The organism is Amycolatopsis sp. M39 (genome assembly GCF_001651785.1).
GTDB classification, from domain to species: Bacteria; Actinomycetota; Actinomycetes; order Mycobacteriales; family Pseudonocardiaceae; genus Amycolatopsis; species Amycolatopsis rubida.
In genome coordinates, this window is record NZ_LWSF01000006.1 from 107891 (window position 1) to 162705 (window position 54815).

The window sequence follows — 54815 nt, forward strand, 5'->3', positions numbered from 1 at the left end:
CGCGGCGACGCTCGGGCTGGTGAACCACGTGGTCCCGGACGGCGACGTGCTGACCGAGGCGCTGGCGCTGGCGGAGAGGATCGCCGCGAACGCGCCGTTGGCGGTGCAGGCCAGCAAACGCGTCGCACTGGGCATTGTGGACGGTGCGATCGCGGACGACGACAGCGACTGGGACAACACTCGCGAGAACGCCGTCGGGGTCATGACGAGCGAGGACGTCCGCGAGGGGACGATGGCGTTCGTCGAGAAGCGCGCGCCGGTCTGGCAGGCGAAGTAAGCGTTCTGTACTCGGGAAAACGCGCTCTGTTCGCATCGGGCAGCGCCGCCCCGCCGGCGCCGGGATCGTGGCAGACTCGGTGAATGCGCGGGTGGGGGGCGACGCCGTGGACGCGGGCGCCGAAAACAGGGTGGCGGCAACCAGCGGTCGTCGTAGCGGCAATCGCCGCGGCGGTGCTCGTCGCGTTGCCCGCCGCGGCAGTGGCGTTGTTTCTGTCCTCGGCCGGGAACGCGACGCTGCACGAGCAGATGAACCGGGCGTGCCAGTGGGCGGTCGGCGCGGAGTGGACCGGCGGCTTGCCGATGTCCCAGCCCTATCCGGGCGCCACCGGACCGACCGGGAAGGCACTGGACGACGCCCGGCTCGCGGTCGCCCGCGACGCGGCTCGCGAGGTGCCGCGGCTGTCCGGCGTGGCCTCGACGCTCTTCAGCTCCGCCAAGGTCAACCCGGTCCGGCCGGGTTCGCCGAATCCGGAACAGTCCGCGATGTGGCTGGTGGCCCAGGACGATTTCGCCGCGCACCTGCACGTCGTGGAGGGCGGCAAGGGCCAGGGGATCTGGGTGTCGAGCCAGTTCGCGAAGGCGCGCGGGCTGCACGCGGGCGACCAGGTGGCGATCCAGGGCGGCTGGTCCCCGAACGGCGGCCTGCCGCCGGACGCCCCGGTCAAGACCATGCCGGTGGCCGCGGTGTACCGGGACCTGCGCGAGCTGCCCGACCAGCCGTTCTGGTGCCATCTGCAGTCGCTGTACCGGCCGAATCCGCTGAGCGAGGCTCCGGTCTTCCCGGTCGGGTTCGTGTCGCGGGACGCTCTGTTCGGGCTGACCCCGCCGGATTCGGGCGTCGGCAGCTTCCTCGCGGCCTCGGTCGACCAGAACGGGCTGACCACGGAGAACGCGCCCGGCACCGTCGCCGGGCTGGAACGGGTGCGAGAGCGCACCGAGAACACTCCCGAGTTGTTCGCGCAGCGCGGCCGGATGCAGTTCACGTCGTCGCTGGGCGGCATCGCGGATCGTGCGGACCAGGTCGGATCCTCGCTCGCCGCGACGGTCGTGCCGATCGGCGTCGCCGGATCGCTGACCGGGCTGGTCATTTCGGCGACGGTCGGGTCGTTCTGGGCCGAACGCCGCCGGGCCGAGCTGGCGGTGCTGTCCGCGCGCGGGGCGGGGCCGGGCGCGCTGGCCGGGAAAGCGCTGCTGGAGCTGGGTTCTATCGCGCTGCTCGGCACTGTCGGCGGCTGGTTCGCCGCGCGCGGGCTGGTGAGCGCGCTGGGGCCGAGCCCGCTGGTGACGCCGTCCGCGGTCGGCTACTCGATCGGCGGCGCGGCGGTCGCGTTCCTGGCGACGCTGGCCGGGATCGCCGGTTCGGTCGTGCTTCGCACGCGGGCGATGTTCGACGCGCGCACGTCGCGGATCCGGCATCTGCCGTGGGAAATCCTCCCGCTGGTCGCCGCGGTGGTCTGCTACTTCGCGCTCGGCGACGGCACGCAGACCGGGCTCGGCCAGGCGGGATCGGTCGCGCGGATCCCGCCGCGGCTGATCGTCGTGCCGTTGCTGCTGGTGCTGGGGCTGGCGATGCTGGTGACCCGGGTCGTGCGGCTGACCTTGCCACGGGCGCCCGCGGTGCGGCGAGAACGGGCAGTGGCGTTCCTGGCCTGGCGACGGCTGGCTTCGGCGCCCGCCGCGGCGGCCGTGCTGGTCGGAGCCACCGCGGTACCGGTGGCGCTGTCGATCTTCGCTACCACAGTCACCGGTTCCGTCCAGCGCACGCTCGATGACGAGGGACAGCTCGTGGTCGGCTCGGACGTCGTGGTGCATTTGACCGGTCCCGCCGAGATCCCGCCCGGCCTGACCGGGCACGCCGCGCTGGTCGACCGTTACGACTCGGCATACCNCGGCATACCTGGGCAGCAAGACGGTGAACGTGCTGGGCGTCGACCCGGCGACGTTCGGCTCAGCCGCGTTCTGGGACAGCCACTTCAGCGGGCCGGCCCTGCCCGAGCTGCTGGACCAGCTGTCCGGCGACACCCCGGCCGGCATCCTCGCCGGGGTCCCGGACGCCCCCGGGCAGGCGACGCTGAGCATCGGGGGCAAGGACCTGCCGCTGCGGGTCGTCACGGTGGCGCAGCTGCCCGGCAAGAGTGCGGGATTCCCGGAATTGCTGCTGCGCAAGGACCTTCTGGCCAAGTTCGCCGGAGAGAGCGTGCATCGCGAGCTGTGGGCGCGCGGCGACCCGGCGCACGTGCTGCCGGAACTGGGCAAAGCCGGGGTGCCGGCCGGGACGGTCAGCCGCGCTGCCGACGTCACCGCGCACGGCGTCTATGGCGGAGTCACTTACACCTTCGCGTTCCTGACCGCAGTGTCGGCTCTGGTCGGGGTGGTCGTCCTAGTCGGACTGTTGCTGTACCTCAACGCCAGGGCTCGTGCTCGGCGCGGAGCATATGTCCTCTTGCGACGGATGGGCATCACCTCGGGCGCGCATTGGCGAGCGCTCGCCTACGAGGTCGGCGGGCTGCTGGCGGCCGGATTCGCTTTGGGCGTCGGGTTCGCGGCCGTCGCGGTCTCGGTGACCTACGAGGGCTACGACCTCGATCCGGCGACGCCGCCGGGCACCGTGATCCCGGTGCCGTGGGGCCCGGGCGGGCAATTGCTGCTCGCGGCGGTGGTCGTCGCGCTTGCCGTTACTTATGCGGCCCAACGCGCGGCTGCGCGGGCACTGCCTTCGGAGGTGTTGCGTGACACTGCCTGATGCTGTCCGGGGTGCCGGATTGACGCACGGCTATCGCACCGCCGGTCGCTCGCTGACCGCTTTGCACGAGGTGACGATCGCCGCCGCACACGGCCGGATCACCGCGCTGGTGGGCCCCTCCGGGTCCGGCAAATCGACTCTGCTGCGTCTGCTGGCTTGCCTGGAACGACCGGACGAGGGCCGCGTCGAGGTCGGCGGCACGGACGTCACCGCGTTGTCCGCGCGGGCGCGCCGGGCGGTGCGGCGACGGCGGATCGGTTACGTATTCCAGAATCCCGTCGACAACCTGCTGGATTACCTTACCGTGCAAGAACATCTGGAGCTGGCCGCGAAGATGCGCGGCACCGGCCTTTCGCTCTCCTTGCTGGAGCGGCTGGGGCTGGATCACCGCCGCGGCCATCGCCCGCGCCAGCTTTCCGGCGGTGAACAGCAACGAACCGCACTCGCCTTCGCCGCGGCCGGCGACCCGGACGCGGTGCTGGCGGACGAACCGACCGCCCAACTGGACCGTTCCTCGGCTCGGCTGGTCGCGGAGGCATTCCGTGNCAGGGCAGACCGTCGTGGTCGCGACCCACGACCCGGTGCTGGCCGAAGCGGCGGACGACGTGGTGGAACTCGTGGACGGGAGAGTCCGGTGACTGCGCTGCTCAGCGTGTCCGACGTAAGCCGTTCCCACGGCGGGATGCCGGTGCTGCGGCACACGAGCCTCGATCTGGCGGCGGGCGAACTGGTCGCACTGACCGGCCCGTCGGGCTCGGGCAAAAGCACTTTGCTGATGATCGCGGGTGGCTGGGACAAGCCCGACAGCGGGACCGTCACCGCGCATCCGCCGATGCCGGACGCGGCGGTTTCGGAACAGCCGTGGCACGCGCTGGCTTTCGTGCCGCAGTCGATCGCGCTGTTCGAGGAGTTGACGGTCGCGGACAACCTCGCGTTCGCCGCGCGGACCGCGGCGGAGCCGCCGGATCGGTCGAAGCTGCTGGAAACCCTGGACCTGGCGAAACTGGCGGATCGCTTGCCGAGCGAGGTCTCGCGCGGGGAACAGCAACGGGGTGCCGTGGCGCGTGCTTTGGCGGCGGGTCCGCTGGTGCTGCTGGCGGATGAGCCGACGTCGCATCAGGACCGCGCGCACGCGGAGATGGTGCTGACGGCGCTGCGCCAGGCAGCGGATCGCGGGACGGCGGTGCTGGTCGCGTCCCACGATCCGCTGCTGGCCGGGCACGCGGACCGCGTGGTGACTGTCGGCGAGTAACCGGGCCCGCCAGGTCCTGGCACCGGTTCACGGACCTGGAGAGCCGGGCTGAGCCCAGTCAGTCCACTTTGGAGGGATGCCGGGCCAGCGGGGTCACCTGGAGGTCCAGGTACGGGAACAGCGGCAGCTTCGACAGGATCTGGTGCAGCTCGTCGTGGTCGGCGACGTCCAGCACCGAGTAGTTCGCGTACTCCCCGGCGATCCGCCAGATGTGCGGCCATTTCCCGCTGCGCTGCAACTGCTGGCTGTACTCCTTCTCGCGCGCGATGAGGGCGTCGCGGACCGCCGGGTCCAGGTCGGGGGGAAGGCGGACGTCCATCCGCACGTGGTAAAGCATGAGTCTCCTGCCGGATCAGAGGGCCGGGTCGAGGACGAAGTCGTACTCGATGGTCTCGCCGTTGTCCGCCGGGCGCGGGTCGAGCAGCAGTTCCGGCTTCACCGCGGACGCGATGTCGTCGTCGTTGTGCTCGTCGCCCGGGAAGTAGAGCTGCGCGGTGAGCAGTTCGTGCCCCGGCGCGGACACCTTGACGTGCAGGTGCGCCGGACGCCAGGCGTGCCAGCCTGCCGCCGCGATCAGTTTGCCGCAGGCTCCGTCGGTCGGGATCTGGTACGGCGCGGGCCGCACGGTGCGGATTTCGAAGCGGCCTTCGTCGTCGGTGGTGAAGGTGCCGCGCAGGTTCCACTCCGGGATGTCCGGCGCGAACTGCGAGTACAGTCCGTCCGCGTCCGCGTGCCACAGTTCGACCTTCGCGCCGGCCAGTGCCGCGCCGGTGGTCGAGGTGACCTGTCCGGTCCAGGTGAGCGGCGTGCCCGGCTCGTTCTCCCGCGACGGGACCGAACCGCGCGCGCCCTGCTCGGGTGCGTCCGGCACGTAGTAGGGGCCCTCGATGGTGCCCTTGTTGCCCTTGCGGTGCCCGGTGGCGACGTCCTCGACGACGTGCTCGACCCAGACATCGAGAAACAGCGGCCATTCGCCGTCCTCGCCGACGCTGATCAGCCACGATTTGAGCGCGTTGTACTCCTCGTAGGTGACCTTGTGCTTGCGGATGGTCGCGTGCACGGCCTCCAGGACCTCGCGGGCGAGCAGGCTGACCCGTTCCTTCGGGGTGCCCGCGACGCCGGCGAACTTGTCGCTCTTGAACCGTTCGGTGGCGTTGGCTCCGGACGCGGCGGCGGTGGGGGAATGCGTGGCAGTCATGAATCCTCCTTGATCCATCGGGGTTTCCGGCTCAGCGGTCCTGCCGGTAGTGCCGGAGCTTGCCGGGGTCGAGCGCGGCGCCGAGGCCGGCGCCGGGGCGGATGACCAGTTCGCCGTCCGCGATGCGCAGCGGTTCGGCGAGCAGGTCGTCGGTCATGTCGAGGAAGTTGGACAGTTCGCCGGGGCGGCGCGACGTCAGTTCGTACGCCGATCCGAACGCGACAGTGCACAGTGAACCGATCTGGCCGTCGATCTGGTTGCCCATCACCACTTCCAGCCCGAGGCCCTCCGCGAGGTGGTGCGTGCGCTGCGAGCGCGTGAAGCCGGTGCGGGCGGTTTTGATGCTGATCGCGGTGGCCGACCCGCCGAGGATCTCGCGGGTCACGTCGGCCGGGGTCACCGCGGATTCGTCGGCGATGAACGGAATGTCCAACCGGGACACCAGCCAGCGGCGGCCGAGCACGTCGTCGGCGGGGCACAGTTCCTCGGCGAACAGCAGGTCGAGGCCGGCCATTTCCCGCATCGCGCGGGCGGATTCCGCGGCCGTCCAGCCCCGGTTGCCGTCCACGTACAGGTCGACCTCGGCGCCGAACCGTTCCCGCATCGCGCGAACCACCGCGGTGTCGAGGGAAACCGGACGGCGCCCGACCTTCACCTTGAACGTCGTGATGCCGTAGCTGTCGCGAATCCGTTCCGCCTCGGCGACCATCGCGGCGGGCTCGTCGAAGCCGAGCATGTGCGAAACCTTCATGCGGTCGGTGTAGCCGCCGAGCAGTTCGGTGACCGAGACGTCGAGGCTTTGCCCCAGGGCGTCCCAGATCGCCATGTCCAAAGCGGACTTCGCGGCCGGGTTCCCGACCGTGCGGGAGAGCCGCGCGTGCACCGTCTCGCGTTCCAGCAGGCTCAGGCCCACTACCTGCGGGGCGAACACGGTCTCCAGCACCGCCACGATCCCGGCTTGCGTCTCGCCGTAGGTGAACGGCCGCGGCGGTGCCTCGGCAACGCCGACCACGCCGTCGTCGGTGTGCACGCGGACCAGCACGTGCTCGGCCGTGTGCACCTCGCCGGAAGCGAAACGCAGCGGTTTGCGGTAGGGGATGGCGAACGGGATCGCCTCCACCCGGGTGATCTTCATCGTGTCCTCCCTGACACGGGCACTGCGACGGGGAACAGCTCGCCGAGCGCGTCGAGCACGGCCGGGACCAGTGCCGAGGCCCGGTCGCGGTGCCAGGCGAGCGCGAGCTGGACGGTGGCCGCCCCGGCGAGGTCGCGGAACACGACCCCGGCCAGCGGCAGCGCCCGCGCGGACGCGGGGACGACGCCGACGCCGAGACCGCCGGCGACGAGCGCGAGCAGCACCGCGGTGCCGGCCGCTTCGTGCTCGCGTTGCGGGGTGAATCCGGCGTCGCGGCAGCTGCGCAGCACCGCTTCGTTGACGACGGAGTAGCTGGCCGGATAGGTGACGAAGGCTTCGGCGCGCAGATCGGTCATCGCCACCACCGGTTCCACCGCGAGCCGGTGGTCGGCCGGGACGGCGAGCACGAGCGGCTCGGTCTCGATGACGTGCAGGTCGAGGTCGCCGCCGGTGACCGGTGGACGCAGCACGCCGATGTCGAGAGTGCCGTCGCGCAGCTGCCGGCACTGCTCGCCGGTGAGCAGGTCGGCGTGCACTTCGAGTTCGACCTCGGGCAGCCGGTGCTGCAGCGTGCGGGCGACCTGCGGCAGATGCGACAGCGCGGCGGTGCCGGTGAAGCCGATCCGCGCGAGCCCGCGGCGGCCGTCGGCGATGCGCCGGGCCCCGCGCGCGCCCGCCTCGACGGCGTCCAGGATCCGCTGGGCCTCGGCGAGGAAGAACCGGCCGGCCGGGGTGACCTGTACCTGCCGCGTCGTGCGGCTGAGCAGGGCGACGCCCAGTTCGTCCTCCAGCTGCCGGATCGCGTGCGAAAGCGCGGGCTGGGCGAGGTGCAGGCGTTCGGCGGCACGGCCGAAGTGGCAGGTCTCGGCGACGGCGGAGAAGTACCGCAGGTGGCGCAGTTCCATCGGGCTGCCTCCTCACCGGCTCCTCGTCCCGCTCACCGTAAGTTCCGGCATTGAGTGAAGACAAGGAGCGTTTTGCGTGCGATTGATAAACGACATCGATAAATCACACCCTAGGCCAGGACTGGGTCTCGCCCTGGGGCGGCCGCCGCCGCGGACTGGCACAGTGCGGGAAACGCCCTGCTGGGGAGCCGATCAGTGCAGATCGCCGGCCCGTTGGAGGAGTCATGACCGAGACGCTGGACCACGCCGCTTCCGTAGTCGCGGACGCGGTGGTGGAGGACCCGGGAGGCAGGCGTCTACCGCACGAACCGCCGGATCTTCACCGACGAGGAGATCTTCGAAGTCGAGATGAAGCACCTCTTCGAGGGCAACTGGATCTACTTCGCGCACGAAAGCCAGCTGCCGAACCCCGGCGACTTCTTCACCACCACGATCGGCCGCCAGCCGGTCGTCCTCACCCGCGACAAGGCAGGCGAACTGCATTGCCTGACCAACGCCTGCGCGCGCCGCGGCGCGATGATCTGCCGGCGCAACCGGACCACGCTGACCTGCCCGTTCCACGGCCGGACCTTCCGCAACGACGGCAAGCTGCTCAAGGTCAAGGACCCGGACGGCGCGGGCTACCCGGAATCGTTCGACACCGAAGCCCGATTGTGCTGACGGGCGGCTTCGTATCGGGGTGCGGGCGAGGGGCTGGGTGCCTCGATGGTGGGGTGCGTCGGTTGCGGTGGGTGTGCGGGGGTGTGTGCGGGTTCTCGTGCGCGGAGCGTGCTGGGGGCGGGTGGCAGCGGGGGTGCGGGTAGCGCCCCAAGGTGGCATTACGGCGGCTGCGGCTGGGAGGACCGGTCGCGGGTCGTGAGGGGAACCCTGAGGGAATCTGGTTCCGTGAGGGTTCCCCTCACGTACCGGTCAGGTGCGGATGGCGAAGGTCCAGCGGGCGTGGGCGCCTGGGCCGGCGGTGAGGGTCGAGTGGCCGAGTTGTTCGACGTGTCTCGTTCCGGTGGGGCGGTTGAGGGCCAGGTCGAGCTGTCGGAGGCCGGCTTGGTCTGCGGGGACGGTGTCGAAGCGGATGGTGGTCATGCCGTCGAAGGCGAGAGCGCCGGTGGGGAGCTGGCGTACGGTCATTCCTCCGGCACGCAGCAGGGGCAGGGTGTTGCCCAGGTCGCGTGCGGTGACGCCCAGGCGGATGCCGGTGACGTCGCGCATCTGGTGGTTGCGGTAGTCGTCCGGCAGGTAGCGGTTGCGGCTGATGTCGCCGGGGTAGCGCGCGGGGCCGGTGTTGCCGCGCGGGTCGGCGAAGTACTCCGCGCGGTATTCCATGCCCCAGGCGCCGAAGGTGTCGTACTGGTCGGTGGTGAAGACTCCGTTGAACCACGGGATCGGCTTGCCGTCGCCGAAGTCGCGGGTTTGCAGGAATTCCAACGGGTTCGCGATGCCCGCGTCGTGCAGGTGCCGGACCACTGTGGACAGTTGGCCGGTGCGTTCGGCCGAGACTCCCAGGCCCGCCGAACCGAGGTCGCCGTCCTTGCCGGGCAGGTCGCCGACACCGAAGAGTTCCACGTAGGTTTCCCGGCCCATCAGGTAGCGGCCGGTCCATTTTTCGCCGCCCGCGCCGGTCGTGGTGCGGACTTGGAAGTTCGCGAAGTCCTTGAGATAGGCCGAATGCTCGATGGCGTCGGCGGTCTCGCGGTCAAGGACGCCGTAGCCGTGGTTGACGTGCAGCAGGGCCGGTTCGCCCGCTTCCGCGGCGCCGGTGCCGGTCGCGGCCAGGGTCAGGAGAACGGTCAGGAGCTGGAGGATCGTCCGGGTTCTTCGAGGTTTGGACATGGCCGGGGAGGGTAAGGCGGCCGCGGCCGGCCGGTGGCGTTTTCCCGGAATTCGACCGCAACGGCCTACTGGGAATGTCTTTCTCGTTGTCCGGTCAAGTGGAAATTAGGTCACTTGGAGCAGTGACAGTGCATCACATTTAGTAACAGAATCAGGTCCTCGTGCCACCTGATCGGGTGGCACTTCGCGAGGGCATCCGAAAGGACCTGTCAATGACCACTCACCACTGGGGACCCACCGGGAGGGCGCGCCGCCTGACCGGAGCGGTGCTCGCCGCGGCTGCCGCCCTGCTCGTGGCGACCGCGCCGAACGCCGGGGCCGCACCTGCCGCGGCCTGGAGCACCTCGGCCGAGACTCCGGACAACCATCAGATGGGCGCTTCCATCCGGGCGCACGAAGGAGGCGGCGCGTCGGTCGCGCCTGCGTCGGCCGAGGCGACCACGTCGGGCATCGACGTGAGCAGCTACCAGGGGGCGGTCGACTGGAAGTCCTACTGGAACCAGGGCAAACGGTTCGCCTACGTGAAGGCGACCGAGGGCACCGGCTACCAGAACCCGGACTTCACCCAGCAGTACAACGGCTCGTACAACGTCGGCATGATCCGCGGTGCCTACCACTACGGCCGTCCGGACATCTCCGGCGGCGCGGCGCAGGCCGACTACTTCGTCGCGCACGGCGGCGGCTGGTCGAAGGACGGCAAGACCCTGCCCGGCACGCTCGACATCGAATGGGGGCCCAGCTCCGCCTGCTACGGGCTGAGCCAGTCCGCGATGGTGTCGTGGATCAAGGCGTTCAGCGACGAGTACCACAAGAAGACCTCGCGCTGGCCGGTGATCTACACGGCGAACAGCTGGTGGACCCAGTGCACCGGCAACAAGGGCGACTTCAGCTCGACCAACCCGCTGTGGGTGGCGGCGTACGCGTCGTCGCCGGGCGCGCTGCCCTACCACTGGGGGTTCTACACCTTCTGGCAGTACACCTCGACGCCGCTCGACCAGGACTACTTCAGCGCGGGCATCGACCGGCTGAAGGTGCTGGCGACCGGCTGAGCCGGACCTGTCCGGGAGTCCGGTCCGGCCGGGCTCCCGGACGGGGCCGTGCCCAGGCGAGGACCGCCAGCCCGGCCAGCGTGCCCGGCAGTCCGGTCGCTACTTTGGCCGCGACCAGCCAGGCGTTCGCCGGGTCGAGGCTGAGCAGGCCGGTCACCGCCGCCCGGACGAGGAAGCCCGCGGCGAGGAGCGCGGTCGCGACCGCGAACCGGCGGCGGGCGGCGCGCTCGGTCCCGCCGCGGCCGACCGCCGCCCAGCCGATCCCCACGAGCGGCCGCCGGATGACGACCGACCCGGTCAGCACCAGCGCGGCCAGCAGGTACCAGACGAGGTCGGGCAGGAAAAGCCCGCCGCCGGATCCGGTCTGCCAAGCGATGAACCCGGCGATGCCGACGCCGATCAGCCCGCCGAAGGCCGGCCCCTTCGGATCTCCGCGCCGGATCCGGACCGCCGCGAGCACGGCGGCGAGGGCGGCCGCGGCGCCGACCGCGACTCCGGTGCCGGCGACGGCGTTGAGCGGCGCGAGGACCGCCGAGGGGATCGCGGACAGCACGATCCCGCCCGGCGTGTCGATCCGCGGCTTGCCGCGCTGCGGTCTCGCCGCGGGATTCGCTTTGCCGCCAAGGAAACGCCGCTTCATCTCAGCGCTCCCGTCACTGACCGCGCCGCCCGGTCCGGGGCGTCGCCGTACCCGATCGCCAGCCGCACCAGCAGATCCGCCAGCGCCGCCCGCCCCGCGGCCTCCGGCAGCGCGCCGCTGAGCACCATCGTCGCCAGCCCGTGCTGCGTGCTCCACACCTGGGCCGCGCACATTTCCGTCTGCTCGGCGGGCACGCCGGCAAACCGGCCGGACCCCACCGCCCGGTCGAGGATCTTCCGCAGCAGCAGGAAGCACGCCTCGCCCGCGCGGTCTTCGTCCAGCGGACGGTCGACGAACATCGCCCGGTACAGGTGCGGTTCGGCCATCCCGAACCGGAAAAACGCCGCCGCCGCTCCGGCGAGGGCGGCCACCGGGTCCTCGGCGGGCGGGTCCATGGTCTCTTCGAGCCTGCGGAAGCCCTCCAGCCGCACCTCCCGGCGCAACTGTTCGACACTGCCGAAGTAGGTGTAGACCGCTGTCGTCGACACGCCCAGCTCCCGGGCCAGCCGCCGAGTCGACAAGGCTGGACCGCCTTCCTCGGCCAGCACCTGGGCGGCTGTCGCCAGAAGGCTTTCGCGAAGCGCGGCGTCGCGCTGTCTCGGGCTCACGCCCACGATAGTAAAACGACGTTGCGTAACACCGCAATACTAAAATCCCTCCAGTACCTCCACGACCGCGCCGACGATCCGCCGGGTCTGCGGCTGGCACGCCGCCCACGTCGTCAGCGGGACGCTCGGCTCGACCAGCTCGCTCCAGGCCCACTCGGGCAGCATCCGGTTCGCGCTGGGCCTGCTGAGCAGCACCGCGTCCGCCTCGACCGCCTCCGCGCAGGCCAGCGCGTTCTCGTTGAACCGCGCGAGGCGCCAGTTCGGCGACACTCCGAGCCCGTGCGCCGCGGCGAGCATCTGGTCGTGCCCGGCCGGGACCTGCGCCCGCGAGTGCGCCAGCACCCGGACGTCGTCGAGATCCCGCAACCGGCACCGCGCGCGCCCGAAAAGCTCGTGACCAGGCCGGATCGCGACGCCGAACGGATGCTCGAACAACAGCCGCCCGTGCAGTGTCGACGGCGGGTTCTGGTGGACCAGCCCGATGTCGATCCGCCCTTCGCTGAGCATCCGCAGCTGCTCGGTGCTGCTGGCGTCCAAAAACGACAGTGCGGCGTCCGGCACCTGACGGCGGATCTCCGCCAGCGCCGCGAGCACCCAGTCCTGCGGAATCCCCGGCGGCAGCGCGATCTCGACCTGCTCCTTGACCGGAGCCGCGGACCGCGTGACCTCCCGCGTCGCGTCCGCGAGCCGCAGCAGCTGCCGCGCGTGCTCGTGCAATGCCCGGCCGGCGACCGTCGCCTGCACGCCCGTCGGCACCCGGTCGAACAACGGCGTCCCGAGTTCGCGTTCGAGCACGCGGATCTGCCGGGTCAGCGCGGGTTGCGACATCATCAGCGACCCGGCCGCCCGGCTGATCGACCCCTCGGTGAACACGGCGACGAAGTACCGCAGCTGACGCAGTTCCATACCCTGGGGTTATACCTCCTTCGTTTGCGCCGCGGCGGCCGCGGGCGGACGCTGGGCGGCGACGGCAGCCCCCGACCCCGGAAGGAGCCGCTGCCCCGATGAGCAAACGCCAAGTCCAGGTCCGCCGGGTCTACGACGCGCCGGAATCCACCGACGGCTCACGGGTCCTGGTCGACCGGCTGTGGCCGCGCGGGCTGAGCAAAGAGCGTGCGCGTCTGGACGACTGGCTGAAGCAGATCTCCCCGTCGACGGAACTGCGCGAGTGGTACTCGCACGACCCGGACCGCTACGCCGGATTCGCCGAACGCTACCGCGCGGAGCTGGAAGAACCGGAACGCGCGGAAGCGCTGGACCACTTGCGTGCGCTAGCCGGCCGGGGGCCGCTGACCCTGTTGACCGCGACCAAACGCAGCGACATCAGCGAAGCGGCGGTACTGGCCGACCTGCTCGGCTAGAGTTCAGGAACTGCCGACCGAGATGCCCGTTGCGTTCGGCATACCGGCTGCCCCGTTCGTGCGACGCGGTCAGCGCCGGGCGCAGCTCGTGGCCTCCGTGGGCCGGCCGGCACTCGACCGTCGGCACCCGGCTGTAACGGTGCGGGCTTTCCTTGGGCCGCCCGGATCACCGGCTTCCACTTCCCGCCCGTGCCGTCGAGCACCTCCGGTGCCGCCCCGGCCCCGGTGAGCTGGTTCGGTCCGGGAACCGCTCCGGCGGTGCCGTGGCGGAGACGTCCGCGAACCGGGCAGTACGAGCACGCATCAGTTGGTGCTCTTTCTGGCTGGGATTCCGGGGCCGAGACCGCCTTCGCGGGGTCCGGCAAACACTGCCCGCCACGTCGCGTTGCCGCCCGGCGGTGCGGTAGGCAATGCCCGGCGAACGTGTTCAGCCGGGCAGCCGGTACTTCGCGCGCCAGCCGGTGATCCGGCCTTCCGCCGCGATCGCGGCGACGAATCGTTCGTACCCGTGCTGCGCTTCGACGCGGCGGCAGGCGTGGCTCGCCGACGCGATCGTCCCGCTGCCCGCGTGCCGGAACCGCCGCCGGTCGCTCCCGTGGTCGTGGGTCAGGTCCCCGCGCGGGATGTTCGCGCACAGTCACTGGATCGCCGCGGCGCGTTCTTCGCCGTCGCGGTAGTCGACGGCGCCCAGCTCCAGCGACGCGTTTCGTGCCGGGGAGCCACCACTTCGTCGCGTTCCCCGGGCCGCCGATCAGCTGGAACCAGGGAGTCCGACGCGGACTTCGAGCGCTTTTCCGGTGTGGCAATTCCAGTCCGGCGCGGAGGGCCGTCCGGTGAACAGCGGGTGGCCGCGGGCATTCCACAGTAGACCGTCGGCCCGTGGTCACGCTGGAAATTCTCTTCGCCCCTCCTGACAATGACATCGTCCGTTCCCGCGCGGATGTTTCGCCTGTTCCGGGGTTCGGGGCGAGTTCGGCTGTTCGCCGCAGCCGCGGTTCGGGCGTTCGGCGGCACCCTCGGCGGGGTAGTTGGGGCACGCTCGGTGTCCCTCGGGGCGGGATAATCCCGTTCCGAAACGGTATTTCGCGTCGCAGGCAAGGGGGAGGTGGTCGCCGTTGCGTCTACTGTGGACGACCTGGTCCGTCCGTTTCGGATATGGTTGGCGGAATGGCTGATCTGACGCTCACCGGCCTGCGGGTCGTGGTCGAGGTGGCCCGGACCGGGTCGTTCAGTGCTGCCGCGCATCGGCTCGGCTACACGCAATCAGCGGTGTCGCGGCAGATCGCGGCGAGCGAACGCGCTACTGGAACCGCGTTGTTCGAACGGCATGCCCGCGGAATCCGCCCTACGACAGCAGGAGAAGTACTGATCCGGCACGCCGGTCGGGTGCTGGACAGTGTGAGTGCGGCCGGAAAAGAGCTCGCCGGACTGCGCGACCGGCTCGCCGGGCGGATCTCGGTCGGCGCATTCCCCGCCGCGTCGGCGGTTTTGCTGCCGCGCGCGGTTTCCCGGCTGCTGCGCGCACATCCGGGCGTGGAGGTGCACCTCGCCGAGTCCGCGACCCTGGCGCAACTGCAGTCCCTGCGCCGCGGCAGGCTCGACGTCTCGGTGGCCGTCACCGGCGACGGCTTGCCGGAATACGACTTCGAGGGCTTGCGGCGCACCGAATTGCGCAGTGGAATCCCGTACGGAGTGGCGGTCGCGGAATCGCATCCGTTCGCCGGGCGCAGCTGGGTCGAACCGGACGAACTGGCCGAACAGCAGTGGATCGTCGGCGCGGGCAGCTCGCCGGAATTCGGGACGTGGCCGGGAATCGCCGGGCCGTCGATCGCGTTCGCGGTGCGCGCGTGGCCGACGCGGTTGGGCCTGGTCGCGGCGGGTTTGGGAGTTTCGCTGGTGCCCGGGTTCGCGGCGGATTCGCTGCCTGCCGATGTGCGGTGGATCCCCGTGCGCGACGAGTGCGGCGGGGTGCGACGCGCGCTGTGGGCGGTGACGGGGGAGCGGCCGGATCCGGCGGCGGTGGCGATGGTGCGGGCGCTGGAGCAAGAGGCCGGGTCGGTCGGCCGGGGTTGCTAGGTCCGGATTTCGTTGGCGTGCTGCGGTTTCTGCGGATGTGGTGTTCGTGAGTGGCCGGATTCGTTGTCAGGAAAGCGCTGTGGTTCGAGCCCGGCGACGTGCGGCCCGTGGCCGCGGAGAAATGTGGAAAACGGGACCGATTCGCGGGAATCAGCAAAAACCTGGAACGGGAACCTCGGCCGGCGACGGCAAATGCTGTTCCCGGCGAGCGGGAGCTTCGCAACGATGGGCTGGCTCGGGCGCAGCCGTGCGCTGCGTGGCGGGCACGGACGCGCCAGCGGTGCCGGTTTGTTCCACGCGGGTCTCGGTCAAGCTGTCCGGGCCAGGATCTCGAAGACCGCGACCCGGTCGGCGGCGGAGGCGAAGGCGTCGGGATCGGGGCCGCTGACGATGCCGGCCTGGGCGAACATCGGCGCTCCTCTGGGGACCTCCTCCGGATAGGCGCGCATGACCTGCTCCTTCAGCGCGCTGTCGGTGACCTCGGCGAGCGTCACGGGATCGCGGCGGCGTCCCCGGGAGAGATGGCCGTGTCCGGCGGCCCGGACGTTGCGGGCCCAGTCGGAATACCACGTACCGGCGGCCGCTGACCGTCAGCGGCGAGACCGGGGTGGAGCGCGGCTTGCCGGTGCGCTGTCCCGGCACCGTGAGCACGCAGCCCGGCCCCATCGCGAACCCGAAGCGCGACAGGACGCCGATTGCGCGGTTGGCGGTGCGGAACCAGCGCGGCAGGGGCTTGACGTCTGGCATGGCGGGAATCCCTTCGAATGCTGGATCGGCGGCAGGGTCTGCGGGCCCGGGCAACGACGTCGGGCCCGCAGGCCGCACGTGCGGGTCAGGGGGCCACGGTCAGCGGTTCTCCGGGGCTGATGACCGTGACCGGGACGTCGGGGACGAGACGGCGGGCGGCCTCGACGAAACGAGCGGGGTCCTTGTCGCTCTTGAGGAACAGCCGGTCGCCGATCCTGCCGCCGGTGAAGGCGTAATGCTGCGGCACCGCCAGTTTCGGGCGGAGGACGGCGGTGAGTTCGGCCGCCTCCTCGGCGTTCATGACGACCTGCTTGTTGCCCGCCATCCGGATGTGCAGGCCGTTGACGGGAAGCAGCGCCACGTCCAGCGGGCCGTACCGGTCGGTCAGGGTGCGCAGTTCCGGGATGAGCAGCGTGTCCGCGGCGAAGTAGACGCTACGCCCGCCGCCGCTGAGCACATACGTCACCTCGTAGCAGCCGTGCTTGCCCGGCGCTGCGGAGACGGTCAGGTCGCGCACCCGCGCGGACTGCCACGGCTCCAGCGCGCGGACGTTGGTGAATCCCGCCTTGCGGACCAATTCGACCACGGGTGCCGCGACGAGGAAGGGCACGTCCTTGTCGCGGTAGCGGCGGAACGCGTCGAGGTCGCAGTGATCGTAGTGCTCGTGGCTGATCACGACCGCGTCCAGGCGCGGCAGGGTCTCCGGCTGGAAGGCGATCGGCTCGCCCGGGCAGTAGAAGAGCTTCTGGCTGAACCAGGGGTCGGTGAGCACGGTCAGGTCGCCGAACCGGATGAGGTGGCAACTGTGGGTGACCCGGGTGATGACGAGCGGTTCGGTCATGACTGTTTCCTCGTGGCGCGGACTGGGGGCATCGGACCGGTCGGGCTCACCGGTTGCCCGCGTGAGCGGGGCGGGCTCCGCCAAGGGGAGTGCGCTGCGGGGAGACGACCCGGCGACTGATTCGCCAGCCGCCGTCGTGGCGTCGCAGGCTGTCCAGGTGCGTCACGCTGGCGAATGTCCCGTCCGCCAGGACGACGAGGCCCTTGGAACGCGCGGTCGCCCGGTCGTCTTCCTCGCTGGTGATGACGAGGTTCGTCAGGTGATGGGCGATGGGGTTGTCCGCGCCGAGCCGCACGGCGGCGCTCCTGACTGCCTCGTTCCCCTCGAAAGTTCCCGCTTCGAGGGCGCTCATGTCGTAGACGACGTCCGGCGTGAAGATCTCCCCGAGCCGGTCCAGGTGGCCTTCGTCGAACAAGTGCCCGTGCGAGGACAGGGTCTCGCTGATCGCCTGGCGGTCTTTCGCGTGCAGCTCGTGCGGCACGGTGGTTCTCCGTTCATGTTGGTACTCAGTACCAAACTGTACTCAGTTCCCGCTGGAACGGCAAACCGGTATGGGTATGCTGGTCGCCATGACCTCGCCTCGTCCCCTCGTGGAGCGCAAGCGACGCCAGGCGCGAGCGCGCATCATCGAGGCCGCCCAGGAGTTGTTCCACGAGCGGGGCTTCGACGGCGTCTCGGTGGGCGACATCGCCGAGCGCGCCGAAGTCGGCCGCACCACTTTCTTCCGCCACTTCGTCGACAAGCAGGAGGTCGTTTTCGCCAAAGAGCAGGAACTGCTTGAGGCAATCGACGCGACCGCCCAGGCAGACGGCATCCCGGCCGCACGGAACGCGACCGAGGCCGTCGAACAACTCCGCCCGGTCCTGCTCGCGGTCTGTTCCCAGGCCGCCGCCGACCCAGCGGGATACACGCGCCACTTCCAGCTCGTCGAGCAGCACCCGGAACTACGCGCCCGCGACGCCGTGAAGATGCAGCAGTTCGCCGACAAGCTGGGCGATCTGCTCATCGATCGCGGATCCGACGAGGCCATCGCCCGCTTTGCCGCGCAGATCGCCATCGCCTGTTACCAGGCCGTCAAACGCCTGGGCAACGACCCTCGCACCCTGGTGGAGGAGATCCGAGCCGCCTTCGGGCGGGTACTCGCACTGGGGACCGGCGCCACCGAGCCCCAAGCCGAGTAGGCGTCACGGCCGTTCCCGCGTCGCCAACGACACCGCGTTCGGGTCGGCGGCAGGCGTCTGGGTCAGCGACGACCGCAAGACGAACTGGGCACAACCGCGTGGATCGGCGCCGGCAACCGGATCGCTGACCGTTCCACCCACGCCTGGGCAGCGTCCGAAGCCGCGCTGACGCAGCGGTCATAACCCGGAACCTCGTCCGGACTTCCTTCGACGCCGAAATCGCCGCGGGAGAAAATCCTCGGCCGGTCGTCGGCGCCGGGGGTCCGCCGGACAGTTCTGCGTCAACGTGCTGGCCGAACCGCAAGCTGACCTCTGCGGCCGCTTCGGATCCCGCCGCGGGCGTCGCCTCGAAGCACTGGATTGGCAGCTTTCCCGCTGGGAAACGCCGGAATTGCCCGGCGTATTGCTCCGCGTGCACGCCGAGATCGAGACCGTGCACCACGCGGGCGACCACCCGGTCGTACCTGTGGGCGGGTGTCGTCGGCGTTGCCGGAGTGGCGATCATCCTGGCGATGCAGCACGGGCGCAAACCCGCGCAGGGCGGGCTGGCCGAGGAAAGCGACGCGGCCGCCCGAGTGACGGTCGCGCAGGCCTGAGAACGGCCATACTGCGTCGCGTGGATCAAGCGGTGTGGACTGAAGACGGTATCCGGCTTTGGGCGGCGAAGACGGGCGACGGCGAACCGGTCGTCTTCTGTCACGGCGGCCCAGGGTTGTGGGACATGATGGCGGACGTCGCGGCTGACCTCTCGGCAGTCGCGACGGTCTGTCGCTGGGACCAGCGAGGATGCGGCCGATCGCAGCGGCAGGGACCGTACTCGGTGGAACGGACAGTGGCCGATCTCGACGCGGTCCGGGCCCATTTCGGCTGGGACCGCGTCGCGCTGCTGGGCCACTCGTGGGGCGCGCAGCTGGCGTTGCGCTACACACTGGCGCATCCGGACCGCGTGGCGAAGCTGGTTTATGTCTCCGGCACCGGAATCGACGACGACTCGACCTGGCACGCGGGGTACGAGCGCAACCTGCGGAACGCACTGGGAACCCGCCTGACGCGATGGGAGTCGCTGGCAGCCAAGGAACGTACCGCCGAGGAAGACCAGGAGTACTGTGTCCTGCAATGGTCAGCGGACTTCGCCGAGCGCGCGCTTCAGCACGCCGAAGCCATGGCTGACCCGTGGTTCGGCGTGAATTTCGCGTGCAACGCCGCGCTGAACCGCGAGCACTCGCCAGACCTGCGCGCCGGCTGCGAGAGGCTCGATGTCCCGGCTCTGATCGTGGACGGAACAGCGGACATCCGGCCGCGCTCAGCGGTGGATTCGCTGGAACAGGCGTTGCCGGTGGTGTCGCGCGTGCGACTGTCAGCCGGTCATCTGCCGTGGGTGGAGGATCCGGCCGGCTTCCACTCCGCGGTCAGCAGGTTCTTGGCAGGGCCGTGAAGGGCTGCTGCCTACCGGGCGGGGAGCAGCTTTCGTGTCGCCTCGTGCGCGGCCAGTGCCAGTTCCGCGCGCGGGAACCCGCTTCGCTTTTCCGCGGTGGGGAGGTTTCCGCCCGCGACCCACACCGGGCCGTCCGCGAGGCGCGCCAGACGTCCTCCGGTTCGGCCACGTTCAGTCCGGGCAGGTCGAACGCCAGTCCGGCCCGCTCCATCGCCGGAGTCCGGGTGACGCCCAGCACCAGTTCGAGCACGTCCATGCCGCGGTCCCGCATCTCCAGCCACAGCCCCTCGGCGAGCACCCGGCCGAACGCTTTCACCGCGGAATACACGCTGATCTCCGCCTGTCCGAGATACCCGGCCAGCGAGCCCACCAGCACGATCCCGCCCCGGCCGCGTGCAGCCATCAGCGCGCCGAAGTGGTGCGTCAACGCGAGATGCGCGGTGATGTTCGGATCGAGGACTCCGCGTACCCGCGACAGATCTCCGGTCACGAACTCGTGTCCATAGCTGTTCGCGCCGGCATTGAAGATCAGCAGCCCGTCAGTCACTTCCCGGATCGCCGAGAGCACCTACGGATCGAGAAGATCTGCTTGCACAGTAAGAACTTCGACGCCAAGCGCTTGCACCGCGGCCGCCGTCTTCGCCAACGGCTCAGGTTTGCGCGCGATCAGCACCAGATTGATCCCGGCCTCGGCGAGCCGAGCCGCCCGCGACGACCGCCCACGAGCTGTACTTCTCGTTCATATTCATTCGCCGGCCACCGCAATTCCCCCGTCCGCGACCGCCCGGTCGATCGAATCCCGCAACGCATGACAGCCGCCGAACAAGTCCTCCGCGCAGGCCGATCGTTCGACGCATCGCGCGGAAGCCGCAGTGTCCCACTGAATGCTCGTCTGATGCCAGCTGCTCTTGCGCACCGTCAGCCAAGCCTCGCAGGTTCCGCATCGGACCGGCTGCATCGGCTCGTCCAGCAGCCGGTTGTCGGCACGGACCGTCATCAGACGCGCTCGCCGGTCCGGCGGCCGAGGTTCTCCTCGACCTCTTCGCACCACGCGGCATTCGGCTTCGCGGTGTCCAATTCGAACTCGAACCGCTCGGTCATCTCCGGCGTGACGTCCGCGACGTCCACATGGAACTGTTCGTACCTGCGCCGCAGCTGGTAGACCGGACCGTCCTCCTCGCACAGCAGCGGGTTCCCGATCCGGATGAAATCACCCATCTTGCGCGCGGTTTCCTCGCCCTCCGCGCCGGAGAGCTGGTCCGCGCGCTTCACGACGATCCCGTACTGCAGCTTGAACGAATTCGCCGTGACGGGGTAGTGGCAGATGATGAGGACTGCGTCGATGTCCATGCCCTCGTAGTGATACGTCAGCTCGTCGATCATGAAGGACGCCCGTAGCAGGCGGCGACGTGCCCCTCGAAGATGTTCTTGAAATACGTGGGGAAAGCGAAGCGGACGGAGAAGAAGTGCGCCATGTCCACGACGTTGTCGACGACCTCGCGGCAGTTCGTGTCGACGTGCGTTTCGTACCAGGTCCAGCCGGCGCGCGTGGCGCCCTCGATGCGCGGGACGACGACGTCGGCGGGCGGCGGACTGCCCTCCGGGTCGTTCCAGGCGAACAGCATCTTGTCCTGCACCATCGTCGTCCACGCGGCGGTGCGCGCCCGCAGCGGAACCCGGCGGCTGTAGGGGATCTGCTTGCACCGGCCGTCGCCGCCCCAGTGCCCTGCGACAGATCGCCGCCCATGTGCCTGCAGTACGCGTCGAGCACGTTGAGCTGACCGTCCTCGCCGGCGAACACCACGAGCTTCGGCCCGAACGCGGTGATCGGATGCGGCCTGCCGTCGGCGAAGCTCTCGGCCAGCCCGAGACAGTGCCACCCGCGCCGGCCTCGATCAGCGGACCTCGTCCGGTGCCGGCTCCACGGTGGTCATCGTCGGATCTCCTTTCAGCGCCTCGCTTCCGCGAGGTCGAACGTAGAACGGCGGGCAGTCCCGGGGCCGGTGGCATCCCGATGGCTGGGAGTCCTTTGCGGATGGTTAGTTCCAGCCGGGTGCGACCGGACCATCGGGTACAGCTCCTGGGTGACCTGTCGCGCGGCGACCACGACGAGCGGTGCGACGCGCTCCAGTGCGGTGTGCGCGTCGCCGACCAGAGAGATCGCCGCCTCGGGTCCTTCCGGGCCCCGGATGGCGGCGGCGACGCAGGAGATGCCGGAAAAGCATTCGCCGCGTTCGAAGGCGAGGCCGTTGCGGTCGCGGATCCGGCCGAGTTCGCGGTGCAGCGTCACCGGGTCGCGGATCGTCCGGCTGGTCTGGCGGACGAGCGTCGGCATGACCCGGTCCTCGACCTGTTCGGCGGGCAGCCACGCGAGCATCGCCTTGCCGAGCGCGGTGCACTGCGCGGGCGCGCGGCCGCCGACGCGCGACGGGACGATCGCGGCGAACCGCCCGCCGACCTTGTCGAGATACCGGACGTCGGCGCCGTCGAGGATCGCCAGGTGCGCGACCATCCCGGTGCGCAACCGCAGTTCGTGCAGCACGGCCGCGGTCGCCTCGCGCAGTTCGAGATGGTTGCCGCCGGTGCCGCCGAGGTTCAGCGCCCGTGCGCCGAGCGCGTAGCCGAACGACGAATGCGACAGCCATTGCAGGCGCACGAGCTGGTCGAGGATGCGGTGCGCGGTCGAACGGGGGAGATGGGTCGTGCGCGCGACCTGTTCGAGAGTGAGCCGGGTGCTCGGCGCGTCGAAGGCGTCGAGGATCAGCGTCATCCGCTCGACCATCGACGGCGCCACGGTGCGGTTCTGCGTGCCGTCCGTGCCGAGGGAGCCCGTTTCGATCGCGGCAACCGTCATGCTGTGCTCCTCGCGAACGAATTGAAATCATTTCTAGTTTTGACGGTAACACGGCGGCCGCCCGAACCGTCAACACGCGGCGGGTCACGACTGCGGCACGGCCCCGATCAACGGGAGAGCCCGCTCGCGCCGGCGCGGCGGCCGGTAGGCATGGCGGTATGGACATCGGCCTCGCGAGCCCCGTGGTGACCCGGCTGCCGGGGGATCCGAAGGCCTGGGAGGGCGCCGCAGGCATCGAAGACCTGGCACGGATCGCCTCGGCTTCCGTCACCTGACCTGCAGCGAGCACGTCGCGGTGCCGGTCGAAGCTGCGGCGCGGTGTACTGGGATCCGTTCGCGACGTTCGGTTTCCTCGCCGCGTGCACCAGCCGGATCCGGTTGGTCACGCAGGTGCTCGTGCTGGGGTATCACCACCCGCTGGAGATCGCGAAGCGCTACGGGACGCTCGACGCGGTCAGCGGCGGACGGCTCGTGCTCGGCCCGGGCGCCGGATCGCTGCGGGAGGAGTTCGACCTGCTGGGCGCGCCGCGACCGCGGAATGGGAGATCCGGGACGCGTTCGGCGAGGTAGTGCCGGACGGCAGCGCGGGGGAGATCTGCGTCCGCAGCCCGTTCACGATGCTTGGCTACGGGGAAGACCCCGAAGCCACGGCTGCCGCTGTCGACGCCGAGCGGTGGCTGCACACCGGGGTTCTCTCGGAGGGACAGCTCCGGCTCGCCGCACGGCGTTCGGATTTGATCTTGCACGGCGGGGAGAACGTCTATCCGGCCGAGGTGGAGAACGTGCTGGCGGAACATCCGGCGGTGCGGGAGTGCATTGTGCTCGGCGTGCCGCAGGCCGACCTGGGGCAGGAAGTGGCCGCGGCGGTGCTCTCGGCAGCGGTCGAGGTGGCGGAACTGCGGGCCTTCGCGGCCGCGCGGCTGGCGTGCTTCGAGGTCCCGACGCGACGGCGGATCAGGCCGGATCCGTTGCCGCGCAACGTGACTGGCAAGGTCGTGCGGAACCAGACGCCGCGGCCCTGATCCCGTTGACCGGGAGCGCGCTCGCGTGCTCCGCTGGAAGGCTCGGGGCAGCCGGGACCGCACCGTATCCGGACCGGAGAAAGGGAAGCGCCATGACCCATCCCGCTCTTGCCGCAGTCGAACAGAGTGCGGAAGAGATCGCCGCCCTCGGACCGGAGAACGAGCGGCTCGGCAGGCTCGCCGACGAAGCGGCCAAGGTGCTCCGGGAAACCGGCGCGGTCACAATGCCGCAACCCGCCGATTACGGAGGCGCATCCGCGTGCATTCGCGGAAACGGTGATGCGGCTGGCTTCGCTCGACGGCTCGACGGGCTGGGTCGCCGGGATCGTCGGCGTGCATCCGTGGGAAATGGCGCTCTGCGACCGTCGCGTGCAGGAAGAAATCTGGGGTGCGGACAACGACACCTGGATCGCCTCGCCGTACGCGCCGATGGGCGTGCTGAAGCCGGTCGACGGCGGGTATGCCGTCACCGGACGGTGGCAGTTCTCGTCCGGCACCGATCACTGCGACTGGATCTTCCTCGGCGACGCGGACGGCAATGTCGTGCAGCCGCCCCGGAATTACCCCGTGCTCCTGCCGCGCGCGGTCGACGAAATCGTCGAGGACACCTGGGTTGTCGTCGTCAAGGACGCGTTCGTCCCGGACTACCGCGCGGTCCCGTTCACGACGATTTTCCCGCTCGGCATCACGTCCGCGGTGATCGGTATCGCGGAAGGCGCGTTGGCCGCGCACCTGGCCTGTCAACGCACACGCGTGCACATCACCGGCACCCGGGTGAAGGACGACCCGTACGTGCTGTATGCGATCAGTGCCGCCGCGGAAGAGATCAAAGCTTCCCGAACTGCCCTGCTGGACAACGTTTCCCGATTCTACGACAAGGCCGCCGCGGGCTCGGCTCGCCGACCGGGCCGCGTCGCGCCGCACGCAGGTCGCCGCGGCGTGGCGGGACGAGGTGGTCGCCCGCAGCGGCGGCAACGGCCTGCGGATGGACAACCCGGCTCCAGCGGTTCTGGCGCGACGGCCACAGGGGCCTGGCGCACGCGATCCACGTGCCCGCTTCGGTGTTCCACGCGTCCGCGCCGACCGACCTCGACGTCGAGCCTCCGCCCGGCCCGATGCTCTCCATGAGCTGGCCTTTCCCACCCCCGCGAGGAGTTTCGCCATGACCGAGATCCGAGGGCTTGGATACCTCCGGGTCCAGAGCCGGGACCTGCCGCGCTGGCGCGAGCTGACCGTGGAGGCGCTCGGCTTCGCCGAAACGTCCGGTCCGGTCGCCGACGGCCTGTACCGGCGGCGTTCGCGCAGGCTGCGGGGTCACGACGCCTTCTCCCACACCGACACGTGCTGCGCACTCTCGTGCGTGAACGGCTCGCCCGCCCAGTTTTCCCACCGCGACCGCAACCGCAATCCCGCCAGCCGCGCCATCAAATCCAGCTCGGCAGGCCACACATACCGGAACGGAATCGCCCGGAACTCGCCGCGCCCGTCGGCCACTCGCGCGTGGTACGAACTCATCGACTGCGTCGAGACGTCGTACAGATCGAACCCCCACTGCGTCGCGCTGAGAGCGAACGGCACGACAGTCTGCCCCGGCGGCAGCTTCCGCAGCTGCGGCACCCCGACCTCGATCACGAAGCATCCGCCCGGCTTGAGATGCGCCGCGGCATTGCGGAAACAGGCCACCTGCGCGTCCTGAGAGGTCAGGTTGCCGATGGTGTTGTACACCAGGTAGGCCACCGAAAAACTCCCGGCGACCCGGGTCGTCGCGAAGTCGCCGATCGTCACGTCGACGGCTTCGCCGCCCGGTTTCGCGCGCAACCGCGCGGCCATCGCGGGCGACAGATCGATTCCGCACACCGGCACCCCTCGCGCGGCAAGCGGCAACGCGATCCGGCCGGTGCCGATGCCCAGTTCCAGCGCGCGACCACCGCCGGCAAGCCCGGCCAGGACGTCGACCACCGGATTCACCGCTTCCGGCGTGCACATTTCGGCTGAAGATTCGTCGTACCGCGCAGCGACACTTTCCCCGAAGTAGTCCTCCACGCCAGCGACGGTAACCGGCACTGGCGTGGAACGCAGGTCATTTTCCGGCCCGTGCCACCAGATCGTCGACCGCCCGGGCGGCGAAAGCCATCGCCGTGCCCAACGGAATTCCCGGCCCCGGGTACCAACCGCCGGTCATGGACGCCGCCGAATTGCCGACCGCGTAAAGACCTTCCACCGCCGAACCGTCCTCGCGCAGCACCCGCGCGTCCGGATCGGTCACCAACCCGCCCTTCGTGCCCAGGTCCGACAACACCAGCCGGGCAGCGCGGAACGGCGGGCGATCCACCGGCACCAGCACCGGATTCGCGAAATGCCGCGCGTATTCGTCGTCGCCACGGCCGAAATCCGCGTCGTGCCCGGCCTCGGCGAACGCGTTGAACCGGGCAACCGTCCCGGGCAACTCCGGAGCGTCGATCAGCTTCGCCAGCTCCGCGAGCGTGTCCGCCTCCACCCAGGTGCCAGCCGCCAGATGGTCGTCCGGCCGTCCGCCCGGCACCGCGATCGCGGGCAGCCGGCCGCCCTCGCGGTTGTCGAACACGATGTGCGACGGGACCCGCCGCGCCGGATCCGCTGCCATCACGCGGCCCATCTGGTCATACGGCAGCGATTCGTTCGCATACCGCCGCCCGTCGCGGTCCACGACGAGTCCGCCGCGGAAGCCGAGCGTGAACGACGCGCCGCCGTCCGGCATCGCGATTCCCGGGCACCACCAGCCCTCGTCCATCAGATCGACGGCCGCGCCGAGTGCGATCGCCGCCGCCAGGACCTGGCCGCGGTTCGTTTCCGCGGGCGCCATCGACCACGCCGCCGAGCCCGGCACTCCGGAGTGGTTCCGCAGGTCCGCGTTCCGCTCGAACCCGCCCGCGCCGACGAGCACGCCATAGGTCGCCCCGATCCGCCGCGGGCCGACGCCGACGACCCGGCCGTTCTCGGCCACCAGCTCGCCGACCGGAGTTCCGGTGAAGACGGTTCCGTTGCCGGTCGCGTCGAGGGCCAGCAACAGCCGCCCGATCAGCGCGCGGCCGCCGTCCAGCGGGGCGTCCCGGTGCCCGCGGCCGGCGCGGTCGCGATCGACCGGCGGACGCACCAGCTCGGCTCGTTCGCCCAGCTCGGACAGCGGCAGGCCGACCGGCACGAACGAGCGTCCGCCGGGGACCCGGCCCGGCCGGTCGAAGTAGTCCGGGAACGCCCGCCACTCGAACTCGAGCGCCGGATCCGCCTCCAGCGCCGCGACCAGCTCCGGCGCCTTCGCCAGGAACGCCTCCTGCCGGCCGGTCCGGTCCTCGCCGAGCAGCGCGCGCAGGTACTCGCGCGCGGCGGCGGTGGAGTCCGGGACGCCGAAGCGCTCCTGGACCTGCGTGCCGGGCAGCCAGCAGGCGGCCCCGGAGTACGCGGAAGTCCCGCCGAGCCGGTCCGCGCCCTCGACCACCGCGGTGCGCAACCCGGCCCGGGCAGCGAGGTACGCGCCGGTCAGCGCACCCGCGCCGGATCCGGCTACCACCACGTCGAACTGGTCGTCGAAAGCCATGAGTCCTCCAAGTCGCCGCGACCCGGCGAGCCAACCGCATCCGCGGCGCGCCGGGGCACGGCCGTCCCACTCACCGGTAGCGGCGGCGCCCGGCGGGAGGAGCGTGGGAGAGAATGGCCTGATCACGAGCGGAGGAGTCGCGGTGCCGAGAGTCGCCGAAAACCGGGCGCCGGCCACGCCGAGTTCGCCCGCGCAGCAGGAGCGCTACCGCCGGATCCTGCGAGCGGCCGCGGACCACGGCGCCGAGCACGGCCTCGACCGGATCCAGATGCTCGACGTCGCCCGCGACGCCGGCGTCGCCATCGCCACGCTCTACCGGTACTTCCCGTCCAAGACGATCCTGTTCACCGCGCTGCTGCACAGCCAGATCGAGCAGCTGGACCGCAACAGCGTCCCGGTCGAACCCGGCCAGGAACCGGCCGAGGCGGTCGCGCGCGTGCTGGTCGAGGCCGCCCGCCGGCTGCTGGAACGGCCGCGGCTCGCGCAGGCGATGCTGCAGTCGAACAACGCGACCGTCGCGGGGGAGTCGCCCACCATGGCCGCGGCGGTCGAGTTCGCCGATCTGATCCTGCGCGTCGCCGGGGTGGCCGAGGCCGGCGAGCACGACCGACGTCTGGTCCGGCTGATCGAGCAGACCTGGTACGGCGTGCTGACCTCCCAGCTGAACGGGCACATCACCGCCGAGGAAGCGGAGGCGGACACGGTGCTGGCGTGCCGGTTGCTGCTGGCCGAGCTGGGCCGTCCGGCTCGCTGACCGGTTCTCCCGGTGACCGGGATCGACCCGCCGTGCGCGCGCGGAGTCCTCGTAGCGTCGGGGCCGTTCCCCGAACCCCGCCTCAGGAGGCCGTCATGCCGCGCACCGTCGTCGTCACCGGAGCGAGTTCGGGGATCGGGGCGGCGCTCAGCGGTCTCCTCGCCGAACGCGGCGATCAAGTCCTCGGCGTGGACCTCGCGGGCAGCGACGTGGACGCGGACCTCTCGACCCCGCGCGGCCGCGCCGCTGCCGCCGAGGAGGTCGGCAAGCGCACCGGGCACGTCGACGCGGTGGTCGCCTGCGCCGGAACGGCGAACCCCGGCGAAGCCATGGTGACGGTGAACTACTTCGGCAGCACCGAGTTCGTCGAAGCCCTGCAGCCGCTGCTCGCGAAATCCGAGGGGCCGCGGGTGGTCCTGGTCGGCTCGATCTCCGGCACCCAGCCGAACGACCCCGCGGTGGTCGAGGGCTGCCTGCGCGGCGACGAGCAAGCCGCGTTGACCGCCGCCCGCGAGGCGATCGCGGACAACCGCGCGCTCCAGCTGTATCCGTCCTCGAAGTCCGCGATCGCGCAATGGGCGCGCCGGACGTCCGTTTCGGCAGGCTGGGCCGACGCGGGCATCGCGGTCAACGTGGTCGCGCCCGGCGTGGTCCGGACGCCGATGACCGACGAGCTTTTCGCCGACCCGAAGATGAAGGCCGTGATGGACAAAGCGGTCCCGATGCCGCTGCACGGTTACGCGGCCGCGGAGGATGTCGCGCGCGTGCTGGCGTACTTCGCCGACGCCGCGACCACGCACATCACCGGCCAGGTCGTCTACGTCGACGGCGGCGCCGAGGCGACGCTGCGCCCGGCGGCGCACTACTGATGACGACTTACGCCGAAAACGTCCCGTTGTCGCCCGTCCCGAACGACGACGGCATCGACGCTGCCGTCGCGGCGGCCCGCCGGGTGGTCAGCGCGCTCCTGCACGCGGGTGCGGACAGCGCCGCACCGATGACCGACCTCGCCCGCGACCTCGACCGGATCGCCGGCCAGCTCGAAGAACACGCGCCGGCGCGGCAGGAACGGTTCGTCGGAATGTGGGCCGGGCGACCGCGCCACGATCCCGTCACCGGTCCGGAAAACGCGCTCGCGCCGCCGCTGCACCTGCACGGTCTGCCGGACGGCTCGGTCGCCGGCACGGTGACACTCGGCCTGCCCTATCAGGGTCCGCCGGGCTGCGTGCACGGCGGGATTTCCGCGCTGCTGCTGGATCACGCGCTCGGCGTCGCCAACAGCTGGGGACCGGGGCCGGACGGGATGACCGGCACGCTCAGCGTCCGCTACCACCGGACGACTCCGCTGTTCGAAGAGCTGACGATCCGCGCGCGGCAGCAATCCAGCGAGGGCCGCCGGATCCGCACGACCGGCGAAATTCTCGCCGACGGGCAGGTCTGCGTTTCCGCGGACGGCATTTTCGTGGCGAAACACGTCGCACGACCGGTTGCCCCGGACGAAGGAGGCCGATGAACACGCTCGCGGGCCGGGTGGCCCTGGTGACCGGTGCCGGGCAAGGCGTCGGGCAAGGAATCGCGCTGGCGCTGGCGGGGGAGGGAGCGTCGGTCGCGGTCCTCGGGCGCACGCGCGGCAAGCTGGACGAGACCTGCCGCCTCCTGCGTGAGCGGGGAGCTTCCGCGGAGCCGTTCGAGTGCGATGTCGCGGATACCGCGTCGATTCCCGGCGTCGTCGACGAGGTTGTTTCGCGGTTCGGCCGGCTGGACATTCTGGTCAACAATGCCTACTCCGGTGCTTTCGGGCCGTTGCTGGAAATGAGCGACGAGGATTTCGCGCGCGGTTTCGAGACCGGTCCGTTCGCGGCGTTCGCGTTCATGAAAGCCGCCCACCCGCATATGAAGGCGACCGGTGACGGTTCGATCGTCAACCTGGTCACCTCGGCGATGGTGCGCTGGGATCCCACCACCTACGGTGCTTACGCCGCGGCGAAACAAGCCTTGCGCTCGCTGTCGCGCACCGCCGCCGTGGAGTGGGCGCGCGACGGGATCCGGGTCAATGCGATCGCGCCGCACGCGTTGTCGCCCGGGTTGAAGTGGTGGACCGAGCACAATCCCGAAGAGGCCGCTGAATTCGTCGCGACCATTCCGATGGGCCGGATCGGGGAATGCGAGGAGGACATCGGCCGCGCGGTCGTCGCGCTGGTCGGCTCCGATCTGCGCTACCTGACCGGAGCCACCGTGCCGCTGGACGGCGGCCAAGCCTTCTTCGGCTGAGCCTTCCGCGGAGACATCGCCGTGTCCACCCTTTCAGCCCTCGACACCGCGGCCGCCGTCCGCCGCGGCGACCTGTTCGCCCGGGAAGCCGCCGAACAAGCGATCGCCCGCATCGAGGAGGCGGATCCGCGGCTCAACGCCGTCGCCGGCCGCCGCTTCGAGGCAGCCCTGGCGGAAATCGACGCCGGTCTGCCGGACGGCCCGCGCACCGGAGTCCTGTTCCTGGTCAAGGGCCTCGGCACTCAAGGCAGCCGGTTGTTCTCTTCTGTAGTGTCCACTGTGGACAGCGAACTGGTCCGCCGCCGCAAACGCGCCGGCCTGGTCATCCTCGGCGCCACCAACACCCCGGAATTCGGCCTCAACGCCAGCACCGAACCGCAGCTGCACGACCTGTCCCGCTCACCCGGCGGCTCCAGCGGCGGTTCCGCGGCCGCCGTCGCCGCGGGCCTGGTCCGCGCCCGCGCGCGCGACCGACGGCGGCGGCTCGATCCGGATCCCGCCGGCGGTGTGCGGTTTGGCCGGCCTGAAGCCGAGCCGCGGCCGCACCACCGGCGCCCCCGACTCCGGCACCCTCGCCGCCCCGGTCCCCGTCGCCCATGCGGTCACCACGACAATCCGTGACAGCGCGGCCCTGCTGGACGCGATCGCCGGACCACTCCCGGGTGAAGCCTTCGCGGCCCCGAATCCGCCCGGCACTTTCCTCGACGCGACCCGCCGCACCCCCGGTCGTCTCCGCATCGGCCTCGCCACCCAAGCCCGAACCGGCGTCGACCCGCATCCGGCATGCCTGGCCGCCGTGCAGCAGACGGCGAAACTGTGCGAGGAACTCGGCTATTACGTCGAGGAAACCGTGGCCCCGTTCGATTTCCCGGACGTCCGCACGACCGGCGGGGTGCTGATGGGCGCGGACCTGGTGGTGATCGTCGAAGATCAACTGGCGGCGCTGGGCCGCGAACTTCAGCCGGGCGACGTCGAGCCGTTCACTGCTCGACCACTACCGCGGCTTGACCGCCAACCAGCGCCATCGCGCACCGCGCCGGGCACAGGAGATCGGGTGGGAGGCCGGGCAGGTCTTCGCCCGGTGCAGTCGCGGCGGATCTGGGGCAGCAGGAGGGGGCGCTGTTGTCGTTGGCGGCACAGCTGGAAGGGGCGGCCGCGAACCGGGATCAGCACTCACGACACTCCACGCATTGGCCACGCGGCGGCGCGACCAGTCCCGTCGGCGAGGGGCCTCGTGAGTGTTTGTGCCGGTCAGAACCGGGATCGCCGCTCACGAGCCCCGGCCCGCCTCCCGGTCACCGGGATCGCCGGAGCGGCCCGCCTCCTCCCCTTCCTACCGTGGCACCGTGACTTCCACGACCGGCATCCCGCCCGATCCGCTGGCCCCCGCCCGGCTCGGGCCGGTGCAGTTGCGCAATCGCGTTGTCAAGGCGGCGACCTACGAGGGGCTCGGCCATCACGGCCGGGTCACCCGGGATCTGGTCGATTTCCACGTCGGCTACGCGAAGGGCGGCGTCGGGATGACGACGGTCGCCTACTGCGCGGTCGCCAAGGAAGGGCGCACCGACCGGCATCAGATCTGTTGGACCGACGAAGCCCTCCCCGGGCTGCGCGTGCTCACCGACGCCGTGCACGCCGAGGGCGCGGCGATCTCGGCGCAGATCGGGCACGGCGGGCCGGTCGCGAATCCGAAGGGCAACGGGCTGCCCGCGCTCGCGCCGAGCCGGTACTTCCGCAAGACGACGCTCAGCTTCGCCCAGAAAATCGACCACGCCGGCATCGAACGCGTCAAACGTGCCCACGCCGGCGCGGCCCTGCGCGCCATCGAGTGCGGCTTCGACGCGATCGAGGTCCACTTAGGACACAACTATCTGATCAGCTCCTTCCTGAGCCCGAAACTCAACCATCGCACCGACGAATACGGCGGTTCGCTGGAAAACCGCGCCCGGCTCGCGCGCGACACGATGCGCGCGGTGCGTGACGCGGTCGGCGACCGGATCGCGGTGATCGTGAAAATGAACCTGGACGACGGCGTGCCCGGCGGCTTCTGGCTCGACGAGGCGATCCCGGTGACGCGCTGGCTCGAAGCCGACGGCACCTGCGACGCGCTGGAGATGACCGCCGGTTCGTCGCTGCTCAACCCGATGTACCTGTTCAAGGGGGACGCGCCGGTCCGCGAGTTCGCGGCGGTGCTGCCGCAGCCGCTGAAGCTGGCTGTGCGGGCGGTGGGGAAGCACTTCATTCGCGAATATCCGTACCGGGACGCTTTTCTGTTAGAGGACGCGCGGCAGATCCGGGCCGCGGTGAAGCTGCCGATGGTGCTGCTCGGCGGGATCACCGGCCGCGCGTCGATGGAGGTGGCGATGCGGGAGGGGTTCCAGTACGTCGCGATGGGCCGGGCTTTGCTGCGCGAGCCGGATCTGGTGAACCGCGTCGCGGCTGAGCCGGAGACGCCGTCGTTGTGCGTCCACTGCAACAAATGCATGCCGACCAACTTCACCGGGACCCGGTGCGTGCTGGTGGACCGGACAACGACTCGGGGTGCGCAGTGGGGCCAGCCCGCGGGTTACGTGGGCTGACCGCGGCGAACTCGGTGCGGTCAGCGGTTCTGCGGCAGATCCGACAGGTCCAGTACGAACCGGTACCGGACGTCGTTGCGCGCCAAGCGGTCCAGGGCTTCGTTGACGCGTGCGGACGGCAGGAGTTCGATGTCGGCGGTGATGCCGTGCCGGGCGCAGAACTCCAGCATGGCGGCTGTCGCGGGACGCCCGCCACTGCCCGCGGAGCTGAGTTTCTTGCGTCCGATCAGCAGGTCGGTGGCCTGCACGGTCACTGCCCCGAGGTGTCCGACGAGGCTCAGGGTTCCGTCGAGAGCGACGAGCTTCAGGTAGGGGGCGACGTCGTGCGGGACGGCAATGGTGTCGATGACGACGTCGAACCGGTCCCGAGCCGCGGCCATCTGGCGTTGGTCGGCGGAGACGATCAGATCGTGGCCGCCGAGCCGCCGGGTGTCGCCGGCTTTGCCTGCCGATCGGCTGACGACCGTGGTCTCGGCTCCGAGCGCGACGGCGAGTTTGACCGCGAGGTGCCCGAGACCGCCGAGCCCGGCCACGGCGACGCGGGCGCCGGGTCCGACGCCGAGGGCTCGCAGCGGTTCCCAGACGGTGATTCCCGCGCACATTAGGGGAGCGGCGGCCGCGGGGTCGAGCCCGGCGGGGAGCGGGTAGGCGAACTCGTCGCGGACGACGTACTCGCGAGAGAACGCTCCCAGCGTGCTGGTTCCGTCGTGCCGATCGGTGCCGCCGTAGGTCAGGGTCGGGAACTCGTGACAGAAGTTTTCCTGTCCTGCCTGGCACATCGCGCATTCGCCGCACGAGTCGACGATGTTGCCGACAGCGACCTGGTCGCCGAGGGCGAATCGGGTGACCTCGCGCCCGAGGCCGGTCACCACGCCGGTGAACTCGTGGCCTGGCACCAAAGGCGCGTCGCCGGTGTGGGTGCGGACGGCGTGGAGGTCGGTATGGCAGACGCCGCAGTAATCCACGCGAACGGCGATGTCGTCGGCCCGCAGTTCCCGGCGTAGCAGGGAGGTCCGCCGTAACGCGGCTCCGGCGCGGCCGGCCTGCCAGCTCAGCGTGCTCCGCATGCTCGCTCCTTAACAAACAGACTGTTCGGTCTATTGCCACCGTAGCGGCGGCTCGCCGATTCGGCAAACAGACTGGTCTGTTGTTATCGTGCCCGGCATGGCCGACAAGCCCCTGACCTCGCGCGGCACCGCCACCAGGCAGCGCATCCTGGACGTCGCGACCCAGGAGTTCGCCGAGCACGGGATCGCCGGGGCGCGAGTCGAACGCATCGTGGCCGCCGCCCGCACCAACAAGGCGCAGCTCTACGGTTACTTCGGCAGCAAGGAAGGGCTGTTCGACGCGGTTTTCTCCGCTTCGCTGGAGCGGATCATGACCGTCGTGCCGATCGACGCCGCCGATCTCGCCGGCTGGGCCGTCCGCCTCTACGACGAGTATCTCCGTCGCCCCGACCTCATCCGGTTGGCGACCTGGGAGCGTCTGGAACGGCGCCCGGCCGGGCATCTCGTCGACGACAGCAACCGGCTCGACGACGCCAAACTGCGGGCCATCGCCGACGCGCAAGCCGCGGGTGTCGTCCGGGACGGGGAGCCGTTCGACCTGATGGCCATGGTCATCGCGATGTCGATGGCCTGGTCGCCGGTCAGCAACGTCTACGCCGCCAGCGACCAGGAGGCTCTGGAACTGCACGAGCAACGCCGGAACCTGCTCCGTGACAGCGTTCAGCGCGTCATCGCACCCAGCCGAGGACAGGGCTCGTGAGCCGCTCCCGAGCCGCCCGGCTCAGGTCTCTCGCGGAAAGTTCGTGAACCCCTTCCGGTCGGTCCGCAAGTGCCACCCCGAAGCCGCGAGCGTTCCGCCGTCGACCGGGATCGTGTGGCCGGTGACGTACGAGGCCGCATCAGTCGTCAGGAACTCGATCACCTTCGCGTACTCGTCCACGTGCCCGAACCGGCCCAGCGGCACCCACGTCTCGATCGCCGACGGGTCGTTGTCGCGCAGCATCGCAGCGGCAGGAGTCTGCTGGCTGTCCGCGAGATCCGGCGCGATCGCGTTCACCCGGACGCCATGCCGCCCCACATCGACGGCCAGGCTCTTCGTGAACGCTGAAACCCCGGCGTTGTAAGCGGAATACACGGCATGCCCAGGGATGCCGCGAAACGCTTCCACTGTCGAATTGTTCACGATGACACCGGCTCCGTGCGAGATCATGTGCGGCAGCACTCGGTGGGTGACCTTGAAGACGTGCAGCAGGTTCAGTTCATGCAACCGCGCCCACTGTTCCGGCGTGCTGTGCAGGAAATCCCGGGATGCGGGCCGGAAATCGCCGACATTGTTGACCAGGAAGTCGATCCGGCCGTCGCCCAGGTGCAGCGCGGCAGCGGTGACGGCCTCGACCACCTCGTCGGTCACGATGTCGCCGATGACCGTTTCGCACACGCCACCGGCCGCCTCGATCTCGGCGCGCGCGGCGGCAGCGGCGGTGGCATCGATGTCGTTCAGCACGACCAGGTCCCCGCGCGCGGCGAGGCGGCGGCTGGTCGCCCCGCCGATCCCCAGTGCACCCCCGGTGACGATGCTGACCCGCCGGATTGCTTCCTGTGGCATGGAAAACCTCCTCGTCCTCAACCTAGCATTTGTTTGGTAGGCTGAGCGCTCCCGGCGAGAAGGAGCAGCATGCCTGTCAGCTTCGACCTCACCGATCGCGTCGTCCTCGTCACCGGCGGAGCGCGCGGAGTCGGCGACGGCATCGTGGCGACGTTCCTCGAAGCAGGCGCCGAGGTCGAGATCTGCGGGCGCACCGAACCCGGGAAGCTGCGCGAGATTGACGGCCGCAAGCCGCGATTCACGAAGGTTGACGTGCGGGAGCCGGAGCAGGTCCAGAAGTGGCTGGCGGGGATCGGCGAGCGGCACGGGCGGCTCGACGTCGTGATCAACAACGCCGGCGGCGCACCGTTCGCGCAGTTCGCCGAGGCGTCGCCGCGGTTTCATCGCAAGATCAACGATCTCAACTTCCTGGCCGCCGCGTACGTGCTCCACGCGGCGCATCCGATCCTGCGCGAGACGCCTGGAGCGTCGGCGGTGAACGTCACGTCGATCTCGGCACGACGGCCCAGTCCGGGTACCGCGGTGTACGGCGCGGCGAAGGCGGCCCTGGAAAGCCTCACGACCAGCTTGGCGGTCGAGTGGGCGCCGCGGGTGCGAGTCAACGCGGTCAGTTGCGGTTTGGTCGAGACGCCGGGTTCCGAGGACCACTACGGCGATCCGGCGCAGCGCGACGCGGTCGCCCGGACGATCCCGCGTGGACAGTTCGCGTCGCCGGCCGAGGTCGGACAAGCCTGTTTGCTGCTCGCTTCACCGCTCGCGAGCCATGTCAGCGGAGCGGTGCTCAATGTGGACGGAGGAGGCGAATGGCCCGCTTTCCTCCAGCACACCCCGAACGGCTGAGGAGGACCTTGCTGTGCCCGAAGCCGTGATCGTCTCCGCCGCCCGCTCGCCGATCGGGCGGGCGTACCAGGGCTCGCTCAAGGACCTGCGGCCGGACGACCTCGCCGCGCAGATGGTCGAAGCCGCGCTGGCGGCGGTTCCGGATGTCGCCCGGATCGACGACCTGATGCTCGGCTGCGCGCAACCGGCCGGGGAGCAGGCGTACAACCTGGGCCGGATGGTCGCGCTGCGGCTCGGTCTCGACGCGGTGCCCGGCACGACTGTGCACCGGTACTGCGCGTCTTCGCTGCAAACCACGCGGATGGCGGTGCACGCTGTCCGCGCGGGCGAGGGCGAGGTGTTCGTCTCGGCGGGTGTCGAGTGCGTTTCGCGGTTCTCCCAAGGCAAAGCCGACGGCATGCCAGACACGAAGAACCCGTTGTACGCCGACGCGATGGCTGTGACCGAGAAGCGCGCGGGCGGTGGTCTGCAATGGACGGATCCACGGAAAGACGGTGCGCTGCCGGATGTCTACATCGCGATGGGCGAAACTGCGGAGAACGTCGCTGACCATTGTGGAGTGTCCCGAAAAGACCAGGACGCGTTCGCCGTGCGCAGCCAGAACCTCGCCGAAGCGGCGGGGGAGTTCTGGCAGAAGGACATCACCCCGGTGACCTTGCCGGACGGTACGGTGGTGTTCGCAGACGACGGTCCGCGGGCGGGTGTGACGCTCGCGAAGGTATCTCAGCTCAAGCCGGTGTTCCGTCCGGACGGGACGGTCACCGCGGCGAACTGCTGCCCGCTCAACGACGGTGCGGCCGCGCTCGTGGTGATGAGCGACGTCCGGGCGCGCGAGCTGGGCATCCAGCCGCTGGCGCGGATCGTCGCCACCGGGGTGTCCGCGTTGAGTCCGGAGATCATGGGCCTCGGGCCGGTTGAAGCGAGCCAGCAGGCGCTGGGCCGGGCCGGACTGTCGGTCAAGGACATCGACCTGGTCGAGATGAACGAAGCCTTCGCCGCGCAGGTGCTGCCGTGCGTCGGCCAGCTGGGCCTGGACCTCGGCCGCGTCAACGTGCACGGCGGGGCGATCGCGCTGGGCCACCCGTTCGGTTCGACCGGCGCGCGGATGGCGACGACGCTGCTGCACGGCCTCCAGGCGAAAGACGCGACCTTCGGCCTGGAGACGATGTGCGCGGCGGGCGGCCAGGGCATGGCGATGGTGCTGGAGCGGCTCGTCTGACCGCGGGACGGTTCGGCGCGCACCGAACCGTCCCGCCGACAGGATGCGGTCATGGATTCCGTCGTGATCGACCCGCCGGTGCTCTACCCCGGCACCCCCGTCGTGTTGCTGTCCAGCGCGAACGCCGACGGGACGACCAACCTGGCCCCGATGTCGTCGGCCTGGGTGCTCGGCCGCACCGCCGTGCTCGGCTTCGGCAGCACCGGCCACACCTTCGCCAACCTGCGCGACCGGCCGGACTGCGTGCTGAACTACCCGAGCGCCGAGCTGTGGCCCGCCGTCGAGCGCTTGGCCGGGCTGACCGGCGCTCCCGTCGTCCCGGCGCACAAGGCCGGCCAGTTCCGCACCGAACGGGACAAATTCGGCACCGCCCGCCTGACCCCGATCCCGGCCGACCTCGTCGCGGTCGACCGGGTCGCGGAATGCCCGCTCCAAGTCGAATGCCGGGTGACCGCCGCGCGCCATCCCGGCGATCCCGCTGTCGGCATCGTCGAGGCCGAGGTGCTCCGGGTGCACGTCCATCTCGCGCTCGCCGAACCGGACCTCAGGCACATTCGCGTCGCCGCGTGGGAGCCGTTGTTCTATCTCTTCCGGCATTACGTGGGCCGGGGGCCTGAGCTTGGCCGGACTTTCCGGGCCACTACAGCCGAGTCCGCTCCGGGTCCGTGACGGCACGGCCGGCCAGGAACTGACCCGAGAGCGGGCTTCTGCCTGCGCGCCGGAAAAAGGAGGCGGCCGCCCTGGTCACCCGCCCAGCTCCCGTTTCACGATCTTCCCGCTGGCGTTCCGCGGCAACTCGGCGATCGCCACGAACTCGCGCGGCACCTTGAAGTTCGCCAGCCGCTCCCGGCAGTACTCGCGCAGCGCCTCCGGATCCAGCTCGACCCCCGACCACAGGGTCACGTAAGCGCGGCCGACCGAACCCATCCGTTCGTCGTCCACGCCGATCACCGCGGCCTCCACGACGTCCGGGTGGGTGCTCAGCACGTTCTCCACCTCGGCCGGGTACACGTTGAACCCGCCGACGGTGAACATGTCCTTGAGCCGTCCGGTGATCTTGACGCAGCCGTGCTCGTCCAGCTGTCCGACGTCGCCGGTGTGCAGCCAGCCGCCGGCGTCGATCGCGGCCGCGGTCGCGTCCGGGTCGTCGAAGTAGCCGAGCATCACGAACTCGCCCCGGATGAGGATTTCGCCGTCCGCGTCGACCGGCACGTCCTTGCCCTCGCCGTCGACCGCCCGGATTTCCAGGCCGGGCACCGCCGGGCCGGTCGTGTGCGCGACGTGGCGAGGGTCCTCGTTCGGCCGCGACTGGGTCGCCACCACGCATTCGGTGAGCCCGTACGCCTGCGCGACCTGCTCGAAGCCGAGGATTTCCAGCATGTCCGAGAACAGGTTCTCCGGCACCGAAGCCGCGCCGGCGATCGCGAAGCGCAGCGACGACAGGTCGAACTCGGTGCGGCGCGGGTGGTTGATCAGCGTGGTGAAGACGGTCGGCGCGCCGGGCAGCACCGAGATGCCTGCTCGCTGGACCAGTTCCATCAACGCCACCGGGTCGAACGTCAGCACCGGATAGATCGTCGTGCCCGCGGTGATCGCCGCGACGACCCCGGCTTTGTACCCGAAGGAGTGGAAGAACGGGTTGACGATCGCGTACTTGTCGGCGGGGGTGAGCGACGCGCCCTTCGCCCAGACGTCCGCCACGCCGATCGTCTGGGCGTGCGTGCTCATCACGCCCTTGGGGACGCCGGTGGTGCCCGAGGTGTACAAAATGTCCGCCACCGTAGAGGGCGTCACCACGGATTCGTCGACGGCGGGCACCGATTCCGCCCCGGCGAGGAATTCGTTCCACGGCAGCGCGACGCCCTCCGATCCGAGGTCGATCACGGTGTGCAGCCGCGGAAGTCCGGGTACCGCACCGGAGCCACCCGGACCGGAAGCGGCCTCGGTCAGCATCCGGAGATAGTCGTTCCCGAGAAATCCGTTGCACAGCACCAGCACCGAAGCGCCGGACCGCTCCAGCACCACCCGGGCTTCCTCGCCGCGGTACCGGGTGTTGATCGGCACCAGCGCCGCGCCGAGGCACTGCGCGCCCAGGAACGTCAGGATGAACTCGACCCGGTTCGGCGACCACACCGCGACCCGGTCGCCGGAGCGGACGCCGACCGCGGCCAGCGCCCGGGAAACCGCCCGCACCCGCTCCCGCAAACCGGTCCAGGACAGCCGTGTCGTACCGTCGGCCACGGCCGGGGCGTCGCCGTGGCGGCGGGCGGCTTCGTCGAGCAGGGCGGGCATCGTGCGAGGCGTCGGCACGCGGGTCTCCTCACTGAACAAGTGCTTGTTCGGTAGCATAGGGGAAAGCAGCGGGCAGAAAGGGATCCATGCGATGACTCCGCGAACCGGCCGGGCCCCGGCGAAAAACGGCGGCACCCGGCGCGGCGAGCTGCTGGGCATCGCCGCTCAGCTGTTCGCGACCCGGGGCTACTCCCAGACCACCGTCCGCGACATCGCCGACGAGGCGGGCATCCTTTCGGGGAGCCTGTACCACCATTTCGCGTCCAAAGAAGACATGCTCCGCGAGATCCTCAAGGAGTTCATGGACGACCTGCTGGCCGCGTTCGCCGGGATCGCCGGGAAGGACGGCACGCCGCGCGAGCAGTTCGACGCACTGGTGTACACCGCCTTCGCGACGATTCACGAGCGGCCGTTCGCGGTGGCGCTGTACCAGAACGAATCGGCCGTCGTCGGCAGCCTCGCCGATTTCGGCTTCGTCGGGAAGACATCGCTGAAGATCGAAAAACTCTGGCTCGGCGTGCTCCAGGCGGGCCGGGAGACCGGCGAGTTCCGCGACGACCTGGAGGTGAGCCTGGTGTACCGGTTCATCCGGGACACGGTCTGGTCGTCGGTCCGCTGGTACAACCCGCGCGGAAAGCTCCGCCACGACGTCGTGGCGGAGCAGTACCTCGCGATGCTGTACGGCGGTTTGCTCGCCGGCTGAGCGGTTCAGGACCGCGACTCCCTGACCTCCCGGTCCCGGGCGTTCTCCGGGTCGAGCACGGTGCGGATCAGGTCCAGTTCGTGCTCGTCCGGCACCCGGGACACGCCCGCGCCGCTGAAGTCCAGCTCGAAGCCGGTGTTCGCGCGCACCTCGTCCGCGGTGACGCCCGGGTGCAGCGAGCGCACCTTCAGCCGTCCGTCCTCGTCGTAGCCGAGCACGGCCAGGTCGGTCACCACGACGCCGAGGTCGTGGAACCGCAACGCCGTCGACGAGTGCGCGCGGGCCCGGTCGTTGCCGACGCCGGACACCACGTCCACCCGGTCCACGAACACCCGGCTCGAATGCCGGCTCACCCAGTAGTCGGTGCGGTGGTTGACCGTGTTGCCCGGCGCGCCGCGCATGCCGATGAGCTGGCGTTTCGGCTTTCGCCAGTCGCCGATCAGCGAGATGTTCTGGTTGCCGAACCGGTCGATCTGGCTCGCGCCCATCATCGAATGCCGCCGCCCGGTGTTGAGGATGTCGAAGATCCGCCCGAACGGGGCCCAGCCCTCGACCGTCCCGCCGGCCGCCGCGGTCTTGCCCAGCGGCGGCGGGTCGGCCATGAAGTGGCATTCTCCGTCGGACAGCACCAGTTCGGGGGAGTGGGTGAGCCGGGCCAGCCGCGCGCTGACCGCCGGGACCGTGCCGACCGCGTGGGCCAGCACCTCGCCGGAGCCGCGCCAAGCGTCCGAGCAGGCGGCGATGCAGACCTCGGCGCGGGTCGCGGGGGCACTCATGCGGTCTCCTTCTCGGTCGCGCGGTGGAAGGCGCGCACTGCTTCGTGGTAGCTGGCCTCGTCGCCGGCCAGGAAGGTCTCGCGGAAGCGCTGCCACGATTCCTCGTCCTGCGCGGACTGCGCGTAATGCCGCTGGAACGCCTCGTCGCGGCCGTAATCCGGGTCGCACGAGGTGAAGTGCGCGCCGTTCGGGGCCTCGATCACACCGTTCACGAACATCCTGCTGATCAGCAGCGACGTCGACCGCTCGGCGGCGGTGAGGTCCTCGGTGTCCACGATCTTCTCGACGCTCAGCAGCGTTTTGCCCGACGCCATCGCGAACAGGTCGTCGAAGTAGGGGTCCGGGCCGAGGAACTGGCCGTTGCCGAGGGTGTCGCTGCGGTTGAGGTGCAGCAGCGAGACGTCCGGGCGCACCGCGGGCACCGCGACATAGACGTCGTCGTCATAGGGCGACGCGACCGTCTTCAGCTCCGGGTTCATCAGCAGCACGTCGCTTTCCAGCCCGGCCCGCGTCGGCAGGAACGACAGCCGGTTGGCGCCCGCCCGGAGCGCGGCGACGAACATGCCCTCGTCGTACTCGGTCGTCTCGACCCGGCCGCCCTCGCGCGCGGCGCGGAAATGCGGGTCGAGCGGGATCGTGTCGAGCGAGACGAACCCGTAGATCACCCGGCGCACCTTGCCCGCCGCGCACAGCAGCCCGACCTCGGGCCCGCCGAAGGTGACCAGGGTGAGGTCTTCGACGTCGCTGCGCAGCAGTTCGCGCACCATCGCCATCGGCTTGCGCCGCGACCCCCATCCGCCGATCCCGACGGTCATCCCGGACCGGACGTACTCGGTGACGCCGTCCAGGGTCATGGACTTGCCGCCCATTCGTTCCTCCATTGTCGTTCCGCTCAGGCGGGCAGTCGCACCAGTTCGACGCGGACCCGGTCCGGATCGAGCACGTACACCGCGCGGCAGCCCGCCATCGGATGGCTCGTGACGATCGGCTCCGAGATCGCGGCGACCCCNGGCGACCCCGCGTCCGCGCAGCCGCTCCAGCGTCGCGTCCAGATCGGCGACGGTGATCGCGACGTGCGCGGCGCCCGCCCGCCCGTGGTCCGGGTCGATCCGCGTCGGCGACCCGTTTTCGTACTGCAGCAGCTCGACCACCGTGTCGCCGTCGTCGGCCGACACGAAGCTCTGGCGCACGATCACGCCGGGATATCCGGTGACTTCGCCGATCCGCGGGCCGCTGCGCTCGAACGGGCCTTCGACGTCGCCGCCGAGCAGATCGCGGTAGAACTCCGTCGACGCGGTGAGGTCGTGCACGGTGATTCCGACGTGGTGGATCATAGCCGCGCCCGGTGTTCGCGGGCGTCGCCGAAAAGGTGCGCCAGCGCGTGCGCGCGTTTGAAGTACAGCTGGGCGTCGTGTTCCCAGGTGATCGCGATTCCGCCGTGCAGCTGGACGGTTTCGGCCGCGACGGCGGTGAACGCCTCGCTGCACCACGATTTCGCGCAGGCCGCCTGCTGGACGAGGTTGTCGCCGTTGCTGGCCGCGAAACCGGCTGCCCAGGAGATCGAGCGCGCGGTTTCGACCTGCACCAGCATGTCCGCGACCCGGTGTTTCAACGCCTGGAACGAACCGAGCGGCCTGCCGAACTGCTCGCGTTCCTTCAGGTGCGCGACGGTCCGGTCCAAACAGGACTGCGCGCCGCCGACTTGCAGCGCGGTGCAAGCGATCGCGGCGACGGCGTGCAGCCGGGGGAGGGTTTCGGTGAAGTCGGCGGCGAGCAGCGTCGCCGGGGTGTCGCGGAATTCGACCTTGGCGAACCTCAGCGTCTGGTCGACCGCCGGGGTCGCTTCAGGCGTCGCGGAGGCTTGGAACAGCGCGGGGCGTCCGTCGGCCATCGCGACCACCAGCAGGTGCGACGCTTGCGCGCCGTCCAGCACCAGGGTCGCGGTGCCGTTCAGGGTTCCGGCTGAGGCGGCCACGTCCGAACCGTCGGTTCGATGCCGTCCGGCGCGATCCGCCCACGCGAGCGCGACGACCTCGCCCCCCGCGATCCCGGGGAGCAACTCCGGCGCGTCCGCGGCCAGTAATGCTTGTGCGGCGAGCACTCCCGACCCCAGCAGCGGTGACGGGGTCAGGCTCGCGCCCAGTTCCTCCAGCACGACATGTGTCTCGAACAGGCTGAACCCGGCCCCGCCGTACTCCTCGGGGATGGCCAGTGCCGCGACGCCGATCTGCTCGCACAACGCGGACCACAGTTCGGTGTCGTACCCGGACGGCGAGCCGATCGCCGCCCGCAGATCGGTCTTCGCGGCCCGCCGGGTGACCAGCCCGCGGACGGCGGCGGCGAGTTCCCGCTGCTCGTCGGTCAGCGCGAAGTGCATCAGCGGCCCCTCATCAGGCTCTCCAGCACCCGCGCGCGGTGCACGGCAGGGGTGCCCCAGCAGCCCACAAGCGCCCGGACGCGCAACAGCCACAGGCTCAGGTCGCATTCGAGCGTGTAGCCGATCGCGCCGTGCAACTGCAATCCGGTGCGCGCGGCGAGCTGAGCCGCGTCCGATGTGGCCACCTTCGCGGCCGAGATGGCGCGGGCGCTGGGTTCGCGCGCGGCGCCGAGCAGTAGCGGACGGGCGAAGTCGAGCGCTACCCGGACGTCTGCGGCGGCGTGCTTGAGTGCTTGGTATTCGCCGATCACGCGGCCGAACTGGCGTCGCTGGCCAAGGTAGGCGACGGTGTCGGCCAGCATCCGTTCGCCGCAGCCCAGCAGCTCCGCGGCGCAGGCGAGGCTGGCGAGATCGAGCGCTTTTTGCCGTTTTTCCGGGGAAAGCGGCTGAACCTCGGCACCGGCGGTCACCTCGAACAGGCGCCGGGAAGGATCGACCGACCGCAGCGTGCGGCCGATTTCCGCCCGGGCCAGGGAATCGCCGACCACGAAGACGTCCGTCGCGACATCAGCATCCAGCGCGTACGGAGTGTCCGGCGCGCTCGCGAAGGTCACGACCGCGTCCCCGGAAGCCAGCGCGGACAACAGCGAAGCGTCGGTGAGCAGCGCAGGCGCGGCGGCGATCGACTCGATCACCGGACCCGGCACGCCGTAGTATCCGAGCCGTCCGAATGCGACTATGAGATCGACCGGAGTCCCGCCGACGCCGCCGTGTTCCTCGGGCACGCCGAGCGCGGCGACGCCCAGTTCGGCGAGCTGTTTCCACAGCAGCAGCCCGGGTTCCGGCCGGCTGGCCGCCCAGGACCGGTTGACGCCGGGGACGTCGGCCGCGCCCAGCAGGGCGTCCAGCGCCCCGGCGAACGCGCGCTGTTCGGCGGACAGCCGGAACTTCATGCTCGTGCCTTCCCGCGGTCGCCGCGGGGGAGGCCGAGCAGCCGTTCCGCGACGATGTTGCGCTGGATTTCGTTGGTGCCGGCGTAGATCGGGCCGCCGAGGGCGAACAGGTAGTCCTCGCTCCAGCGCCCGCGCAGTTCCTGGCCCGCGCCGAGCAGGTCCAGCGCGGTTTCCTGGATGCCGAGGTCGAGCCCGGTCCAGAAGAGCTTGTTGACACTGCCCGCCGCGCCGACGTCGCCGCCGCCGCGCACGTGGTCGACGGTGTCCCAGGTGTAGAGCCGGTAGGCCTCGGCCTTGATCCAGGCGTCGGCCACGCGGTCGCGCAGGTGCGGTGCTTCCGCTCCGCGCTCGGCCCAGAGGTCCAGCAGCCGGCCCGTCGCCGCGAGGAACCGGCCCGGCGAACGCAGCGACAGGCCGCGTTCGTTGCCCGCCGTGCTCATCGCGACGCGCCAGCCGTCGCCGACCCCGCCGAGGACATCCCGGTCAGGCACGAAGACGTCGTCGAAGAAGATCTCGGCGAATCCGCAGTCGCCGTCGAGCTGGGCGATCGGCCGGACGGTGACGCCGTGCGAATCGAGCGGGAACAGGAAGTAGGTGAGGCCGCGGTGCCGTTCGGCGTCCGGATCGGAGCGGAACAGGCCGAACCCCCAGTCCGCGAACGGGGCACGGGAGCTCCAGATCTTCTGACCGCTCAGGATCCAGCCGCCGCGCTCGTCGTCGCGGACGGCGGTGCTGCGGATCCCGGCGAGGTCGCTGCCCGCCTCCGGCTCGGACCAGGCCTGCGCCCAGATCCGGGTGCCGGCGGCGGTGCGCGGAAGGTGCCGCCGGCGCTGGTCGCCGGTGCCGTGCTCGAAGATGATCGGGGCCAGCAGCGAGATGCCGTTCTGCGCGATCCGGGTCGGGGCACCGGCGAGGTAGTACTCCTCCTCGAACAGCACCCACTCGGTCAGTGTCGCGTCCCGGCCGCCGTATTCGGCGGGCCAGGCGACCACGGACCACCGGCCCTCGGCGAGTTTCGCTTCCCACTCGCGGTGCGCGCGGGCACCGTCCTCGGTGTCCATCGACGGCAGCGGGCCGGGGCTGTTCTCCGCCAGCCAGGCACGGGCCTCCGCTCGGAACTCCTCTTCCGCGGCGGTGAATTCCGGGCTCATGACTCTCCCGCGGCCTGCTTGCTGGCCTTCGCCATGGAACGCGCGTCGAGCCCGGCGAGCGAGTCGGTGTCCAGTTCGGCGTTGTGCGCGTGCGCGGCGTGGTGCAGGCCGAACACCGAGTCCATTCCGGACCGCATGCCCATCAGGTCTTCAGCCTGGTTGACGGCCTTCTTCGTGAGCGCGAGGCCCAGCTGCGGCATCTGCGCGATCCGCTCGGCGATGGCGAACGTCGCCTCTTCGAGCTCGGCGCGCGGCACGACGTGGTTGACCATGCCGAGCGCCTGCGCGCGGCCGGCCCCGAACCGGTCTCCGGTGTAGAGGAACTCCTTCGCCGCACGCGGGTTCATCACCCACGGATGCGCGAAGTACTCGACGCCCGGGATGCCCATCCGCACCACCGGGTCGGAGAAGAACGCGTCGTCGGAGGCCACGACGAAGTCGCACGACCACGCGAGCATGAGGCCGCCCGCGATGCACGCGCCCTGCACCATCGCGATCACCGGCTTGGGGATCTCCCGCCACCGGCGGCACATGCCGAGGTAGACCTCCGACTCGCGGGCGAACCGCGCATCGACGCCCGCCCGGTCGGTGTGGTCCCACCAGATGACCGCTTTGCGCTCGAAGCTCTGGTCGATGTCGCGGCCCGGAGTGCCGATGTCGTGCCCCGCGCAGAAGTGCTTGCCGTTGCCCGCCAGCACGATCGCCTTGACGTCCGGATCGTCCACCGCCTTGGCGAACGCGGCGTCCAGCGCGTAGGTCATCTTCGAGTTCTGGGCGTTGCGGTACTGCGGCCGGTTCAGCGTGACGACCGCGACCGGACCGCGCACCTCGTACGTCACGACCTGCTCGTCGGTGCTTTCTTCGGTTCCGCTCAACGCGCATCACTCCTTCTCGGTTCGGCGGCGATGCTACCAAACAAGTGCTTGGTTTGGTAGCGTGGCCGGACCGGCACCGGCGGACCAGGAGGACGGGTGGATCTTCGCTACACCCCCGAGGACGAGCAGTTCCGCGCCGGCGTGCGCGAGTGGCTCGGCGACCACCTCGCGGGCGAGTTCGCCGCGCTGAAGGGCCTCGGCGGATCCGGGCGCGAGCACGAGGCGCCGCGGGAGCGGCAGGCGTGGAACCAGCATCTGGCCGCGCACGGCTGGACGTGCCTCGGCTGGCCGGTCGAGTACGGCGGGCGCGGGCTGAGCCTGCTGCGGCAGGTGATCTTCCACGAGGAGTACGCGCGGTCGAACGCGCCGGCGCGGGTGAATCACCTCGGCGAAGAACTGCTCGGGCCCACCTTGATCGCGCACGGCACGGATGAGCAGCGGCGACGGTTCCTGCCGGGCATTGCCGGCGTCACCGAGCTGTGGTGCCAGGGCTATTCGGAGCCTGGCGCCGGGTCGGATCTGGCCGGGGTGCGGACGCGGGCCCGGCCGGCGGGCGGCGAGTGGGTGATCGACGGGCAGAAGATCTGGACGTCGCTCGCTCAGCACGCGCAGTGGTGTTTCGCGGTGGTGCGGACCGAGCCGGGGTCTCGGCGGCACGCGGGGCTGTCTTATCTGCTGGTGCCGATGGATCAGCCCGGGGTCGAGGTGCGGCCGATCCGGCAGCTGACCGGGACCAGCGAGTTCAACGAGGTCTTCTTCGACGGGGCGCGGACCGAGGAGTCGCTGGTCGTGGGCGAGCCCGGGGACGGGTGGCGGGTCGCGATGGCGACGCTCGGGTTCGAGCGCGGGGTGTCGACGATCGGGCAGCAGGTCGGGTTTGCCCGGGAGCTGGCCGGCGTTGTCGCTGCTGCGCGAGCGAACGGGCGTTATGACGATCCGGTGGTGCGGGATCGGCTGGCGCGGGCTGCTGTCGGCCTCGAAGTGCTGCGAGTGCACGCGTTGCGGACGTTGAGTGCGTACGAGGCCGGGTCGCAGGGGCCGGAGGCTTCGGTCTCGAAGCTGTTGTGGGCCCGGTGGCATCGGGAGCTGGGGGAGCTGGCGATGGAGGTCCGCGGGGGTTCGGCGTTGACTGCCGCCGGCTCTTATGACCTTGATGCGCAGCAGACGCTCTTCTTGTTCAGCCGGGCCGACACCATTTACGGCGGCTCGGACGAAATCCAGCGCAATATCATCGCCGAGCGCGTGCTCGGCCTGCCCAGGGAGCCGCGACCGTGAGCGTTGAACCGGAACAGCCCGCGCCCGACTACGTGCCCGGGCACGGGTTGCTCGCCGAGCGCGTGGTCGTCGTGACCGCCGCGGCGGGCGCGGGCATCGGCGCGGCGGTTGCCCGGCGGTGCCTGGAGGAGGGCGCCCGGGCGGTCGTGATCGGGGATGCCCATGAGCGGCGGCTTGCCGAGGCGGCTGCCGGCCTGGGGGCGGAGTTCGGCGCCGGGCGGGTCGCGTCGGTGGTGTGCGATGTGACCAGGGAGGAGCAGGTCGCTGCCTTGCTGGAGGCTGCCGAGCCGTTCGGCGGGGTCGAGGTGATGGTGAACAACGCCGGGCTCGGGGGCACGGCTTCGATCACCGAGATGACTGACGAGCAGTGGTCGTCGGTGCTGGATGTGACGCTTACCGGGACTTTCCGGTGTATCCGGGCGGCTTCCCGGCGGATGATCGCTCGCGGTTGTCGCGGGGTGATCGTGAACAACGCTTCGGTGATCGGCTGGCGGGCGCAGGAGGGGCAGGCGCATTACGCGGCGGCCAAGGCCGGGGGGATGGCGCTGACCNGGCCAAGGCCGGGGTGATGGCGCTGACCCGGTCGGCGGCGATGGATCTGGCTCCGTCCGGGATCCGGGTCAACGCGGTGTCGCCCAGCCTGGCGATGCATCCGTTCCTGGAGAAGGTCACCACCGCTGAGCTGCTGACCGAACTGAAGGGGCGCGAGGCGTTCGGGCGGGCCGCGGAACCCTGGGAAGTCGCCAATGTGATGGTGTTCCTCGCTAGTGCTTATTCGTCTTATCTCACTGGTGAAGTCGTCTCGGTGAGCAGTCAGCATCCCTGATCCTGCTGGAGGATTTCGTGCCTGAGGCATATGTGGTGGACGCGGTTCGCACTCCGGTGGGACGGCGCGGCGGTTCGCTGGCCGGAGTGCATTCCGCCGATCTGGGGGCGCATGCGATCCGCGCGCTTGTCGAGCGGACGGGGATTGACCCCGGTGCGGTGGACGATGTCGTGTTCGGGTGTTGCGACACGATCGGGTCGCAGGCGGGGGATGTCGCCCGGACTGCTTGGCTGGTCGCCGGGCTGCCGGACCATGTGCCCGGGGTGACTGTTGATCGGCAGTGCGGGTCCAGCCAGCAGGCGGTGCACTTCGCGGCGCAGGGAGTGATGTCGGGGACAGCGGATCTGGTCGTGGCCGGGGGAGTGCAGAACATGTCTGCTATTCCGATTTCTTCGGCCATGGTGGTGGGGCAGCAGTTCGGGTTCAGCACGCCCTTCGCGGAGTCGCCCGGGTGGGTGGCTCGGTATGGGGATCAGGAGGTTTCGCAGTTTCGGTCGGCGCGGATGATTGCGGAGAAGTGGGGGCTTTCCCGGGCTGCGCTGGAGGAGTTCGCGTTGGAGAGTCATCGGCGGGCGTTGGCGGCCATCGACGCCGGGCGGTTCTCGCAGGAGATCTCACCGGTAGGCGAGTTCTCCGTGGACGAAGGTCCGCGCCGGGACACGACTCCGGAGAAGATGGCCGGGCTCAAGCCTCTTGAAGAGGGCAGTCCGATTACGGCGGCGGTGGCTTCGCAGATCAGTGATGGTGCGGGGGCGTTGCTGATTGCTTCGGAGAAGGCAGTCCGGGAGCACGGTTTGACGCCGCGGGCGCGGGTGCGTCACATCAGCGTTTACGGGGCGGATCCGGTGTGGATGCTGACCGCCCCGATTCCAGCTACTCAACGGGCGTTCGAGAAGACCGGGATGTCCGTGGCCGACATCGACCTGTTCGAGTGCAACGAAGCGTTCGCGCCGGTCGTTCTGGCGTGGATGCGGGAACTCGGCGTCCCGCACGAGAAAGTCAACGTGAACGGCGGCGGGATCGCGCTGGGGCATCCGATCGGTGCTACCGGGGCACGGTTGATGACTACGTTGGTGCATGAACTGGAGCGGAGCGGGGGGCGGTACGGGCTGCAGGTAATGTGCGAAGGCGGCGGTCAGGCGAACGTGACTGTCCTGGAACGGCTTTGACCCCTCGCGAGGCCGGTCGCGCACAGTTCTTCGGCGGGTTGCGCGCAGCTGATGCCAGGTGCCGCAGTGCCTTCGCGGTGGCTTTGGCTTCCTTGGCGACCACGGGATACTGCGGACCGCCGACCGTTCGCGCTCAGCCGGCGGCGATGGCGGCAGCCGCGTCCAGACCGAGCGACGCCAGGCAACCGGCGGCATTCGCGAGCCGCCGGGCACCGGCCCGGACCGCGAAGTACGCCAGGTGCTCGCGGACGCCGCCGGTAACCCGGCCTCGATCCGTTCGGCGAGCCGTTCCCTCGCTTCCGCCCCGCCCAGCGAGCCAGACGGAACCTCCGCGCCGGAGCACCCGGTCGGCCATCCCGCCGCTGCGGGGCAGTGACCTGCGCAGCGCGTAGGGCACGGAGGTATTTGTCCCGCGAGGCAACGCCGGACCGCGTGGTGGTCACCGAAATCGCCCGGAATGCCGGGCTGGCAGAGCAGCAGTCCCTTGTCGAGCGGCCCGGCGAGCACCGGTCCTTCGACAGGACCGCGGTCAGCCGCGCCTTCGCCGCGCGACAGGTTCGGCCGAGCGCCTCGACAGCCGCGTCCACGTCGCTCTCCGGCGTCCAGCGAAGGGATCGAACGGCGGCAGCGCGCCCCTGATCAGCCCGAACCCGAAAGGCGATCCGGTGCGCACCTCGATCACTTCCGGCGGCGGCGCGTCCTTGCCGAAAATCATCGGCGGGGCAGTGGCGAAGCAGTACGGACCGGAGCGGGGCAGGCGATCATGCCGGGCGGCAAAGCGGAATTCGCGGGGCGCTCAGCCCGCGCGGTGCTCGTGCCACCGGTCCGCGGCGGTCTGGACGGCTTCCTCGTCCTCTTTCGCATGCGCGCCGGAAGCTCCGGCCGCGCCGAGGACCACGTCGTGGTCGGTGATCAGGACACCTCCGGCGTACGGGACGAAGTCGCCGCCGTACAGGTGCTGAATGCTGTCGACGATCGGGCCCGGGAGCTGGAGCTGACCGGACGGCAGCAGCGACAGCAGCGCGGTGCGCGCCTTCGCCACCGCGATCCGGCTGGTCATCGGCATGCCGCCGTCCGCCCGGCGCAACGCGATCACCGATCCGCTCACGTCGAGGACCGCGACCGCCAGCGGCGGCCAGCCCCGCTCGCCGCCGGTTTCGAGCGCGGCGGCGACCAGCCAGTCGGCGTCCGCGAGGGTCAGGCCGGGGAGCCGGGGAGTCTCTGCCATGGTCGCGAACCTATGCCTGGAGCGAGTCCGGGGGCAATCCGCTATTCTGCATCGCGGCCGTTGCTTTCAGTCGTTCCTGTGCGCTTTCGGCGATCCGAGCCACTAGTTCCGCGCAGCTGGGCAAGTCCTCGATCACTCCGACGACCTGTCCGGCCGCCAGCATCCCGGCTCGCGTGTCGCCCTCCACCAGACCGGCTTTGAGCAGCATGGGGGTGTTCGCGGCCAGCATCGTTTGGGTCCACGAGCGGTCGCTGCCGCGTTTCATGCGCACACCGTCGGCGACGAGCGACGGCCAGGACTGGCCGCTCGACCGCTTGAAGTCTCGGGTTCGACGCAGTGTCCGGGCCATGCGCTGCACGAAGCCTTCCTTCGTGAGGCCCTCGATGAACGGGGTGCGCAGCAGGCGGTGCGGCATGCCGTCGGCCTTGGTGGTGACGACGGTGCCGTCCAGGCCGAAGCCCAGGTAGGTGCGTTTGATTTCATCCGGTACTGCGCTGTCGCTGGTGAGCAAGAAGCGTGTGCCCATACCGATCCCAGCGGCGCCGTAGGAGAGTGCGGCGGCCAGGCCACGGCCGTCGAAGAAGCCTCCGGCGGCGACTACCGGGATGTCGACTGCGTCCAGTACGGCGGGCAGCAGCAGAGTAGTGGCGGTCGGACCGGTGTGGCCGCCGCCCTCGCCGCCCTGCATCATCACCAGATCCGCGCCCCACGAGGCGACTTTTTCGGCATGTCGTGCGGCGCCGACGGTGGGCATTACGACCAGCCCGTGGTCCTTCAGCCGAGCGATCAGGTCTTTTTGGGGAGCCAGAGCGAAAGACGCCACCTTGACGTCGTGGCGGATCAGCAGTTCCGCGCGTTCGCCCGCGTCGCCCGCGTCGGCGCGGAGGTTCACGCCGAAGGGCTTGTCCGTGCGTTGTTTGACTTCTTTGATGGCGTGGTCGAGCTCGTCGTNCTCGTCGTAGGTCATCGTCGCGGAGGCGAGGATGCCCAGTGCGCCGGCGTTGGCTGTCGCGGAGACCAGGCGCGGGCCGGCGACCCAGCCCATGCCGGTTTGCACGATCGGGTGGGTTACGCCGGTGAGTTCGGTGAGCGGGGTGCGGAGAGGCACGGGTCTCCTCGGCAGGTCAGTCGTTCAGCGGGCGGCCGGTGGCGACGAAGGCGTCGCGGTGTTCGTCGGCGGCTCCGATGAGGTTGAGTTCGAAGGTGTAGCCCTGTTCGTAACGGTAGCTGCGGTTGACGTCGATCGGGTCGATGCCGTTCAGCGCGGCTTTGGCGGCCCGGATGACGCGCGGGTCCTTCGCGGCTACCTCGCCGGCGAGGGCGAGTGCGGCGTCGTGCAGGTCGGCGGCGGGCACGGTTTCCAGTACCGAGCCGTGCTGGACCAGGTCTTTCGCCGCGATGGTGCGGCTGGTGAAGTACAGCGTGCGCATCAGGTGCTGGGGGACCAGGCGGGCAAGGTGCGTGGCCGCGCCCAGCGCGCCGCGGTCTACCTCGGGGACGCCGAAGTACGCGTCGTCGGCGGCGATGATCGTGTCGCAGTTGCCGGCCAGGCCGACGCCGCCGCCCAGGCAGAAGCCGTTCACCGCGGCGATCACCGGGACGGCGCATTCGTAGATCGCCTTGAAGGCCAGGTAACAGCCGCGGTTCGCGCCGACGAGGGCGTCGAAACCGGTGGTGCGCTGCATTTCCTTGATGTCGACGCCCGCGTTGAAGCCGCGTCCCTCGGCCCTGAGCAGGACGACGTGCACCGCCGGGTCCTCGCCGGCCTCCCGGACCGTTTCGGCGAGGCGGAACCATCCGGCGACCGGCAGGGCGTTCACCGGCGGGTAGTCCGTGGTGACCACGAAGGTGCCGTTGTCGTGGAGCTGCGTGGAAATCGTCACGTGCGTTCCTAACCTAGCGATTGCTTGGTAGCCTAACACTTGCTTGGTTTACGGGGAACTGCCTCGCCTGCCGGTCGACGAAACGGAGATGATGTGAGCGGGATTGTGGAGGGCCGGGTCGCGATCGTGACCGGGGCAGGCCGCGGGCTCGGCCGCGAGCACGCGCTGGAGCTCGCCCGCCAGGGCGCGAGCGTCGTGGTCAACGACCTCGGCACGTCGGGTGCGGGCGAAGGCGCGTCCGACGGTCCGGCCGGCGAAGTGGTCGAGGCGATCCGCGCGCTGGGCGGCGAAGCGGTGGCCAACGGCGCCGACGTCGCGGACTTCGCGGCGGCGGAAGCGTTGGTGCGGCAGGCGGTCGACGCGTTCGGCGGGCTGGACATCGTGGTGAACAACGCGGGCTTCGTGCGCGACCGGATGATCGTGACCACCAGCGAGCAGGAGTGGGACGCGGTCGTCGCGGTCCACCTCAAGGGGCACTTCGCGTTGATGCACCACGCTGCGGGTTACTGGCGCGCGGAGGCGAAAGCCGGGCGAACGCGGGCGGCGCGGATCGTCAACACCACTTCCGGGGCGGGGCTGCAGGGCAGCATCGGCCAGGGCAGCTACAGCGCCGCCAAAGCCGGGATCGCCGCGTTGACGCTGGTCGGAGCGGCGGAACTCGGCCGGTACGGCATCACGGTGAACGCGCTGGCCCCGGCCGCGCGCACCCGGATGACCGAGGGTCCGTTCGCGGCGCAGATGGCCACGCCGGACGACGGGTTCGACGCGATGCACCCGGGCAACGTGTCGCCGATCGTCGCGTGGCTCGCCAGCGAGGAGGCCGCGGACGTCACCGGCCGCGTGATCGAGGTCGGGGGCGGCCGGATCTGCGTGGAGAACGGCTGGAGCCACGGCCCGTCCCGCGAACTGGACCGTCGCTGGACAGCCGGCGAAGTCGGCCCGGCGGTGCGTGAACTGCTGAAGGAAGCGCCCGCGCCCGAACCGGTTTACGGAGCGCAGTGAACAGCCCCGCGGATTGGAAGGGTCGGGTCCTCGGCGAACGCACGGTCGCCTATACCGACCGTGATCCGATCCTCTACGCACTCGCCATCGGCGCCCGGCCGGACGAACTCGACTTGGTGTTCGAGGACCGGCTTCGGGTGCTGCCGCCGTTCGCGCTGACACTCGCCCAATGGGCCCCGGACGTCCTCGGCTCGGCCGGTGCGTTCGAGGTCGGCAACGCGGTGCACGGTTCGCAACGGTTGCAAGTTCTGAAGCCATTGCCGCTCGCGGGCGAGATTTCCATGCAGGCCCGGGTCACGGAGGTATGGGACAAAGGCAGTGCCGCGGTGTACGACGTGGCCGTCGAATCGGACTGCTTCGTCGCGACATGGTCGTTGTTCTGCCCCGGTATCGGCGGGTTCGGCGGCGAACGCGGCCCCGGGCGTCCGTCTGCTTTGGACAGTCCGGATTGGACTGTTCCACTGTCCACCGCGGCCAACCAAGCCCTGCTCTACCGGTTGCTCGGGGACCGGCACCACATCCACGTCGACCCCGCGGCGGCGGCCGGAATCGGCCAGCCGCGCCCGATCCTGCACGGTTTGGCCACCCTCGGCGCGGGCGCGCTGGTCGCCGCCCGGCAGGTCGGCGCGCACCCGGCGGACCTGACGTCGCTGGAAGGCCGGTTCGCCGCTCCGGTGTTCCCCGGCGAGGAATTGCGGGTCGAAGGCTGGTCCGGCGGCGGACTGCGGATCACCTCGGAACGCGGCCCGGTGGTCGACGGCGGGCGAGTCCACTTCGGATAGAGGAATGCGCATGAAGGTCTTGGTCATCGGCGGCACCGGCATGATCGGCGCGAACACCGCCGTGCACTTGAGCGGCTCCGGGCACGCCGTCACGGTCGCCGGACGACACGAACCCGACGCCGATTCGCTGGTGGCGGGCCTGCCGGTGCTGCTCGGCGACTACGCCCACGGCGGTTTCGACGAGGCTGCGCTGGCACCGTTCGACGCCGTCGTCTTCGCGGCCGGACAAGACATCCGGCATGTTTCCGGCTGGGGCGACGAGGAGTTCTGGCGGACGTACCAAATCGAGGGCGTCACCGCGATCGCGGCGCGCGCGAAACGCGCTGGTGTCGGACGTTTCGTCCAGATCGGCAGTTACTACCACCAGGTCCGGCCGGATCTCGCGGAAACGAACCCGTACGTCGACGCGCGCCGCCTCGCCGACGAAGGAGCGCGAGCCCTCGCCGGGGACGGGTTCACGGTGTGCACGCTGAACCCGCCGTCGATCGTCGGCATGGCACCCGGCCGGTCGACGCGGCAG

The 54815-nt window shown here is 70.3% G+C and carries 59 protein-coding genes and 6 pseudogenes (2 of these 65 running past the window's edge); 32 read left to right on the forward strand and 33 right to left on the reverse strand.

Annotation, left to right across the window (positions count from 1 at the left end; all coding sequences use genetic code 11):
* Positions 1–277, forward strand: the 3' end of a protein-coding gene (locus A4R44_RS17690) for a crotonase/enoyl-CoA hydratase family protein (protein ID WP_067581443.1). It extends 518 nt beyond the left edge of the window; 277 of the gene's 795 nt are visible here — the last part of the coding sequence; its start codon lies off the left edge, out of view; its stop codon occupies positions 275–277.
* 313 nt (positions 278–590) lie between these two features.
* On the opposite strand, the gene A4R44_RS49060 is transcribed toward A4R44_RS17690, so the two are convergent.
* Both A4R44_RS49060 and A4R44_RS49065 read right to left on the reverse strand, forming a co-directional pair.
* Complete coding sequence (locus A4R44_RS49060; RefSeq protein WP_198545331.1) at positions 591–1367, reverse strand: hypothetical protein; 777 nt, start codon at positions 1365–1367, stop codon at positions 591–593.
* A 369-nt stretch (positions 1368–1736) separates the two neighbouring features.
* Positions 1737–2024: a hypothetical protein gene (locus tag A4R44_RS49065; RefSeq protein ID WP_198545332.1), complete on the reverse strand. Its 288-nt coding sequence runs from the start codon at positions 2022–2024 to the stop codon at positions 1737–1739.
* Positions 2025–2191: 167 nt separating this feature from the next.
* Between A4R44_RS49065 and A4R44_RS49070 the strand changes: the two genes are divergently transcribed.
* Positions 2192–3022 carry an FtsX-like permease family protein gene (locus A4R44_RS49070; RefSeq protein ID WP_198545333.1) on the forward strand — a complete coding sequence of 277 codons (831 nt, stop codon included), beginning with the start codon at positions 2192–2194 and terminating at the stop codon, positions 3020–3022.
* On the forward strand, positions 3009–4274 hold the full coding sequence (locus A4R44_RS50400; RefSeq protein ID WP_232791646.1) for an ATP-binding cassette domain-containing protein: 1266 nt from the start codon (positions 3009–3011) through the stop codon (positions 4272–4274). Before A4R44_RS49070 ends, A4R44_RS50400 begins: the two co-directional genes overlap by 14 nt.
* Before the next feature lie 58 nt (positions 4275–4332).
* Here A4R44_RS50400 and catC read toward each other — a convergent pair whose 3' ends face one another.
* From catC to A4R44_RS17725, 4 genes are read right to left on the reverse strand one after another with little or no spacing between them, the layout of a single operon-like run.
* Positions 4333–4611, reverse strand: a complete 279-nt coding sequence (catC, locus tag A4R44_RS17710; RefSeq protein ID WP_067581447.1) for a muconolactone Delta-isomerase — start codon at positions 4609–4611, stop codon at positions 4333–4335.
* A 15-nt stretch (positions 4612–4626) separates the two neighbouring features.
* Complete coding sequence (gene catA / locus A4R44_RS17715; protein WP_067581448.1) at positions 4627–5472, reverse strand: catechol 1,2-dioxygenase; 846 nt, start codon at positions 5470–5472, stop codon at positions 4627–4629.
* Positions 5473–5503: 31 nt separating this feature from the next.
* Entirely contained in the window at positions 5504–6607 is a 1104-nt protein-coding gene (locus tag A4R44_RS17720) for a mandelate racemase/muconate lactonizing enzyme family protein (RefSeq protein ID WP_067581450.1), read from the reverse strand.
* Positions 6604–7512 (reverse strand): LysR substrate-binding domain-containing protein, encoded by a 909-nt coding sequence (locus A4R44_RS17725; protein ID WP_067581452.1) that lies wholly within the window; start codon positions 7510–7512, stop codon positions 6604–6606. Before A4R44_RS17725 ends, A4R44_RS17720 begins: the two co-directional genes overlap by 4 nt.
* A gap of 224 nt (positions 7513–7736) precedes the next feature.
* Here A4R44_RS17725 and A4R44_RS17730 point away from each other — a divergent pair.
* A pseudogene (locus A4R44_RS17730) lies at positions 7737–8154 on the forward strand (Rieske 2Fe-2S domain-containing protein); the annotation flags it as partial.
* Positions 8155–8421: 267 nt separating this feature from the next.
* Here A4R44_RS17730 and A4R44_RS17735 read toward each other — a convergent pair.
* Positions 8422–9339, reverse strand: coding sequence for a DUF5829 family protein (locus A4R44_RS17735; RefSeq protein ID WP_093573737.1), 918 nt, complete (start codon positions 9337–9339; stop codon positions 8422–8424).
* A 212-nt stretch (positions 9340–9551) separates the two neighbouring features.
* Between A4R44_RS17735 and A4R44_RS17740 the strand changes: the two genes are divergently transcribed.
* Positions 9552–10388, forward strand: coding sequence for a GH25 family lysozyme (locus tag A4R44_RS17740; protein WP_167545337.1), 837 nt, complete (start codon positions 9552–9554; stop codon positions 10386–10388).
* Here the strand turns inward: A4R44_RS17740 and A4R44_RS17745 are convergent.
* Genes A4R44_RS17745 through A4R44_RS17755 form a run of 3 tightly spaced genes read right to left on the reverse strand, consistent with a single transcriptional unit; the run spans position 10345 to position 12542 of the window.
* Positions 10345–11028, reverse strand: coding sequence for a DUF3159 domain-containing protein (locus A4R44_RS17745; RefSeq protein ID WP_067581457.1), 684 nt, complete (start codon positions 11026–11028; stop codon positions 10345–10347). The two genes, A4R44_RS17740 and A4R44_RS17745, sit on opposite strands and share 44 nt — an antisense overlap.
* Positions 11025–11636 carry a TetR/AcrR family transcriptional regulator gene (locus A4R44_RS17750; RefSeq protein WP_067582292.1) on the reverse strand — a complete coding sequence of 204 codons (612 nt, stop codon included), beginning with the start codon at positions 11634–11636 and terminating at the stop codon, positions 11025–11027. Before A4R44_RS17750 ends, A4R44_RS17745 begins: the two co-directional genes overlap by 4 nt.
* Before the next feature lie 39 nt (positions 11637–11675).
* Positions 11676–12542, reverse strand: a complete 867-nt coding sequence (locus tag A4R44_RS17755; protein WP_067581459.1) for a LysR family transcriptional regulator — start codon at positions 12540–12542, stop codon at positions 11676–11678.
* A gap of 98 nt (positions 12543–12640) precedes the next feature.
* On the opposite strand from A4R44_RS17755, the gene A4R44_RS17760 reads away from it, so the two are divergent.
* The 3 genes from A4R44_RS17760 to A4R44_RS17770 all read left to right on the forward strand — a co-directional run bounded on the left by A4R44_RS17760 (position 12641) and on the right by A4R44_RS17770 (position 15073).
* The gene (locus A4R44_RS17760; protein WP_067581461.1) at positions 12641–12997 is read left to right on the forward strand and encodes a DUF488 domain-containing protein; all 357 of its coding nucleotides are present in this window, start codon (positions 12641–12643) and stop codon (positions 12995–12997) included.
* Between the two features lie 410 nt (positions 12998–13407).
* On the forward strand, positions 13408–13674 hold the full coding sequence (locus A4R44_RS17765; RefSeq protein WP_067581463.1) for a hypothetical protein: 267 nt from the start codon (positions 13408–13410) through the stop codon (positions 13672–13674).
* A gap of 490 nt (positions 13675–14164) precedes the next feature.
* Positions 14165–15073, forward strand: coding sequence for a LysR family transcriptional regulator (locus tag A4R44_RS17770; protein ID WP_067581465.1), 909 nt, complete (start codon positions 14165–14167; stop codon positions 15071–15073).
* 308 nt (positions 15074–15381) lie between these two features.
* Here A4R44_RS17770 and A4R44_RS45780 read toward each other — a convergent pair whose 3' ends face one another.
* The 3 genes from A4R44_RS45780 to A4R44_RS17785 all read right to left on the reverse strand — a co-directional run bounded on the left by A4R44_RS45780 (position 15382) and on the right by A4R44_RS17785 (position 17142).
* On the reverse strand, positions 15382–15567 hold the full coding sequence (locus A4R44_RS45780; RefSeq protein WP_095213414.1) for a hypothetical protein: 186 nt from the start codon (positions 15565–15567) through the stop codon (positions 15382–15384).
* 338 nt (positions 15568–15905) lie between these two features.
* On the reverse strand, positions 15906–16661 hold the full coding sequence (locus tag A4R44_RS17780) for an MBL fold metallo-hydrolase (protein ID WP_067581467.1): 756 nt from the start codon (positions 16659–16661) through the stop codon (positions 15906–15908).
* 46 nt (positions 16662–16707) lie between these two features.
* Positions 16708–17142: a nuclear transport factor 2 family protein gene (locus A4R44_RS17785; protein WP_198545334.1), complete on the reverse strand. Its 435-nt coding sequence runs from the start codon at positions 17140–17142 to the stop codon at positions 16708–16710.
* Between the two features lie 88 nt (positions 17143–17230).
* Between A4R44_RS17785 and A4R44_RS17790 the strand changes: the two genes are divergently transcribed.
* The 3 genes and pseudogenes from A4R44_RS17790 (at position 17231) to A4R44_RS17795 (ending at position 19277) form a co-directional block, all read left to right on the forward strand.
* Positions 17231–17842 (forward strand): TetR/AcrR family transcriptional regulator, encoded by a 612-nt coding sequence (locus tag A4R44_RS17790; protein ID WP_067582298.1) that lies wholly within the window; start codon positions 17231–17233, stop codon positions 17840–17842.
* A gap of 277 nt (positions 17843–18119) precedes the next feature.
* Positions 18120–18293: pseudogene (locus A4R44_RS52410) on the forward strand (flavin reductase); the annotation flags it as partial.
* A 165-nt stretch (positions 18294–18458) separates the two neighbouring features.
* Positions 18459–19277, forward strand: a complete 819-nt coding sequence (locus A4R44_RS17795) for an alpha/beta fold hydrolase (RefSeq protein WP_067581469.1) — start codon at positions 18459–18461, stop codon at positions 19275–19277.
* On the opposite strand, the gene A4R44_RS17800 is transcribed toward A4R44_RS17795, so the two are convergent.
* The 4 genes and pseudogenes from A4R44_RS17800 to A4R44_RS17815 form a co-directional block, all read right to left on the reverse strand.
* Positions 19252–19824 carry an SDR family oxidoreductase gene (locus A4R44_RS17800; RefSeq protein ID WP_232791647.1) on the reverse strand — a complete coding sequence of 191 codons (573 nt, stop codon included), beginning with the start codon at positions 19822–19824 and terminating at the stop codon, positions 19252–19254. The two genes, A4R44_RS17795 and A4R44_RS17800, sit on opposite strands and share 26 nt — an antisense overlap.
* A gap of 198 nt (positions 19825–20022) precedes the next feature.
* Complete coding sequence (locus A4R44_RS17805) at positions 20023–20274, reverse strand: hypothetical protein (protein WP_067581471.1); 252 nt, start codon at positions 20272–20274, stop codon at positions 20023–20025.
* Positions 20274–21171 (reverse strand): annotated as a pseudogene (locus A4R44_RS17810) (Rieske 2Fe-2S domain-containing protein); the annotation flags it as partial. The gene A4R44_RS17805 and the pseudogene A4R44_RS17810, both read right to left, overlap by 1 nt.
* Positions 21172–21225: 54 nt before the next feature.
* Entirely contained in the window at positions 21226–22131 is a 906-nt protein-coding gene (locus tag A4R44_RS17815) for an IclR family transcriptional regulator (RefSeq protein ID WP_067581473.1), read from the reverse strand.
* A 318-nt stretch (positions 22132–22449) separates the two neighbouring features.
* Here A4R44_RS17815 and A4R44_RS50405 point away from each other — a divergent pair, with 318 nt between their 5' ends.
* The 3 genes from A4R44_RS50405 to A4R44_RS17830 all read left to right on the forward strand — a co-directional run bounded on the left by A4R44_RS50405 (position 22450) and on the right by A4R44_RS17830 (position 24281).
* Positions 22450–22701, forward strand: a complete 252-nt coding sequence (locus tag A4R44_RS50405; protein WP_232791648.1) for an LLM class flavin-dependent oxidoreductase — start codon at positions 22450–22452, stop codon at positions 22699–22701.
* A complete protein-coding gene (locus A4R44_RS17825) occupies positions 22701–23153 on the forward strand; it encodes an AMP-binding protein (protein WP_067581475.1) in 453 nt (150 codons plus the stop codon). Before A4R44_RS50405 ends, A4R44_RS17825 begins: the two co-directional genes overlap by 1 nt.
* Positions 23154–23432: 279 nt before the next feature.
* Positions 23433–24281, forward strand: a complete 849-nt coding sequence (locus A4R44_RS17830) for a hypothetical protein (RefSeq protein ID WP_232791649.1) — start codon at positions 23433–23435, stop codon at positions 24279–24281.
* A 186-nt stretch (positions 24282–24467) separates the two neighbouring features.
* Here A4R44_RS17830 and A4R44_RS17835 read toward each other — a convergent pair whose 3' ends face one another.
* A complete protein-coding gene (locus tag A4R44_RS17835) occupies positions 24468–25139 on the reverse strand; it encodes a class I SAM-dependent methyltransferase (protein WP_198545351.1) in 672 nt (223 codons plus the stop codon).
* A 94-nt stretch (positions 25140–25233) separates the two neighbouring features.
* Complete coding sequence (locus A4R44_RS17840; protein WP_067581479.1) at positions 25234–26727, reverse strand: FAD-binding protein; 1494 nt, start codon at positions 26725–26727, stop codon at positions 25234–25236.
* A gap of 142 nt (positions 26728–26869) precedes the next feature.
* On the opposite strand from A4R44_RS17840, the gene A4R44_RS17845 reads away from it, so the two are divergent.
* From A4R44_RS17845 to A4R44_RS17870, 7 genes and pseudogenes are all read left to right on the forward strand, one after another.
* Positions 26870–27481, forward strand: coding sequence for a TetR/AcrR family transcriptional regulator (locus A4R44_RS17845; RefSeq protein ID WP_067581481.1), 612 nt, complete (start codon positions 26870–26872; stop codon positions 27479–27481).
* A gap of 95 nt (positions 27482–27576) precedes the next feature.
* Positions 27577–28350, forward strand: a complete 774-nt coding sequence (locus tag A4R44_RS17850; RefSeq protein WP_067581483.1) for an SDR family oxidoreductase — start codon at positions 27577–27579, stop codon at positions 28348–28350.
* Entirely contained in the window at positions 28350–28994 is a 645-nt protein-coding gene (locus A4R44_RS17855; RefSeq protein ID WP_067581485.1) for a PaaI family thioesterase, read from the forward strand. Before A4R44_RS17850 ends, A4R44_RS17855 begins: the two co-directional genes overlap by 1 nt.
* Positions 28991–29752, forward strand: a complete 762-nt coding sequence (locus tag A4R44_RS17860) for an SDR family NAD(P)-dependent oxidoreductase (protein ID WP_067581488.1) — start codon at positions 28991–28993, stop codon at positions 29750–29752. Before A4R44_RS17855 ends, A4R44_RS17860 begins: the two co-directional genes overlap by 4 nt.
* Before the next feature lie 21 nt (positions 29753–29773).
* Positions 29774–30373 carry an amidase family protein gene (locus tag A4R44_RS17865; RefSeq protein WP_067581491.1) on the forward strand — a complete coding sequence of 200 codons (600 nt, stop codon included), beginning with the start codon at positions 29774–29776 and terminating at the stop codon, positions 30371–30373.
* Positions 30258–30539: pseudogene (locus tag A4R44_RS52415) on the forward strand (amidase family protein); the annotation flags it as partial. The gene A4R44_RS17865 and the pseudogene A4R44_RS52415, both read left to right, overlap by 116 nt.
* 559 nt (positions 30540–31098) lie before the next feature.
* Positions 31099–32331, forward strand: coding sequence for an NADH:flavin oxidoreductase (locus A4R44_RS17870; protein ID WP_067581494.1), 1233 nt, complete (start codon positions 31099–31101; stop codon positions 32329–32331).
* A gap of 20 nt (positions 32332–32351) precedes the next feature.
* Here the strand turns inward: A4R44_RS17870 and A4R44_RS17875 are convergent, their stop codons facing one another.
* Positions 32352–33398 (reverse strand): NAD(P)-dependent alcohol dehydrogenase, encoded by a 1047-nt coding sequence (locus tag A4R44_RS17875; protein WP_067581497.1) that lies wholly within the window; start codon positions 33396–33398, stop codon positions 32352–32354.
* A gap of 97 nt (positions 33399–33495) precedes the next feature.
* Between A4R44_RS17875 and A4R44_RS17880 the strand changes: the two genes are divergently transcribed.
* Complete coding sequence (locus A4R44_RS17880; RefSeq protein WP_067581500.1) at positions 33496–34098, forward strand: TetR family transcriptional regulator; 603 nt, start codon at positions 33496–33498, stop codon at positions 34096–34098.
* A gap of 21 nt (positions 34099–34119) precedes the next feature.
* Here the strand turns inward: A4R44_RS17880 and A4R44_RS17885 are convergent, their stop codons facing one another.
* The gene (locus A4R44_RS17885; protein ID WP_067581503.1) at positions 34120–34944 is read right to left on the reverse strand and encodes an SDR family NAD(P)-dependent oxidoreductase; all 825 of its coding nucleotides are present in this window, start codon (positions 34942–34944) and stop codon (positions 34120–34122) included.
* A gap of 69 nt (positions 34945–35013) precedes the next feature.
* Here A4R44_RS17885 and A4R44_RS17890 point away from each other — a divergent pair, with 69 nt between their 5' ends.
* The 3 genes from A4R44_RS17890 to A4R44_RS17900 are packed head-to-tail and all read left to right on the forward strand — an operon-like array spanning position 35014 to position 37672.
* Positions 35014–35784, forward strand: a complete 771-nt coding sequence (locus tag A4R44_RS17890) for an SDR family oxidoreductase (RefSeq protein ID WP_067581506.1) — start codon at positions 35014–35016, stop codon at positions 35782–35784.
* A gap of 13 nt (positions 35785–35797) precedes the next feature.
* Positions 35798–37003, forward strand: a complete 1206-nt coding sequence (locus A4R44_RS17895; RefSeq protein WP_067581509.1) for an acetyl-CoA C-acetyltransferase — start codon at positions 35798–35800, stop codon at positions 37001–37003.
* Positions 37004–37054: 51 nt separating this feature from the next.
* Positions 37055–37672 carry a flavin reductase family protein gene (locus tag A4R44_RS17900; protein ID WP_067581512.1) on the forward strand — a complete coding sequence of 206 codons (618 nt, stop codon included), beginning with the start codon at positions 37055–37057 and terminating at the stop codon, positions 37670–37672.
* A 75-nt stretch (positions 37673–37747) separates the two neighbouring features.
* Here the strand turns inward: A4R44_RS17900 and A4R44_RS17905 are convergent, their stop codons facing one another.
* A complete protein-coding gene (locus A4R44_RS17905; RefSeq protein WP_338080415.1) occupies positions 37748–39313 on the reverse strand; it encodes an AMP-binding protein in 1566 nt (521 codons plus the stop codon).
* Between the two features lie 73 nt (positions 39314–39386).
* On the opposite strand from A4R44_RS17905, the gene A4R44_RS17910 reads away from it, so the two are divergent.
* Entirely contained in the window at positions 39387–39998 is a 612-nt protein-coding gene (locus A4R44_RS17910; RefSeq protein WP_093573759.1) for a TetR/AcrR family transcriptional regulator, read from the forward strand.
* Between the two features lie 5 nt (positions 39999–40003).
* Here A4R44_RS17910 and A4R44_RS17915 read toward each other — a convergent pair whose 3' ends face one another.
* The 7 genes and pseudogenes from A4R44_RS17915 to A4R44_RS17940 form a co-directional block, all read right to left on the reverse strand.
* Positions 40004–40774 (reverse strand): CoA-transferase subunit beta, encoded by a 771-nt coding sequence (locus A4R44_RS17915; protein WP_067581518.1) that lies wholly within the window; start codon positions 40772–40774, stop codon positions 40004–40006.
* Positions 40771–41643 carry a CoA transferase subunit A gene (locus A4R44_RS17920; RefSeq protein WP_067582304.1) on the reverse strand — a complete coding sequence of 291 codons (873 nt, stop codon included), beginning with the start codon at positions 41641–41643 and terminating at the stop codon, positions 40771–40773. Before A4R44_RS17920 ends, A4R44_RS17915 begins: the two co-directional genes overlap by 4 nt.
* A gap of 153 nt (positions 41644–41796) precedes the next feature.
* Positions 41797–42108: pseudogene (locus A4R44_RS50410) on the reverse strand (VOC family protein); the annotation flags it as partial.
* Positions 42105–43151 carry an acyl-CoA dehydrogenase family protein gene (locus A4R44_RS17925; RefSeq protein WP_067581522.1) on the reverse strand — a complete coding sequence of 349 codons (1047 nt, stop codon included), beginning with the start codon at positions 43149–43151 and terminating at the stop codon, positions 42105–42107. The pseudogene A4R44_RS50410 and the gene A4R44_RS17925, both read right to left, overlap by 4 nt.
* Positions 43151–44104: an acyl-CoA dehydrogenase family protein gene (locus A4R44_RS17930; RefSeq protein ID WP_067581525.1), complete on the reverse strand. Its 954-nt coding sequence runs from the start codon at positions 44102–44104 to the stop codon at positions 43151–43153. The genes A4R44_RS17925 and A4R44_RS17930 overlap by 1 nt, the downstream gene beginning before the upstream one ends.
* Positions 44101–45255: an acyl-CoA dehydrogenase family protein gene (locus A4R44_RS17935; protein ID WP_067581528.1), complete on the reverse strand. Its 1155-nt coding sequence runs from the start codon at positions 45253–45255 to the stop codon at positions 44101–44103. Before A4R44_RS17935 ends, A4R44_RS17930 begins: the two co-directional genes overlap by 4 nt.
* Positions 45252–46130 carry an enoyl-CoA hydratase gene (locus A4R44_RS17940; RefSeq protein WP_067581531.1) on the reverse strand — a complete coding sequence of 293 codons (879 nt, stop codon included), beginning with the start codon at positions 46128–46130 and terminating at the stop codon, positions 45252–45254. Before A4R44_RS17940 ends, A4R44_RS17935 begins: the two co-directional genes overlap by 4 nt.
* A gap of 96 nt (positions 46131–46226) precedes the next feature.
* Between A4R44_RS17940 and A4R44_RS17945 the strand changes: the two genes are divergently transcribed.
* From A4R44_RS17945 to A4R44_RS17955, 3 genes and pseudogenes are all read left to right on the forward strand, one after another.
* Positions 46227–47405, forward strand: a complete 1179-nt coding sequence (locus A4R44_RS17945; RefSeq protein WP_067581533.1) for an acyl-CoA dehydrogenase family protein — start codon at positions 46227–46229, stop codon at positions 47403–47405.
* Positions 47402–48231, forward strand: a pseudogene (locus A4R44_RS17950) (SDR family oxidoreductase). The gene A4R44_RS17945 and the pseudogene A4R44_RS17950 overlap by 4 nt, the downstream one beginning before the upstream one ends.
* A 17-nt stretch (positions 48232–48248) precedes the next feature.
* Positions 48249–49400, forward strand: coding sequence for an acetyl-CoA C-acetyltransferase (locus A4R44_RS17955; protein ID WP_067581536.1), 1152 nt, complete (start codon positions 48249–48251; stop codon positions 49398–49400).
* Positions 49401–49533: 133 nt separating this feature from the next.
* Here A4R44_RS17955 and A4R44_RS49075 read toward each other — a convergent pair whose 3' ends face one another.
* The 4 genes from A4R44_RS49075 to A4R44_RS17980 all read right to left on the reverse strand — a co-directional run bounded on the left by A4R44_RS49075 (position 49534) and on the right by A4R44_RS17980 (position 52511).
* Complete coding sequence (locus tag A4R44_RS49075; protein WP_198545336.1) at positions 49534–49797, reverse strand: hypothetical protein; 264 nt, start codon at positions 49795–49797, stop codon at positions 49534–49536.
* Between the two features lie 399 nt (positions 49798–50196).
* Positions 50197–50628: a heme-binding protein gene (locus tag A4R44_RS17970; RefSeq protein ID WP_067581545.1), complete on the reverse strand. Its 432-nt coding sequence runs from the start codon at positions 50626–50628 to the stop codon at positions 50197–50199.
* 10 nt (positions 50629–50638) lie between these two features.
* Entirely contained in the window at positions 50639–51736 is a 1098-nt protein-coding gene (locus A4R44_RS17975) for a nitronate monooxygenase family protein (protein WP_067581548.1), read from the reverse strand.
* 16 nt (positions 51737–51752) lie between these two features.
* Positions 51753–52511: an enoyl-CoA hydratase family protein gene (locus A4R44_RS17980; protein ID WP_067581551.1), complete on the reverse strand. Its 759-nt coding sequence runs from the start codon at positions 52509–52511 to the stop codon at positions 51753–51755.
* 93 nt (positions 52512–52604) lie between these two features.
* Here A4R44_RS17980 and A4R44_RS17985 point away from each other — a divergent pair, with 93 nt between their 5' ends.
* The 3 genes in view from A4R44_RS17985 to A4R44_RS17995 are tightly spaced (at most 10 nt apart) and all read left to right on the forward strand, a layout consistent with a single transcriptional unit that may run on beyond the window.
* A complete protein-coding gene (locus A4R44_RS17985) occupies positions 52605–53513 on the forward strand; it encodes an SDR family oxidoreductase (RefSeq protein WP_067581554.1) in 909 nt (302 codons plus the stop codon).
* On the forward strand, positions 53510–54295 hold the full coding sequence (locus A4R44_RS17990; RefSeq protein WP_067581557.1) for a MaoC/PaaZ C-terminal domain-containing protein: 786 nt from the start codon (positions 53510–53512) through the stop codon (positions 54293–54295). The genes A4R44_RS17985 and A4R44_RS17990 overlap by 4 nt, the downstream gene beginning before the upstream one ends.
* Positions 54296–54305: 10 nt before the next feature.
* Positions 54306–54815, forward strand: the 5' portion of a protein-coding gene (locus tag A4R44_RS17995) for an NAD(P)-dependent oxidoreductase (protein ID WP_067581560.1). 393 nt of this gene lie beyond the right edge of the window; 510 of the gene's 903 nt are visible here — the first part of the coding sequence; it begins with the start codon at positions 54306–54308; its stop codon lies off the right edge, out of view.

Coding starts and splice junctions, on each gene's coding strand:
- A4R44_RS49060 (WP_198545331.1), bottom strand. CDS start 1,367: ATGACCAGCCCGGTCAGCGATCCGGCGACGCCGATCGGCACGACCGTC.
- catC (WP_067581447.1), bottom strand. CDS start 4,611: ATGCTTTACCACGTGCGGATGGACGTCCGCCTTCCCCCCGACCTGGAC.
- catA (WP_067581448.1), bottom strand. CDS start 5,472: ATGACTGCCACGCATTCCCCCACCGCCGCCGCGTCCGGAGCCAACGCC.
- A4R44_RS17720 (WP_067581450.1), bottom strand. CDS start 6,607: ATGAAGATCACCCGGGTGGAGGCGATCCCGTTCGCCATCCCCTACCGC.
- A4R44_RS17725 (WP_067581452.1), bottom strand. CDS start 7,512: ATGGAACTGCGCCACCTGCGGTACTTCTCCGCCGTCGCCGAGACCTGC.
- A4R44_RS17735 (WP_093573737.1), bottom strand. CDS start 9,339: ATGTCCAAACCTCGAAGAACCCGGACGATCCTCCAGCTCCTGACCGTT.
- A4R44_RS17740 (WP_167545337.1), top strand. CDS start 9,552: ATGACCACTCACCACTGGGGACCCACCGGGAGGGCGCGCCGCCTGACC.
- A4R44_RS17745 (WP_067581457.1), bottom strand. CDS start 11,028: ATGAAGCGGCGTTTCCTTGGCGGCAAAGCGAATCCCGCGGCGAGACCG.
- A4R44_RS17755 (WP_067581459.1), bottom strand. CDS start 12,542: ATGGAACTGCGTCAGCTGCGGTACTTCGTCGCCGTGTTCACCGAGGGG.
- A4R44_RS17760 (WP_067581461.1), top strand. CDS start 12,641: ATGAGCAAACGCCAAGTCCAGGTCCGCCGGGTCTACGACGCGCCGGAA.
- A4R44_RS17765 (WP_067581463.1), top strand. CDS start 13,408: ATGCCCGGCGAACGTGTTCAGCCGGGCAGCCGGTACTTCGCGCGCCAG.
- A4R44_RS17770 (WP_067581465.1), top strand. CDS start 14,165: ATGGCTGATCTGACGCTCACCGGCCTGCGGGTCGTGGTCGAGGTGGCC.
- A4R44_RS17780 (WP_067581467.1), bottom strand. CDS start 16,661: ATGACCGAACCGCTCGTCATCACCCGGGTCACCCACAGTTGCCACCTC.
- A4R44_RS17790 (WP_067582298.1), top strand. CDS start 17,231: ATGACCTCGCCTCGTCCCCTCGTGGAGCGCAAGCGACGCCAGGCGCGA.
- A4R44_RS17805 (WP_067581471.1), bottom strand. CDS start 20,274: ATGACGGTCCGTGCCGACAACCGGCTGCTGGACGAGCCGATGCAGCCG.
- A4R44_RS17815 (WP_067581473.1), bottom strand. CDS start 22,131: ATGACGGTTGCCGCGATCGAAACGGGCTCCCTCGGCACGGACGGCACG.
- A4R44_RS17830 (WP_232791649.1), top strand. CDS start 23,433: ATGCGGCTGGCTTCGCTCGACGGCTCGACGGGCTGGGTCGCCGGGATC.
- A4R44_RS17835 (WP_198545351.1), bottom strand. CDS start 25,139: ATGTGCACGCCGGAAGCGGTGAATCCGGTGGTCGACGTCCTGGCCGGG.
- A4R44_RS17840 (WP_067581479.1), bottom strand. CDS start 26,727: ATGGCTTTCGACGACCAGTTCGACGTGGTGGTAGCCGGATCCGGCGCG.
- A4R44_RS17850 (WP_067581483.1), top strand. CDS start 27,577: ATGCCGCGCACCGTCGTCGTCACCGGAGCGAGTTCGGGGATCGGGGCG.
- A4R44_RS17855 (WP_067581485.1), top strand. CDS start 28,350: ATGACGACTTACGCCGAAAACGTCCCGTTGTCGCCCGTCCCGAACGAC.
- A4R44_RS17860 (WP_067581488.1), top strand. CDS start 28,991: ATGAACACGCTCGCGGGCCGGGTGGCCCTGGTGACCGGTGCCGGGCAA.
- A4R44_RS17875 (WP_067581497.1), bottom strand. CDS start 33,398: ATGCGGAGCACGCTGAGCTGGCAGGCCGGCCGCGCCGGAGCCGCGTTA.
- A4R44_RS17880 (WP_067581500.1), top strand. CDS start 33,496: ATGGCCGACAAGCCCCTGACCTCGCGCGGCACCGCCACCAGGCAGCGC.
- A4R44_RS17885 (WP_067581503.1), bottom strand. CDS start 34,944: ATGCCACAGGAAGCAATCCGGCGGGTCAGCATCGTCACCGGGGGTGCA.
- A4R44_RS17890 (WP_067581506.1), top strand. CDS start 35,014: ATGCCTGTCAGCTTCGACCTCACCGATCGCGTCGTCCTCGTCACCGGC.
- A4R44_RS17900 (WP_067581512.1), top strand. CDS start 37,055: ATGGATTCCGTCGTGATCGACCCGCCGGTGCTCTACCCCGGCACCCCC.
- A4R44_RS17910 (WP_093573759.1), top strand. CDS start 39,387: ATGACTCCGCGAACCGGCCGGGCCCCGGCGAAAAACGGCGGCACCCGG.
- A4R44_RS17915 (WP_067581518.1), bottom strand. CDS start 40,774: ATGAGTGCCCCCGCGACCCGCGCCGAGGTCTGCATCGCCGCCTGCTCG.
- A4R44_RS17920 (WP_067582304.1), bottom strand. CDS start 41,643: ATGGGCGGCAAGTCCATGACCCTGGACGGCGTCACCGAGTACGTCCGG.
- A4R44_RS17925 (WP_067581522.1), bottom strand. CDS start 43,151: ATGCACTTCGCGCTGACCGACGAGCAGCGGGAACTCGCCGCCGCCGTC.
- A4R44_RS17930 (WP_067581525.1), bottom strand. CDS start 44,104: ATGAAGTTCCGGCTGTCCGCCGAACAGCGCGCGTTCGCCGGGGCGCTG.
- A4R44_RS17935 (WP_067581528.1), bottom strand. CDS start 45,255: ATGAGCCCGGAATTCACCGCCGCGGAAGAGGAGTTCCGAGCGGAGGCC.
- A4R44_RS17970 (WP_067581545.1), bottom strand. CDS start 50,628: ATGGCAGAGACTCCCCGGCTCCCCGGCCTGACCCTCGCGGACGCCGAC.